General features: G+C 55.0%; 51 protein-coding genes (2 of these 51 cut by a window edge). 21 read left to right on the top strand and 30 right to left on the bottom strand.

The window, feature by feature from the left end; translation table 11 throughout:
- Nucleotides 1–631, bottom strand: the 5' portion of a protein-coding gene (locus tag N6G83_RS44890; RefSeq protein WP_024528331.1) for a 2-keto-3-deoxygluconate permease 1. 326 nt of this gene lie to the left of the window's left edge; 631 of the gene's 957 nt are visible here — the first part of the coding sequence; the start codon lies at nucleotides 629–631; its stop codon lies beyond the left edge, outside the window.
- A 203-nt stretch (nucleotides 632–834) separates the two neighbouring features.
- Nucleotides 835–1,197, bottom strand: coding sequence for a protein YacL (gene yacL, locus N6G83_RS44885; protein WP_021179705.1), 363 nt, complete (start codon nucleotides 1,195–1,197; stop codon nucleotides 835–837).
- Between the two features lie 207 nt (nucleotides 1,198–1,404).
- Here yacL and N6G83_RS44880 point away from each other — a divergent pair, with 207 nt between their 5' ends.
- A complete protein-coding gene (locus N6G83_RS44880) occupies nucleotides 1,405–2,325 on the top strand; it encodes a LysR family transcriptional regulator (protein ID WP_024528332.1) in 921 nt (306 codons plus the stop codon).
- Here N6G83_RS44880 and mdcH read toward each other — a convergent pair.
- The 9 genes from mdcH to acnB all read right to left on the bottom strand — a co-directional run bounded on the left by mdcH (nucleotide 2,322) and on the right by acnB (nucleotide 12,299).
- Nucleotides 2,322–3,251, bottom strand: a complete 930-nt coding sequence (mdcH, locus tag N6G83_RS44875; protein ID WP_211135046.1) for a malonate decarboxylase subunit epsilon — start codon at nucleotides 3,249–3,251, stop codon at nucleotides 2,322–2,324. The genes N6G83_RS44880 and mdcH overlap by 4 nt on opposite strands.
- Nucleotides 3,251–3,874: a malonate decarboxylase holo-ACP synthase gene (locus tag N6G83_RS44870; protein ID WP_211135048.1), complete on the bottom strand. Its 624-nt coding sequence runs from the start codon at nucleotides 3,872–3,874 to the stop codon at nucleotides 3,251–3,253. Before N6G83_RS44870 ends, mdcH begins: the two co-directional genes overlap by 1 nt.
- Before the next feature lie 12 nt (nucleotides 3,875–3,886).
- On the bottom strand, nucleotides 3,887–4,846 hold the full coding sequence (locus N6G83_RS44865) for an AEC family transporter (RefSeq protein ID WP_024528335.1): 960 nt from the start codon (nucleotides 4,844–4,846) through the stop codon (nucleotides 3,887–3,889).
- Nucleotides 4,847–5,012: 166 nt separating this feature from the next.
- Complete coding sequence (mdcE, locus tag N6G83_RS44860) at nucleotides 5,013–5,819, bottom strand: biotin-independent malonate decarboxylase subunit gamma (protein ID WP_024528336.1); 807 nt, start codon at nucleotides 5,817–5,819, stop codon at nucleotides 5,013–5,015.
- Nucleotides 5,816–6,652: a biotin-independent malonate decarboxylase subunit beta gene (locus N6G83_RS44855; RefSeq protein WP_211135050.1), complete on the bottom strand. Its 837-nt coding sequence runs from the start codon at nucleotides 6,650–6,652 to the stop codon at nucleotides 5,816–5,818. The genes mdcE and N6G83_RS44855 overlap by 4 nt, the downstream gene beginning before the upstream one ends.
- A complete protein-coding gene (locus N6G83_RS44850) occupies nucleotides 6,645–6,944 on the bottom strand; it encodes a malonate decarboxylase subunit delta (protein WP_021806268.1) in 300 nt (99 codons plus the stop codon). Before N6G83_RS44850 ends, N6G83_RS44855 begins: the two co-directional genes overlap by 8 nt.
- Nucleotides 6,945–6,965: 21 nt before the next feature.
- A complete protein-coding gene (locus N6G83_RS44845) occupies nucleotides 6,966–7,820 on the bottom strand; it encodes a triphosphoribosyl-dephospho-CoA synthase (RefSeq protein ID WP_211135052.1) in 855 nt (284 codons plus the stop codon).
- Nucleotides 7,820–9,481, bottom strand: coding sequence for a malonate decarboxylase subunit alpha (mdcA, locus tag N6G83_RS44840; protein WP_024528340.1), 1,662 nt, complete (start codon nucleotides 9,479–9,481; stop codon nucleotides 7,820–7,822). The genes N6G83_RS44845 and mdcA overlap by 1 nt, the downstream gene beginning before the upstream one ends.
- A gap of 220 nt (nucleotides 9,482–9,701) precedes the next feature.
- The gene (acnB, locus tag N6G83_RS44835; RefSeq protein WP_024528341.1) at nucleotides 9,702–12,299 is read right to left on the bottom strand and encodes a bifunctional aconitate hydratase 2/2-methylisocitrate dehydratase; all 2,598 of its coding nucleotides are present in this window, start codon (nucleotides 12,297–12,299) and stop codon (nucleotides 9,702–9,704) included.
- 687 nt (nucleotides 12,300–12,986) lie between these two features.
- On the opposite strand from acnB, the gene N6G83_RS44830 reads away from it, so the two are divergent.
- Nucleotides 12,987–13,109 (top strand): hypothetical protein, encoded by a 123-nt coding sequence (locus N6G83_RS44830; RefSeq protein ID WP_260524180.1) that lies wholly within the window; start codon nucleotides 12,987–12,989, stop codon nucleotides 13,107–13,109.
- A gap of 98 nt (nucleotides 13,110–13,207) precedes the next feature.
- On the opposite strand, the gene lpdA is transcribed toward N6G83_RS44830, so the two are convergent.
- The 4 genes from lpdA to pdhR form a co-directional block, all read right to left on the bottom strand.
- Nucleotides 13,208–14,632: a dihydrolipoyl dehydrogenase gene (gene lpdA, locus N6G83_RS44825; protein WP_021806270.1), complete on the bottom strand. Its 1,425-nt coding sequence runs from the start codon at nucleotides 14,630–14,632 to the stop codon at nucleotides 13,208–13,210.
- Nucleotides 14,633–14,866: 234 nt separating this feature from the next.
- Nucleotides 14,867–16,738 carry a pyruvate dehydrogenase complex dihydrolipoyllysine-residue acetyltransferase gene (gene aceF / locus N6G83_RS44820; RefSeq protein ID WP_065684542.1) on the bottom strand — a complete coding sequence of 624 codons (1,872 nt, stop codon included), beginning with the start codon at nucleotides 16,736–16,738 and terminating at the stop codon, nucleotides 14,867–14,869.
- A gap of 13 nt (nucleotides 16,739–16,751) precedes the next feature.
- Entirely contained in the window at nucleotides 16,752–19,415 is a 2,664-nt protein-coding gene (gene aceE / locus N6G83_RS44815) for a pyruvate dehydrogenase (acetyl-transferring), homodimeric type (RefSeq protein WP_024528344.1), read from the bottom strand.
- A 165-nt stretch (nucleotides 19,416–19,580) separates the two neighbouring features.
- The gene (gene pdhR / locus N6G83_RS44810) at nucleotides 19,581–20,345 is read right to left on the bottom strand and encodes a pyruvate dehydrogenase complex transcriptional repressor PdhR (protein WP_021179689.1); all 765 of its coding nucleotides are present in this window, start codon (nucleotides 20,343–20,345) and stop codon (nucleotides 19,581–19,583) included.
- Between the two features lie 606 nt (nucleotides 20,346–20,951).
- Here pdhR and N6G83_RS44805 point away from each other — a divergent pair.
- The gene (locus tag N6G83_RS44805; RefSeq protein WP_211135116.1) at nucleotides 20,952–22,331 is read left to right on the top strand and encodes an amino acid permease; all 1,380 of its coding nucleotides are present in this window, start codon (nucleotides 20,952–20,954) and stop codon (nucleotides 22,329–22,331) included.
- 55 nt (nucleotides 22,332–22,386) lie between these two features.
- On the opposite strand, the gene N6G83_RS44800 is transcribed toward N6G83_RS44805, so the two are convergent.
- The 3 genes from N6G83_RS44800 to N6G83_RS44790 are packed head-to-tail and all read right to left on the bottom strand — an operon-like array spanning nucleotide 22,387 to nucleotide 26,965.
- Nucleotides 22,387–23,628 carry a c-type cytochrome gene (locus N6G83_RS44800; protein WP_024528346.1) on the bottom strand — a complete coding sequence of 414 codons (1,242 nt, stop codon included), beginning with the start codon at nucleotides 23,626–23,628 and terminating at the stop codon, nucleotides 22,387–22,389.
- Entirely contained in the window at nucleotides 23,628–24,179 is a 552-nt protein-coding gene (locus N6G83_RS44795; RefSeq protein ID WP_065684544.1) for a (2Fe-2S)-binding protein, read from the bottom strand. The genes N6G83_RS44800 and N6G83_RS44795 overlap by 1 nt, the downstream gene beginning before the upstream one ends.
- Nucleotides 24,176–26,965 carry a xanthine dehydrogenase family protein molybdopterin-binding subunit gene (locus N6G83_RS44790; protein WP_211135062.1) on the bottom strand — a complete coding sequence of 930 codons (2,790 nt, stop codon included), beginning with the start codon at nucleotides 26,963–26,965 and terminating at the stop codon, nucleotides 24,176–24,178. Before N6G83_RS44790 ends, N6G83_RS44795 begins: the two co-directional genes overlap by 4 nt.
- A gap of 255 nt (nucleotides 26,966–27,220) precedes the next feature.
- Here N6G83_RS44790 and N6G83_RS44785 point away from each other — a divergent pair, with 255 nt between their 5' ends.
- From N6G83_RS44785 to N6G83_RS44775, 3 genes are all read left to right on the top strand, one after another.
- Nucleotides 27,221–27,802 carry an NTP transferase domain-containing protein gene (locus N6G83_RS44785; protein WP_211135064.1) on the top strand — a complete coding sequence of 194 codons (582 nt, stop codon included), beginning with the start codon at nucleotides 27,221–27,223 and terminating at the stop codon, nucleotides 27,800–27,802.
- A complete protein-coding gene (locus N6G83_RS44780) occupies nucleotides 27,802–28,776 on the top strand; it encodes an XdhC family protein (RefSeq protein ID WP_065684547.1) in 975 nt (324 codons plus the stop codon). The genes N6G83_RS44785 and N6G83_RS44780 overlap by 1 nt, the downstream gene beginning before the upstream one ends.
- A 258-nt stretch (nucleotides 28,777–29,034) precedes the next feature.
- Nucleotides 29,035–30,429 (top strand): sugar porter family MFS transporter, encoded by a 1,395-nt coding sequence (locus tag N6G83_RS44775; RefSeq protein ID WP_211135072.1) that lies wholly within the window; start codon nucleotides 29,035–29,037, stop codon nucleotides 30,427–30,429.
- Between the two features lie 54 nt (nucleotides 30,430–30,483).
- On the opposite strand, the gene N6G83_RS44770 is transcribed toward N6G83_RS44775, so the two are convergent.
- Nucleotides 30,484–31,434 (bottom strand): helix-turn-helix domain-containing protein, encoded by a 951-nt coding sequence (locus tag N6G83_RS44770; protein WP_260524179.1) that lies wholly within the window; start codon nucleotides 31,432–31,434, stop codon nucleotides 30,484–30,486.
- Between the two features lie 100 nt (nucleotides 31,435–31,534).
- Nucleotides 31,535–33,181 carry a class I fumarate hydratase FumA gene (gene fumA / locus N6G83_RS44765; protein WP_211135088.1) on the bottom strand — a complete coding sequence of 549 codons (1,647 nt, stop codon included), beginning with the start codon at nucleotides 33,179–33,181 and terminating at the stop codon, nucleotides 31,535–31,537.
- A gap of 367 nt (nucleotides 33,182–33,548) precedes the next feature.
- Between fumA and N6G83_RS44760 the strand changes: the two genes are divergently transcribed.
- The 6 genes from N6G83_RS44760 to ruvX all read left to right on the top strand — a co-directional run bounded on the left by N6G83_RS44760 (nucleotide 33,549) and on the right by ruvX (nucleotide 37,697).
- Nucleotides 33,549–34,049, top strand: a complete 501-nt coding sequence (locus tag N6G83_RS44760) for a SprT family zinc-dependent metalloprotease (RefSeq protein WP_021806282.1) — start codon at nucleotides 33,549–33,551, stop codon at nucleotides 34,047–34,049.
- Between the two features lie 114 nt (nucleotides 34,050–34,163).
- Complete coding sequence (gene endA / locus N6G83_RS44755) at nucleotides 34,164–34,862, top strand: deoxyribonuclease I (RefSeq protein WP_024528353.1); 699 nt, start codon at nucleotides 34,164–34,166, stop codon at nucleotides 34,860–34,862.
- Between the two features lie 68 nt (nucleotides 34,863–34,930).
- Nucleotides 34,931–35,662 carry a 16S rRNA (uracil(1498)-N(3))-methyltransferase gene (gene rsmE / locus N6G83_RS44750; RefSeq protein WP_024528354.1) on the top strand — a complete coding sequence of 244 codons (732 nt, stop codon included), beginning with the start codon at nucleotides 34,931–34,933 and terminating at the stop codon, nucleotides 35,660–35,662.
- A gap of 33 nt (nucleotides 35,663–35,695) precedes the next feature.
- Nucleotides 35,696–36,646, top strand: a complete 951-nt coding sequence (gene gshB / locus N6G83_RS44745; protein ID WP_024528355.1) for a glutathione synthase — start codon at nucleotides 35,696–35,698, stop codon at nucleotides 36,644–36,646.
- Between the two features lie 65 nt (nucleotides 36,647–36,711).
- Nucleotides 36,712–37,275, top strand: coding sequence for a YqgE/AlgH family protein (locus N6G83_RS44740; protein WP_024484035.1), 564 nt, complete (start codon nucleotides 36,712–36,714; stop codon nucleotides 37,273–37,275).
- Nucleotides 37,275–37,697 (top strand): Holliday junction resolvase RuvX, encoded by a 423-nt coding sequence (ruvX, locus tag N6G83_RS44735; RefSeq protein ID WP_021179674.1) that lies wholly within the window; start codon nucleotides 37,275–37,277, stop codon nucleotides 37,695–37,697. The genes N6G83_RS44740 and ruvX overlap by 1 nt, the downstream gene beginning before the upstream one ends.
- Here ruvX and N6G83_RS44730 read toward each other — a convergent pair.
- The 5 genes from N6G83_RS44730 to N6G83_RS44705 form a co-directional block, all read right to left on the bottom strand.
- Complete coding sequence (locus N6G83_RS44730; protein WP_211135090.1) at nucleotides 37,660–39,828, bottom strand: fimbria/pilus outer membrane usher protein; 2,169 nt, start codon at nucleotides 39,826–39,828, stop codon at nucleotides 37,660–37,662. The genes ruvX and N6G83_RS44730 overlap by 38 nt on opposite strands.
- An 83-nt stretch (nucleotides 39,829–39,911) precedes the next feature.
- On the bottom strand, nucleotides 39,912–40,352 hold the full coding sequence (locus N6G83_RS44725; RefSeq protein WP_024528357.1) for a DUF1090 domain-containing protein: 441 nt from the start codon (nucleotides 40,350–40,352) through the stop codon (nucleotides 39,912–39,914).
- A gap of 124 nt (nucleotides 40,353–40,476) precedes the next feature.
- Complete coding sequence (locus N6G83_RS44720) at nucleotides 40,477–43,998, bottom strand: ATP-binding protein (protein WP_211135099.1); 3,522 nt, start codon at nucleotides 43,996–43,998, stop codon at nucleotides 40,477–40,479.
- The gene (locus N6G83_RS54850; protein ID WP_074029622.1) at nucleotides 43,988–44,620 is read right to left on the bottom strand and encodes a response regulator transcription factor; all 633 of its coding nucleotides are present in this window, start codon (nucleotides 44,618–44,620) and stop codon (nucleotides 43,988–43,990) included. Before N6G83_RS54850 ends, N6G83_RS44720 begins: the two co-directional genes overlap by 11 nt.
- Nucleotides 44,621–44,792: 172 nt before the next feature.
- On the bottom strand, nucleotides 44,793–45,785 hold the full coding sequence (locus N6G83_RS44705) for a type IV pilus twitching motility protein PilT (RefSeq protein ID WP_186530227.1): 993 nt from the start codon (nucleotides 45,783–45,785) through the stop codon (nucleotides 44,793–44,795).
- A 20-nt stretch (nucleotides 45,786–45,805) separates the two neighbouring features.
- On the opposite strand from N6G83_RS44705, the gene N6G83_RS44700 reads away from it, so the two are divergent.
- From N6G83_RS44700 to hemW, 6 genes are all read left to right on the top strand, one after another.
- On the top strand, nucleotides 45,806–46,519 hold the full coding sequence (locus N6G83_RS44700) for a YggS family pyridoxal phosphate-dependent enzyme (protein ID WP_024528361.1): 714 nt from the start codon (nucleotides 45,806–45,808) through the stop codon (nucleotides 46,517–46,519).
- 10 nt (nucleotides 46,520–46,529) lie between these two features.
- Nucleotides 46,530–47,351: a pyrroline-5-carboxylate reductase gene (proC, locus tag N6G83_RS44695; protein WP_211135108.1), complete on the top strand. Its 822-nt coding sequence runs from the start codon at nucleotides 46,530–46,532 to the stop codon at nucleotides 47,349–47,351.
- Nucleotides 47,352–47,433: 82 nt separating this feature from the next.
- Nucleotides 47,434–47,988 carry a YggT family protein gene (locus N6G83_RS44690; protein WP_021179666.1) on the top strand — a complete coding sequence of 185 codons (555 nt, stop codon included), beginning with the start codon at nucleotides 47,434–47,436 and terminating at the stop codon, nucleotides 47,986–47,988.
- Entirely contained in the window at nucleotides 47,985–48,275 is a 291-nt protein-coding gene (gene yggU, locus N6G83_RS44685; RefSeq protein ID WP_211135110.1) for a DUF167 family protein YggU, read from the top strand. Before N6G83_RS44690 ends, yggU begins: the two co-directional genes overlap by 4 nt.
- A 17-nt stretch (nucleotides 48,276–48,292) precedes the next feature.
- Nucleotides 48,293–48,889, top strand: coding sequence for an RdgB/HAM1 family non-canonical purine NTP pyrophosphatase (gene rdgB, locus N6G83_RS44680; protein ID WP_115159327.1), 597 nt, complete (start codon nucleotides 48,293–48,295; stop codon nucleotides 48,887–48,889).
- Entirely contained in the window at nucleotides 48,879–50,030 is a 1,152-nt protein-coding gene (hemW, locus tag N6G83_RS44675) for a radical SAM family heme chaperone HemW (RefSeq protein ID WP_161711671.1), read from the top strand. The genes rdgB and hemW overlap by 11 nt, the downstream gene beginning before the upstream one ends.
- 111 nt (nucleotides 50,031–50,141) lie before the next feature.
- On the opposite strand, the gene N6G83_RS44670 is transcribed toward hemW, so the two are convergent.
- The 4 genes from N6G83_RS44670 to trmB all read right to left on the bottom strand — a co-directional run bounded on the left by N6G83_RS44670 (nucleotide 50,142) and on the right by trmB (nucleotide 52,948).
- Nucleotides 50,142–50,858, bottom strand: a complete 717-nt coding sequence (locus tag N6G83_RS44670) for a DUF2884 domain-containing protein (RefSeq protein ID WP_065684559.1) — start codon at nucleotides 50,856–50,858, stop codon at nucleotides 50,142–50,144.
- A 40-nt stretch (nucleotides 50,859–50,898) separates the two neighbouring features.
- On the bottom strand, nucleotides 50,899–51,822 hold the full coding sequence (gene glsB / locus N6G83_RS44665) for a glutaminase B (RefSeq protein WP_024528367.1): 924 nt from the start codon (nucleotides 51,820–51,822) through the stop codon (nucleotides 50,899–50,901).
- 80 nt (nucleotides 51,823–51,902) lie between these two features.
- The gene (locus N6G83_RS44660; protein WP_024528368.1) at nucleotides 51,903–52,229 is read right to left on the bottom strand and encodes a YggL family protein; all 327 of its coding nucleotides are present in this window, start codon (nucleotides 52,227–52,229) and stop codon (nucleotides 51,903–51,905) included.
- Entirely contained in the window at nucleotides 52,229–52,948 is a 720-nt protein-coding gene (gene trmB, locus N6G83_RS44655) for a tRNA (guanosine(46)-N7)-methyltransferase TrmB (protein ID WP_021806299.1), read from the bottom strand. Before trmB ends, N6G83_RS44660 begins: the two co-directional genes overlap by 1 nt.
- A gap of 180 nt (nucleotides 52,949–53,128) precedes the next feature.
- Here trmB and mutY point away from each other — a divergent pair, with 180 nt between their 5' ends.
- The 3 genes from mutY to mltC all read left to right on the top strand — a co-directional run bounded on the left by mutY (nucleotide 53,129) and on the right by mltC (nucleotide 55,641).
- Complete coding sequence (gene mutY / locus N6G83_RS44650; RefSeq protein ID WP_024528369.1) at nucleotides 53,129–54,229, top strand: A/G-specific adenine glycosylase; 1,101 nt, start codon at nucleotides 53,129–53,131, stop codon at nucleotides 54,227–54,229.
- Nucleotides 54,226–54,498, top strand: coding sequence for an oxidative damage protection protein (locus N6G83_RS44645; protein WP_024484083.1), 273 nt, complete (start codon nucleotides 54,226–54,228; stop codon nucleotides 54,496–54,498). The genes mutY and N6G83_RS44645 overlap by 4 nt, the downstream gene beginning before the upstream one ends.
- Nucleotides 54,499–54,564: 66 nt before the next feature.
- Nucleotides 54,565–55,641: a membrane-bound lytic murein transglycosylase MltC gene (gene mltC / locus N6G83_RS44640; RefSeq protein WP_021806301.1), complete on the top strand. Its 1,077-nt coding sequence runs from the start codon at nucleotides 54,565–54,567 to the stop codon at nucleotides 55,639–55,641.
- A gap of 194 nt (nucleotides 55,642–55,835) precedes the next feature.
- On the opposite strand, the gene speF is transcribed toward mltC, so the two are convergent.
- Nucleotides 55,836–57,671: the 3' portion of an ornithine decarboxylase SpeF gene (speF, locus tag N6G83_RS44635; protein ID WP_211135965.1), read on the bottom strand. It continues 327 nt past the right edge of the window; 1,836 of the gene's 2,163 nt are visible here — the last part of the coding sequence; its start codon lies off the right edge, out of view — the gene reads right to left on this strand; it ends in the stop codon at nucleotides 55,836–55,838.

Raw genomic sequence — 57,671 nt, 5'->3', positions numbered from 1 at the left:
GATTGATGCCAGCACCGAGCGCGAAGGCAAAGAATGGGATCAGGATTGGGCCCCCCTTGGTGAGGAAGTCGCGCATCTGATGATCCAGATTACCCAACATCATCCCTACCAGCAGGGGAACCAACACCGCCACCAACGCCATCAATGGGATATTCGCCATACCTGCCGCACCCAGCGCGATCATGGTGAAGAACGGCCCGTCATTCAGGGATAGGATCGAAATCGCCCCGACGTCTCGCTCATTACCAAACTCGCCGACCAACGCCGCATACAGGCCGCCGTTGGAGTTGCTCATTGCGGCAATGATCGCCACGCCGGTCAGGCCAAAAATACCTTCCGCCCCAAACAGATGCTCAACGCCTAGCCCCAGGGCCATGGCAACCAGCAGTTTGGTCAAGGTAATGGTGCCGCCCTGCAACAGTGCCTGCGGAGCCGCCTTGAAGCTGATACCGGCCCCCATACACAGCAGGAAAGCACCAATCAGTGGAGCCGCACCGTTTTTGAACAGTGCCGTGGTGAAGCCGCCAATATCCAGCGCCTGTGGAGCAAAGGTGTTGATCATTGCGCCAAGCACCAGCGGGACGACCATCATCCCCCCAGGGATTTTCTCTATTGTCGCCTTAATTTTCATCCTACCCTCGTCATTGTGATTTATTTTAATCAAAATGATTATATAAAATCAAAAAAGAAAAAATCGGCGCTGTGTCGCAGATTAAAAAATCAGTAACATGATTATTTGATTTTATTTAATCATTACAGAAGGGAGGAAAGGCGGCCGAGAATCGGCCACCTGGGACTCACAAGGGGCGCAGCATCCTGCCCCCGTCTGGATAATCAGTAGTTGAGCATAAACGAGCGGTAGGCTTTCAGCACCGTCAGGAAGTCTTCGATACCGCAGAAAGAGAGGCTCTCTTCGTCGTAGTAGTTCATCCCCTCCTCCATCTCGTCGCCTTCGAACTCCAACTGGTTGGCGCGGATCATCACCTCTTCACCGTCCATCAGCAACGTGTATTCATGGCCTTCCAACTGCCACTGACGCTCACTGCCCTTGACCCCTGCCGCACCGGCTTCAATACGGTCCAGCAGGTTAAAATCACCGTTGAGCTCTTCATTAATCCAATGGCCGATGGCCTCATGCCCCATCGAAAATCTGACCACCACCTGACCGGTTACGTCACGCAGAAATTCGTAATCCATAGCATGCCCTCCTGAGCTTTTTTATAAGTGTAACCCTTAATTCGCCACTATCTCAGTGGGCGCTCGCAAAGTTGATCGATTGGGCCAAATAAACTGCGGCGCAATATAACGGTTTATCCTTGGGCTTGGGAAGGCTCTCTGTGCCTGCTATGGACGGGCAATTGTTGTTATCATGGCTCTCATTAGCCCTTACCCAAGCCTGAGCCGATGATCGACAGCGAAATCACCCTGAAAAAATTGGAAATCTTTCTGGCGTTTATGGAGAAGGAAAACATCGGCCGAGCCGCAGAACAGCTTGGCTTGAGCAGCGTTAGCGTGCATCGTGCATTACATACTCTGGAAGAGGGTTTTCGCTGCCCGCTGTTTATTCATAAAGGGCGTAACCTGCTGCCCCTGCCCGCTGCGCAAACGCTGGCAGAATACGCCCGCGATATCGTGGATCTCACCTACAAAGGCATCGAAGAAACTCGGCTAAAGGCGGGGTTTGGCCAGCAACGCATGCGTATCGGCACGCTCTACTCACTGACGCTGGAAACCATTCCACGGTTGATCATGGGGCTGAAGGTACGCCGCCCGGCCATGGAGATCAGCCTGACGATGGGATCGAATGAGGATCTGCTGGCCCAGTTGGGGAACCAATTGCTGGATGCCATCCTGATTTCGGTTTCGGACAGCCAAATCGATCCGCTGCGCTTTGAGATCCTGCCACTGTTTGAGGATGATATCTATCTTGCCGCACCGGCAGCCTCGGCGCTAAACAGCGATGGCACGGCAGACCTGCAAGACTTCCGCAGCCAGAAGTTTGTCTCCCTGACCGAAGGCTTCGCCACTTATCACGGCTTTAGCGAAGCGTTTCAGATTGCCGGTTTTGAACCGGAAATCGTCACCCGGGTGAATGATATTTTCTCAATGCTCAGCCTGGTGCAGGCCGGGGTGGGCTACACGCTGGTGCCAGGGCGAATGAAGAAGATGTATGAACACACGTTGAAATTACTGCCGCTGTGCGAACAGTACCAAATGCGCCAAACCATCGCGCTGGTGTTCAACCGTAACCAGCAGCAGGATCCGAACCTGCTGGCGTTGACGGCGGAAGGCCGTATGTACGCACGCGGTGAAGGGCCGGTTTAATCGCGCCGATATTTGGCCACAATGCCGCAGACCGCGTTCAGCCCCAGTTGGCAACGGGACAGCGCTTCCCCCTGCTCCATCACTTTTTTAGTCAAGCCGGTTAATACCGCGCCCGGCGGCATTTCGATCGCCAGACGGACTTCCCGTTCGTAGGCCGCCACCATCGCCTCATGCCAGCGCACGGTGCGGGCCATATTGAAGGCCAGATCGTCAGCAATCCGCTCCGGCTGCCATAACACGCGCCCGCTACTGCCGCTGAGATACGCAACCTGCGGCCGATTGATGGTTACCTGCTTCATGGCCTGCGCCAGCTTTTCCGCCGGTTGTGCCAACAGGGCACAGTGGGAAGGGACGCTCACCGCCAAACGCTGGGTTTTCGCCGCACCGGCGGTTTTCGCCAACGCCATGACCTGCACCATTGCGGCTTCGCTGCCCGCGATAACCAATTGGTCTTCGGCATTGATATTGGCCAGATAGACCGGTAGCTCAGCGCTGTTGACCTCTGCTATCAGCGTTTCCACCTGGCGTAACGGCAAGCCGATAATCGCCGCCAGGCCATATCCCGCAGGGTAAGCCTCCTCCATTAGCTGGCCGCGTAACGCCACCAGCCGGACGGCATCGGGAAATGCCAAAGCCCCAGCAATCACTGCGGCCGGAAAAGCGCCGATGGATAACCCACTGACAAAGTCAGCCTCGACCCCGTGCTGCTGTAATTCCCGCGCGTAGGCCACACCGGCTATCAGCAGGCACAGCTGTACTGCCCGGGTTTTCTGTAAGGCTTCGGCGCTGTCCAACGCCAATACGTCCTGGTCAAGAACAGCGCAAGCCTCGCTTAACAACCGCTGGGTTGTTTCATTGGCCGGCAGTTGGTGCAGCATTTGAGGCACCTGCGGCCCCTGACCGGGAAAGGTAAATAAAATCTTCATCAGATCTCCTGAGAGCTGGCCCATGGATCCGTCGTCACCAACGGCCCCTCAGCGGTTTTCAGCATCGCTCGTCCATCCCGCAGCCATTCGCTCAGGGTAAAGCCGCCGAGCGGTGTTTCTATCTGGGCATCGGCGCGGCAAGGCAGCGCCTGCAACCACTGCGCCAGCCGCTGCAACTCATCAAGGCTGGCAGGCTGCGGACAGCGAACCAACAGATCCAGATCGCTATCGGCATGCATCACCGGAATTTCGGTCGCCAGCGCATAACCACAGCTGCCGGTCACGCCCCAGCCCCACGGCCAAGGCCGCTGAGCCAGCATGATGAGCGCCTGCACCGGAGGCTGGGAAACAAAGCTCGAGTGCAGCAATGCCAAGGGTTCACTCACCAAAGACTCCGGAGTCACTATGCGCCGGATAGCCTCTTCGTTAACCCAAGCTGCGGCGCGCTGGCTGCGTTTCATACCCCGGATCCCCACCGGGATCCGCCCGTTGCCCTGAACATCGCGCCGCACCACCAGCGGTAATGAGGTGCGCCACTGCTGGCTCACCCACTCCGGCAACGCCTGCTCGGCGCTGAGGGCAGAACGGTCACTAATCCAAATCAGGTCATGCGGGCGAATCATCGGTTGCTCCAGTTACATCCCTGAGGTCAGGGTGATAAACAGCGGTAAGGTAATGATACACAACACGGAACTGATCAGTAACGTGGCTTCGGCATCCGGCGACTGCACGCCAAAACGGTTACCAAAGACGATACCGAAGAAACCGGCAGAAAGGGCGATCATCAAAATAGCGGTGATAGCCACGCTACCGTGCAGGCCCAATGCCAGCACCAGCCCCCAGGCAATAAACGGTTGGATCAGCAGTTTGGTTACGCTCGACAGCAGTACCGGGCCGTTGATCTGCAACTTACGGGCAGATAGGATCACGCCGGTCAGGAACAGCGCCGTCGCCGTAGCCGACAGGCCAAGCGGTTTGATCGCGGCCAGCACCATTTCAGGCATATGAACGCCTATCGCCGACAGCACCACCCCAAGCAGCGGCCCCCAGACGATCGGTTTTTTTACCGAGCGCCACATCAGCACCGGCAACATGCCCAGGCTGGAACCCTGAACCCCACCAGCTGTACGGGCCTTCTCACGCTCAAGGATCAGCAGGCAGAACGGTGTCATCAGTACCGAACCACAGGCGATAGCCACCGCCACAGACAACGAGGTTCCCGGCGTTTCCCCCAGCACGCTACCGAGGATCGGCAGGCCCAGCGCGGCATAGTTGGGCAACGCCACGGTGAGCGTCAGCACCGCGGCATCCTGCGGAGACTTATGGAAGATCCCGGTGCAGGTAAAATAGATCGCCGCATAGGTGATCCACATCGCCAGCACCAACACCACGATCAGCGGCGACTGTTCAACGATCCCCGCCCAAGGCGTTTGTACGGTGGCACCGAACAGGGCCGCCGGCAGGGCAAAATCCATCACGAAGATGTTGAGTAATGAAACGTTCTGGTTATCGACCATTTTTGCCTTACCGGCAAAAAAGCCCAGCAGCATAATGACAAAAATCGGTGCCAAGGCATGAATAATTACGTATGTCATAAATCACCTGTTAAAAAGAAAAAATCAGTCAGATCAGGTGCGATGGTGTTAGTTATATTGTTATATGCAGGTGAAGCTTTATGCCGGGTCGGAACGCATCACATGCGCCCTCCCGGCGGGTAGTATTTTGTTCCTGAACTCTGACGTAAAAATGGCTAGCGTGGCATTACCACTCTGCGCGCATACGTTCACGCACCAGCGAAGAGCTATGGCGGTTGTCTGCCCCCAGGCGGTTAGTTAAACCAACGCCTTCACTGCGTGTTTTAGCAATCGCCTGGACCACCGAGTGGCGTACCAGATTAAGCTCCTGCTCACTGGCCTGCAGCGGGTCACGGATATCCAGTAACTGTTCCAGCAGGCCCAGCGAGCTGTAATGCTCGATGTCATAGGCCATCGGTGGAATGGTTGCTGCCAGCTTCTCCAGCGCCTCTACGGAGCGTAACGTGATGCGCGCCGCAGACTCTTTGCCCATCGCATGGATCATCACGCCAGCATCGTTGAAGGCGATCAAGCGGTTGGCCTGATAGCCGTGCGCCAGAAACGCGCCGGACATGGCTTTCCCGACGATCAAGCCAATCACCGGGTGACCGGCCAGCCGAGCCTTGGCATAAGCCCCGGCCGCACCGGCCAACGCCTGATGAATACCAAAGGCCTCTTCCCGACGCCCGTAGGCCTGGCTCGGCACATCGATCACCGCCACGATGGCGCGCTTTTGTGCTTTACCAACGTCAGCCGCGACCGCTTCACTGACTACCTGGGCTAACGTCCAACCTTCCAGCAAACCTACTTCACCGCGTGCGGCGCGTGGGTAATGGTTATTTGCATCCGGCACCACGGCGATAAAACGTACCGGTTGGCCCTCTAGTTCAGCGTCCGCGACTCGGATCGAGGCGCACTGCCCCTGGCGCTGCTCGGCACCTGCCGTCAGCAAAGAGAACCAATATTCTCCACGGCTTGATGATGACGTACTCATACCCGATCCTCCGCAGCAAACAGTTGAGCAATGACCGCCGAGTCCGCCTGCTGGCGGGTGTCGAATTGCGACAGTTTCGGCAAGTAGTAGTGATAATTGTCGGAACGGTGCTGAGCAGGCACGCCGCGTTGCAGGCAACCTGTCATCGCAGCCTTGACCGCATGTAACGCATCAGGGACTTCTTCATCGACAAAGCCGCTGCGATAGCGCACATCGCCACCGGTCATGCTCCAGATAAAAGGCCGATCGCGGGAATCGTATTCTTCGATACCGGCTTCCTGTTCAATCACCTGTGGGCCGTTTAAACCCAGGCGCGCTTCACGGGTGACAATCAGGTAGCTGCATAATGCTGCCGCGATCGACATCCCGCCAAAGCAGCCCACGGTTCCGGCAATAATGCCCACCACCGGGGTATATCGGCGCAGATCGACAATCGCCGCATGAATATCCGCGATCGCGGCCAGCCCCAGGTTGGCTTCCTGCAAACGCACGCCACCGGTTTCCAGCAGCAATACTGCCTGAGTCGCAATGCCGTTGCGGTTATCTTCTGCCGCCAGTTCCAGGGCCGCGGCCATCTTGGCACCGGAAACCTCCCCCATACTGCCGCCCTGAAACGCCCCTTCTACCGCCACTACCACTGCCGGTTGACCGTCAATGGTGCCTTTGGCGACCACCATGCCGTCATCGGCCTGGGTGACTATGCCTTGTGGCTCCAGCCAAGGTGAAGTAATACGCTCAAATGGCCCCAATAGTTCACAAAAACTGCCGTTGTCCAGCAGATTACGAGCGCGCTCCCGGGCGCTGAGTTCGATAAAGCTGAGATCATCACGCATGGGCGGCCTCCTCAAATACCTGTTCGATACGCAACCGAGCCACCCCCGGCGTAGCGCCGAAGTCGTTAATCTCTAACCGTCCGGCAGGTAAATCGCGCAATGACGCCAAGCGTTCAAACAGGTGCTGCCAACGCTGACGACTACCGTCTACGGAGGTTTTGATCGCCACCGTCAGCGTACCGTCAGCCGCAGGCTCAAACAGAGCCTCCATGTCACCGGAGCCCACGACTCCGGTCAGTGCCTTACCCGGCAGCGTAATGCTGGCCGGATAACTCAAATCGATATGTTCCATAACATCCTCTGGATTGATTATTCAGCGGGCCGTAGCCCGATCGAGGAACAGAGCCGCAGCCAGCAAATCGGCTGCGCCACCGGGTGAAGCGTTGCTCGCCAATAGCCGTTGTTCCAGTTTGGCCAACGCCGCCTGCCCTGCCGGATGTTGATATCCTCCAGCATGCAGTACCTCGGCGGCCCCCTGCTGCATCGCTTTCAGCGCCGTTAGCCCACCGCGCGACAACACACAGGTATCGCTCAGGGTGGTCATGATGGCCATCAGCGCATCGATCTGCGCGGCTGGCTCACTGGCCCCTTGGCTCCTGCTGTGCCACAGCTGCGGCAGCGCCCGTTGCATCACATGCGGAAAACCTTGCTGGGCCTCTTCCCTTGCGCCTGGAACCTGATAGCGTTGAGTGGCTCGCAAGCCTTTACTGAACACCTTCGGGCTGGCGTGGTCCGGCAATTGCGCCAGTTGGGCGGCTAATACGCAGCTGCTGGATGGTGTTGCGTTACCCCCTTGCATGGCTACCGCCGTCACCAGCAGGCCCATCGCCCAGATCGCCCCGCGATGCGTGTTAACACCGGCAGTGGCTGCCATCATCAGCTGTTCACCTTCCCGACCAATCCGGCCAACTTCCTGGCGTAACGCGCTATCTGCCGGACGCTGCCAACCGGCAATCGCCAGCCGATGGAAGACCGGCGTCAGGCTGTGAGCCGAACGTTCCATCAACGCCAGCGTCAGATCCTGATGCGCACCGGAGCCCCGGGCATCCACCAGCCCCGGTTTCGGGCTGAGGCGCGCCTCATCCACTAGCGCCTGCGTGGCAAGCTCCGCCAATCGTGCGGCAACCCGATCCGCTTCAGAGGCGATTAAACAGGGGGAAAGTTTCATTACCAGCTCCGGAATTTAGCTGGCGGGTTATACAGGCCGCCGGACCACTCGACCAGATCCGCTACGCTGCCCGCGGCCAGCAAAGAACGCGAAGCATCGGTGCGGCGAATATCGAGATCTTCCGGGAACACCACTTTGCCTTCACGGCGCAGTTCAGCCACGCGTTTGGCGTCCACACCCAGCCCGATATCGGTGATACCGGCTACCGCAGCCACCATAGCGCGGCGCTCTTCCAACGAGCGTGCACGATACAGATAAGCGATGCCCTCTTCGGTCAGCACGTGGGTCACGTCATCGCCGTAAATCATCACCGGAGCCAACGGCATGCCAGATTCTTGCGCCACATCGACGGCATCGAGTTTTTCTACGAAGGTCGGTTTGGCACCTGCCTGGAAGGTTTCCACCATCTGCACCACCAGCTTGCGGCCACGAGCCAACGGATCCGGCTCTTCGATCATATCCAACCAGGCAGGCGTAGCGTGGCGACGACCGTGTGGATCGTGCCCCATGTTCGGTGCGCCGCCAAAACCGGAGAGGCGGCCACGGGTCACGGTAGAAGAGTGAGCCATACCGTCGATCTGTAAGGTGGAGCCGATAAACATATCTACGGCGTACTGACCGGCCATCTGGCAAAACGCGCGGTTGGAACGCATGGAGCCGTCACTACCGGTAAAGAAAATATCCGGGCGAGCGGCAATGTAATTCTCCATCCCCAGCTCACCGCCAAAGCAGTGCACGGTCTCAACCCAACCGCTTTCGATCGCCGGGATTAGGGTTGGATGTGGGTTCAGAGTCCAGTGTTTACAGATTTTACCTTTCAGGCCCAGTTGCTCACCGTAGGTAGGTAACAGCAGCTCGATGGCGGCGGTGTTAAAACCGATACCGTGGTTCAGCGATTGCACCTGATGTTTGGCGTAGATGCCTTTGATCGCCATCATCCCCATCAACACATGCACGGGTTTGATCAGACGCGGATCGCGGGTAAACAGCGGTTCAATAAAGAACGGCTTGTCTGCCACCACCACAAAATCGATCCAGGAACCGGGGATATCAACTCTTGGCAGATCCGTTTCATCGTCGACCAGTTCGTTGACCTGAGCGATGACGATGCCGTCTTTAAACGCGGTGGCCTCCACCAGTGCCGGGGTATCTTCGGTACTTGGCCCGGTGTACAGATTGCCATGACGATCGGCCTTGAACCCGGCCACTAGCGCCACGTTCGGCACCAGATCCACATACAGGCGGGAATAGAGTTCTATATAAGTGTGGATGGCACCGATTTCGAGCTGCCCATCTTCCAGCAGTTGGGAAATGCGCAGGCTCTGGGTACCAGAGAAGGCAAAATCGAGCTTGCGAGCGATACCCTTTTCAAAAATATCCAGATGCTCGGCGCGGCCAACGCTTGGCATGATCATATGCAGATCGTGAACCTTGGTGGGGTTGACCTCGGCGAGCATACGGGAGAGAAAATCAGCCTGTTTCTGGTTATTGCCTTCCAGCACCACCCGATCGCCAGAAACCAGCAGTTTTTCCAGCACGCTGGTCAGATCGGCGGTGGGGATCACTTTGCCCTGCGACTGCCCTTGCACACTCGCGATACGGCGTTTTTTTTCCTGCCGCCGGGTATCCCAAACGCGCGTGGGGCTTTGATGAAGCGACATACCTCAACCTCCTGGGTTTACTTGGTTCGGTTTAGTACGGTTAGAGTAAGAGTCTAGGAGAGCGCTATCAATCAAGCAGGGGGATGGTTTGTTAGCCTGAGAGTAATGATTTCATCAAAACAATACTAATCAATCAGTTAATATCAATAAAAGCGGGAGACGATCACAAAAAAACGGGGAACCCAAAGGCTCCCCGTAATGATGCTAACTCAGTACCGAATTACACCGCGGTTTGGAAGATCACGCCGTCGGCTTTTTCCGTGTACTGGGTCAACTGGTCGAAGTTCAGGTAGCGATAGGTATCCGCCGCCGTCTTGTCGACCTGTGCCATATAGGTTTGATACTCATCAGGCGTTGGCAGACGGCCCAGCAGTGAAGCCACTGCAGCCAGCTCTGCGGAGGCCAGATAAACGTTGGCTCCGGTACCCAGACGGTTCGGGAAGTTACGAGTCGAGGTGGAAACCACGGTCGCACCGTCCGCTACGCGTGCCTGGTTACCCATACACAGTGAACAGCCAGGGATCTCGATACGTGCCCCGCTCTTGCCAAAGACGCTGTAGTAGCCTTCTTCAGTCAGTTGCGCTGCGTCCATCTTGGTTGGCGGAGCCACCCACAGGCGAGTTGGCAGTTGGCCTTTATGCTGATCCAACAGTTTACCTGCCGCACGGAAGTGGCCGATGTTGGTCATGCAGGAACCGATAAACACTTCGTCGATCTTGCTGTTGGCCACGTCGGACAGCAGGCGTGCATCGTCCGGATCGTTCGGCGCACACAGGATTGGCTGCTTGATATCGGCCAGATCGATTTCGATCACTGCGGCATATTCTGCATCCGCATCGCCTTCCAGCAACTGCGGATCCGCCAGCCATTTTTCCATCCCCTGAATACGGCGCTCCAGGGTACGGCGATCGCCATAACCTTCGGAGATCATCCACTTCAGCAGCACGATGTTAGAGCTCAGATATTCGGCGATCGGTGCCTTATCCAGCTTGATGGTGCAACCGGCGGCGGAACGCTCTGCCGAGGCATCGGTCAGCTCAAACGCCTGCTCGACCTTCAGCTCCGGCAGACCTTCGATCTCCAGAATGCGGCCAGAGAAGATATTCTTCTTGCCCTTCTTCTCTACGGTCAACAGGCCCTGCTGGATCGCGTAGTAAGGGATAGCATGCACCAGATCACGCAGGGTGATACCAGGCTGCATTTTGCCTTTGAAGCGCACCAGCACCGACTCAGGCATATCCAGCGGCATCACGCCGGTAGCGGCAGCAAAGGCCACCAGACCAGAACCTGCCGGGAAGGAAATGCCGATCGGGAAGCGGGTGTGGGAATCGCCACCGGTACCCACGGTATCCGGCAGTAACATGCGGTTCAGCCAGGAGTGGATCACGCCATCGCCAGGGCGCAGCGAAACGCCACCACGGTTCATGATGAAGTCTGGCAGTGTATGATGAGTGGTGACGTCCACCGGTTTCGGGTAGGCGGCGGTATGACAGAATGACTGCATCACCAGATCGGCAGAGAAGCCCAGGCAAGCCAGATCTTTCAGCTCGTCACGGGTCATCGGGCCGGTGGTATCTTGCGAACCTACCGAGGTCATCTTAGGTTCGCAGTATTCGCCAGGGCGAACACCAGCAACGCCACAGGCGCGGCCAACCATTTTCTGCGCCAGCGAGAAGCCCTTGCTGCTAGCCGCTACCGGCTTGGCAATACGGAACACTTCGCTGTGCGGCAGGCCAAGCGCTTCACGCGCCTTGGTGGTTAGCCCACGGCCGATAATCAGTGGGATACGGCCACCGGCACGCACTTCATCCAGCAACACATCGGTTTTCAGCTCGAAGCTGGCAACCAGTTCGCCGGTTTCATGGTTACGCACTTCGCCTTTATACGGGAAGATGTCGATCACATCGCCCATGTTCAGGTTGGAGACGTCCACTTCGATCGGCAACGCACCGGCATCTTCCATAGTGTTAAAGAAGATTGGCGCAATCTTGCCGCCCAGCACCACACCACCGCCACGCTTGTTCGGCACGTAGGGGATGTCGTCGCCCATAAACCACAGCACCGAGTTGGTAGCAGATTTACGGGAAGAACCGGTACCAACCACGTCACCGACGTAGGCCAGCGGGAAACCTTTCTTGTTCAGCTCTTCAATCTGCTTGATTGGGCCAACGCTACCCGGCTGATCCGGGAAAATACCTTCACGTTCGCTCTTGAGCATGGCCAGCGCATGCAGTGGGATATCTGGACGTGACCAGGCATCCGGAGCGGGTGACAGATCGTCGGTGTTGGTTTCGCCAGTCACTTTGAACACGGTCACGGTAATCTTTTCCGCTAACGGTGGGCGTGACAGATACCATTCGGCATCGGCCCAGGACTGCATGATCTGCTTGGCGTGTGGGTTACCGGCTTTGGCTTTCTCTTCTACGTCGTAGAAGTTATCAAACATCAGCAGCGTATGGGAAAGCGCCTTGGCAGCAATCGGTGCCAGCTTTTCGTTATCCAACGCGTCGATCAGCGGATGAATGTTGTAACCGCCCTGCATGGTGCCTAGCAGTTCAATGGCTTTTTCGGGGGTAACCAGGGGAGAAGTGGCTTCGCCTTTGGCAACGGCTGCCAGAAAACCTGCTTTGACATAGGCGGCTTCGTCGACGCCCGGTGGTACACGGTTAATCAGCAGGTCTAACAGAAATTCTTCTTCGCCTTTTGGCGGATTTTTTAATGATTCAACCAGCGCTGCCATTTGTGTCGCATCTAATGGCTTAGGGACGATGCCCTCTGCAGCACGCTCGGCCACGTGCTTACGGTATTCTTCTAGCACGACTTTCTCCTCGCTCTCATTGTCATTTATTGTGCCTGGCGTTTTATATTCAAACCGGGTTTAGCGCACGGCGATATTTGACGGGGCACTGCTGTCGATATCCTGGACTGTAAGTAAGGTACAGTGCCCGGTTCCGCCCAGCCAGCATATCAGGATTTGAATCGGTTGTTAATTCGTTCACATAAAAGCAACATTAAATCTTTGCTGAATCGTTGACCGCAGCGTAATCGGCTGCAAAGCAGGCGGGACGGGCTTGGGTTCGTTACGGCACAACAGCAATCTCAGCCCAATGAGCACAACATAACATCCCTACTTTTACAATGGTTATCGATAGAGCTGGGGGAAATTGGCGGGCATTGGGCACAAAAAAACCGCCATAAAGACGGTTCTTTTGTATCCGCCGGTGTTAGCAGGCACCGAACGGATTTTTTACATCGTTAAAGAACGATACAAGCACTACCAAGTTCCACCATTCTGCGTAAAGATGGTTAAAAAATCAACCAATTTGATGCAAAAAAACGCTGTTTTATGTACTCTGATTTTGGGTCTGTTCTACCGGTTTAGCAGCCGGTCATCGGGCTTGAGAACAGTGCTGCAACTACTGCGATACAAGCATTACCAAGTGCTTGTTCCACCGGGGCTTTCCCGGTGAAGTCGCGGTGGTCGTGGTTCCACAAGGAACGCGCAATGAAAGGGAGATCACTCATTATCCTGCTCATTGTACTGGGATCGGTGTTTGGCGTCAGTAAAGGTGGCTGGTCAGTTTCCGGCAACCAACTGATCTTCAACATCGTACTCCAGAACAAGTAAGCTACTGGCCGCTCTTTGAGCGGCCTTTTATCCGCTACTCACCAAATAAAAACGGCCCCTTTACAGGAGCCGCTTATCAACCTGATCAACCGCAGAAATTACTTCTTCTTGGCTTTCGGGTTTGGCAGATCGGTGATGCTGCCTTCGTAGATCTCTGCTGCCAGGCCTACGGATTCGTGCAGGGTTGGGTGAGCGTGGATAGTCAACGCGATATCTTCCGCATCACAGCCCATCTCGATCGCCAGACCGATTTCACCCAGCAGCTCGCCGCCGTTGGTGCCGACAATCGCGCCACCGATGATACGGTGCGTTTCTTTGTCGAAGATCAGTTTGGTCATACCATCTGCACAGTCAGAAGCGATAGCACGGCCTGAAGCTGCCCACGGGAAGGTGGACGTTTCGTAGCTGATGCCTTTCTCTTTGGCTTCTTTCTCGGTCATCCCTACCCATGCCACTTCTGGCTCGGTGTAAGCGATAGATGGGATCACTTTCGGGTCGAAGTAGTGCTTCATACCGGCGATAACTTCGGCAGCTACGTGGCCTTCATGCACGCCTTTGTGTGCCAGCATCGGTTGACCGACGATGTCACCAATCGCGAAGATGTGCGGCACGTTGGTACGCAGCTGTTTGTCGACGTGGATAAAGCCACGGTCGTCAACTTCTACACCGGCTTGGCCAGCGTCCAGCAGTTTACCGTTCGGCACACGGCCAATCGCTACCAGCACCGCGTCGTAACGCTGTGGTTCTGCAGGGGCTTTTTTACCTTCCATCGTGACGTAGATGCCGTCTTCTTTGGCTTCTACCGCGGTCACTTTGGTTTCCAGCATCAGGTTGAACTGCTTGCTGATACGCTTGGTAAAGACTTTCACCACGTCTTTATCTGCAGCCGGGATCACCTGGTCGAACATTTCAACCACGTCGATCTGTGAACCCAGTGCATGGTATACGGTGCCCATTTCCAGGCCGATGATACCGCCGCCCATAACCAGCATGCGCTCTGGAACGGTTTTCAGCGCCAGTGCATCGGTGGAATCCCACACGCGTGGATCTTCATGAGGAATAAATGGCAGTTGGATCGGACGGGAGCCTGCGGCGATGATGGCATTGTCGAAGTTGATGGTGGTTGCACCATTCTCGCCTTCAACCACTAGCGTGTTGGCGCCAGTGAATTTACCCAGGCCGTTGACCACTTTCACTTTGCGGCCTTTAGCCATGCCAGCCAGACCACCGGTCAGCTGATTGATGACTTTCTCTTTCCAGACGCGCACTTTGTCGATGTCGGTTTTCGGCTCGCCGAAAACGATGCCGTGTTCGGCCAACGCTTTGGCTTCTTCGATCACTTTGGCAACGTGTAACAGTGCTTTGGAAGGAATACAGCCCACGTTCAGGCAAACACCACCCAGAGTGGAGTAACGCTCAACCAGAATGGTTTCCAGACCTAAGTCAGCGCAACGAAAAGCAGCAGAGTAACCTGCAGGGCCCGCCCCAAGTACCACGACCTGAGTTTTAATTTCAGTACTCATCATGACCTCTTAATTGTTTTGTCCGGCGGGTCAGACGTCATTTTTATTGCTAGTCGATCTCATAACGCCCTTCATCCACCGGGACGCATACACCGCGAGCAGTTTACAGAATTGTTAATAATCTGCAAAGCGTGTTCGAGTGACCCGTGTCCCAACAATTCTGTCGAGTCATGCAAAACCCGACAAAACTGCTACTGAATTACTAAGGGCGCAGCATGCTGCGCCCTTTTTTCATTACATCACCAGACGGCGAATGTCGGCCAGCATGTTGTTGATGATGGTGATAAAGCGCGCACCATCAGCACCGTCAATCACCCGGTGGTCGAAGGAGAGCGACATTGGCATCATCAGACGCGGCGTGAACTCTTTACCATTCCAGACCGGCTCCATCGCAGACTTGGAGACACCCAGGATAGCCACTTCCGGCGCGTTAACAATCGGCGCGAAGTGAGTAGTCCCGATACCGCCCAGGCTGGAGATGGTGAAGCAACCGCCCTGCATTTCGCCTGCGGTCAACTTACCGTCACGCGCTTTTTTGGAGATCGCCATCAGTTCACGGGACAGCTCAGTGATGCTCTTCTTGTTCACATCCTTGAATACCGGAACCACCAGGCCATTTGGCGTATCTACCGCCACACCGATGTTGATGTATTTCTTCAGCGTCAGCTTCTGGCCGTCTTCGGACAGTGAACTGTTGAAGCGTGGCATCTGCTCCAGGGCAGCGGCAACGGCTTTCATGATGAACACCACCGGGGTGAACTTCACGTCCAGCTTACGCTTGGCAGCTTCGTCGTTCTGCTGCTTGCGGAACGCTTCCAGATCGGTGATATCAGTCTTGTCGAAGTGAGTCACGTGCGGGATCATCACCCAGTTGCGGCTCAGGTTGGCACCAGAGATTTTCTGGATGCGGCCCAGTTCAACTTCTTCGATCTCACCAAACTTGCTGAAGTCCACTTTCGGCCACGGCAGCATGCCTGGCAGGCCACCACCGGTAGCGGCAGGAGCGGCTTCGGCGCGTTTGACCGCGTCTTTCACGTAAGCCTGAACGTCTTCGCGCAGGATACGGCCTTTACGACCGGTGCCCTTCACTTTCGCCAGGTTAACACCAAACTCACGCGCCAAGCGGCGGATGACTGGGGTAGCGTGAACGTAGGCGTCGTTTTCAGCGAACTCGCCTTTACCAGCAGCAGGTGCAGCCGCTTTAGCTTCCTGCTTGGCTGGAGCCGGAGCTGCTTCTGCTTTCTGGGCCGGAGCAGCGGCAGGGGCTGGTGCAGCGCCTTCCACTTCGAACACCATGATCAGAGAACCGGTTTTCACTTTGTCGCCGGTAGCGATTTTGATTTCTTTCACGGTGCCCGCGAACGGTGCCGGAACTTCCATAGAAGCCTTGTCACCTTCAACGGTGATCAGTGACTGCTCAGCGGCAACTTTATCGCCCACTTTCACCATCACTTCGGTCACTTCTACTTCGTCGCCGCCAATGTCTGGCACTTCGACGTTTTTCGCCGCGCTTGCCGCAGGGGCAGCAGCCGGTGCCGCCTGGGTAGCCGCAGCAGCAGGGGCAGCAGAAGCCGCGCCAGCCACTTCGAAGACCATAATCAGGGAACCGGTTTTCACTTTGTCACCGGTGTTGATTTTGATCTCTTTCACGGTACCGGCGAATGGCGCAGGCACTTCCATAGAAGCCTTGTCGCCTTCTACGGTGATCAGAGACTGCTCGGCAGTCACGGTATCGCCAACTTTCACCAGGATCTCGGTGACTTCAACTTCGTCCGCCCCGATGTCCGGCACTTCAACGTCTTTGGCTGCGGCTGCGGCAGGAGCCGCGGCCGGTTTTTCTTCTGCCTTGGCGGCTGGTGCGGCAGCGGCCGCACCTTCTGCTTCAAAGATCATCAGCAGTTTGCCCGTCTCGGTTTTATCACCGACGGCAACTTTGATCTCTTTCACCACGCCAGCCTGCGGCGAAGGCACTTCCATGGAGGCTTTGTCGCCTTCCACGGTGATCAGCGATTGTTCAACTTCAACCTTATCGCCAACCTTCACCAGGATCTCGGTGATTTCAACTTCATCTGCACCGATGTCCGGCACTTTGATTTCGATAGACATTGTTCAGTACCTCTTATGCCAGACGCGGGTTAACTTTTTCTGGGTTGATGTCGAATTTCTTAATCGCATCAGCGACCACAGAAGCTTCAATTTCACCGCGTTTAGCCAGTTCACCCAGAGCAGCAACCACCACGTAGGAAGCATCAACTTCGAAGTGGTGACGCAGGTTTTCGCGGCTGTCTGAACGACCGAAGCCGTCAGTACCCAGTACGCGATAATCGCTGGCTGGTACGAAAGTACGAACCTGCTCTGCGAACAGCTTCATGTAGTCGGTAGACGCTACCGCTGGCGCCTCGTTCATCACCTGAGCGATGTAAGGCACACGTGGGGTTTCGGTTGGGTGCAGCATGTTCCAACGCTCACAGTCCTGACCATCACGCGCCAGTTCGGTGAAGGAAGTTACGCTGTAGGTGTCAGAACCCACGCCGTAGTCTTTCGCCAGGATCTGCGCAGCTTCACGCACATGACGCAGGATCGCACCGGAGCCCAACAGCTGTACTTTACCTTTGCTACCTTCCAGAGTTTCCAGCTTGTAGATACCTTTACGGATACCCTCTTCTGCGCCCTGTGGCATGGCTGGCATGTGGTAGTTTTCGTTCAGCGTGGTCAGGTAGTAGTAGACGTTTTCTTGCGCGTCACCGTACATACGCACCAGGCCGTCATGCATGATCACCGCGACTTCATACGCGTAAGCCGGATCGTAAGAGATGCAGTTAGGGATGGTCAGAGACTGAATGTGGCTGTGGCCATCTTCGTGCTGCAGACCTTCGCCGTTCAGGGTAGTACGCCCTGAAGTCCCGCCGATCAGGAAGCCACGCGCCTGTTGGTCACCCGCTGCCCAGCACAGGTCGCCGATACGTTGGAAACCGAACATGGAGTAGTAGATGTAGAACGGGATCATTGGCAGATCGTTGGTGCTGTAGGAAGTCGCTGCGGCCAACCAGGAAGAGGCTGCACCCAGTTCGTTGATACCTTCCTGCAGGATCTGGCCTTTCTCGTCTTCTTTATAGTATGCAACCTGCTCACGGTCCTGCGGGGTGTACTGCTGGCCGTTCGGGCTGTAGATACCGATCTGACGGAACAGACCTTCCATACCGAAGGTACGCGCTTCGTCGGCGATGATTGGCACCAGGCGATCTTTGATCGACTTGTTCTTCAACATCACGTTCAGGGCACGCACAAAGGCGATGGTGGTAGAAATTTCTTTGTTCTGCTCTTCCAGCAGTGAGCTGAAATCTTCCAGAGCTGGCATTTCCAGCTTCTCGGTGAAGTTCGGCAGACGAGTCGGTACATAGCCTTGCAGCGCCTGACGGCGTTCGTGCAGATACTTGTACTCTTCGGACTCTTTCTCGAAGGTGATGTATGGCAGTTTTTCGATATCGGCATCGGCCACTGGCACGTTGAAACGATCGCGGAAGTGGTGAACCCCTTCCATGTTCATTTTCTTCACCTGGTGAGCGATGTTCTTACCTTCCGCAGTTTCACCCATGCCGTAACCTTTGATGGTATGGGCCAGGATCACGGTTGGTTTGCCTTGGGTATCCTGCGCTTTTTTCAGTGCAGCAAAGACTTTCTTCGGATCGTGACCACCACGGTTCAGCGCCCAGATTTCGTCGTCGGTCATATCTTTGACCAGCGCGGCGGTTTCTGGGAAGCGGCCGAAGAAGTGCTCACGCACGTAAGCGCCATCTTTGGATTTGAAGGTCTGGTAGTCGCCGTCCAGGGTTTCGTTCATCAGTTGGATCAGCTTGCCGCTGGTATCTTTACGCAGCAGTTCATCCCAACGACCGCCCCAGATCACTTTCAGCACCTGCCAGCCAGCACCTGCGAAGATGCCTTCCAGCTCGTTGATGATCTTGCCGTTACCGGTGACCGGGCCGTCCAGACGTTGCAGGTTACAGTTGATGACGAAGACCAGGTTGTCCAGTTTCTCACGGGTTGCGATGGTGATCGCACCTTTGGATTCTGGTTCGTCCATCTCGCCGTCGCCCAGGAAGGCATAAACGGTCTGGCCAGAGGTGTCTTTCAGACCACGGTGTTCCAGATACTTGAGGAACTTGGCCTGATAGATGGCGCTGATCGGGCCCAGACCCATGGAGACGGTCGGGAACTGCCAGAATTCAGGCATCAGTTTTGGATGCGGGTAAGAGGACAGGCCTTTACCGTGCACTTCCTGACGGAAGTTGTTCATTTGATCTTCGGTCAGGCGGCCTTCAAGGAAGGCACGTGCATAAACGCCCGGAGAGATGTGGCCCTGGAAGTAAACCAGATCGCCGCCGTCTTTCTCGTTGCGAGCACGGAAGAAGTGGTTAAAGCAGACTTCATAGAAGGTCGCAGAAGATTGGAAGGAGGCCATGTGGCCGCCCAGATCCAGATCTTTCTTGGAAGCACGCAACACGGTCATCACGGCGTTCCAACGGATAGCAGAACGAATACGACGCTCCAGATCCAGGTTGCCCGGGTATGCCGGTTCGTCTTCTACCGCGATGGTGTTGACGTAGTTGTTAGCCGCAGCACCCGCTGCAACGCTAACACCGCCCTTGCGGGCTTCTCCCAGCACCTGATCAATCAGGAACTGAGCGCGTTCAACACCCTCTTCACGGATGACCGATTCGATCGCCTGCAGCCAGTCGCGGGTTTCGATCGGATCCACGTCATTGTTTAAACGTTCTGACATGGTGGTATTCCTTATCTGTCTAATGGTTTGTTTGGAGCCTGTCTTCGTGCGTTCTGTCATAAAACGCACGAAGACAGGCTCATCAGTTTGGTTGCCGCTTAAGTACTTAACTAAGCACTCCGAGCTTTATCTCTACAAGCTGGTGTGCCTTGAAGAGAACCACTCTTAATCCTTGCGTTGCTGGAGACGCCGCAGCGATCGATCACGCCGGGTGTGTTCCCTGCTGAGATCCAGCAAAATTTCCTCGATAAACGCCAAATGGCGGTGCGAGGCTTCACGGGCCTTTTCAGGTTCGCGTGCCACAATCGCCTCAAAGATCCCGGCGCGATGGCTACTCACTGTTGCCAACATCTCACGGCGCGAGTAGAGCAATTCAAAGTTCTGACGAACGTTCTGTTCCAGCATCGGGCCCATACAGCGCAGCAGATGGAGTAACACAACGTTGTGGGCAGCCTCGGTCACGGCAATTTGGTATTGCATGACCGCGTCGGCTTCGGCGTCTAGATCGCCACTGTCCTGAGCTTGCTGGATCACATGATGGCAGTCGCGGATGCGCGCCAGATCTTCGTCAGTCCCACGCAACGCCGCATAATAGGCAGCGATACCTTCGAGGGCATGACGGGTTTCGAGCAGGTCGAATTGTGATTCAGGATGATCGGCCAGCAGTTCAGCCAGCGGATCGCTGAAGCTCTGCCACAGATTAGTTTGTACAAAGGTGCCGCCTCCCTGGCGACGCAGGAGCAGCCCTTTAGCTTCCAGACGCTGAATTGCCTCTCTCAGAGAAGGACGGGAAACATCAAACTGTTTCGCCAGCTCGCGCTCTGGAGGCAGCTTTTCGCCTGGACGTAGCGTACCCTCGAGGATCAGGTATTCGAGCTGCTGCTCGATAACATCTGACAACTTGGGTTGGCGGATTTTGCTGTAGGCCATGGGTGATTTCTTCTCTGCGAAGTGCCCGGAGTCAATTGGTAATACCAATTTCAAAAACGTGACGGTAAAGTAACAAAGTATTCACCTCCTGTCCATATGGGCCTTGATCGAAATCATGAATGCCGCACATTTTAACACTTCAATCCATAAGCCTTTGCAAACCGGCAACCCAGCGTTGGTAATACCATTTACGAGGTAGTCGCCAAATTTAACTTTTGTGAAACCTCTGGTTAGAAGAATGCCGGGGTTATATGGCAAGGAGATTAAGGGTTATTTTCGCTTTACTACCGCTTCCCCAGCCCCTCCCCGTTAACAAAAAAACAACAACAATGGCGATTATTTTTGCCAATTCTGTGAGTTATTGCTTATTTCGTGCACGCAATCCCCCCGCTCGTCACACAACCCGCATTTTGTTGCCTAAACTGCTGCAATCTTCATCATTCGAACAACAAAGCAGGTGCAAACTTTCGCACATACCATTATTCTCTGCCAAACGGTAGCGACACCGTAGAATTTATAGCTATAACGTCGTAAACAAAAAACAACACACATCGTAATCATTACTTTACGGTAATGAGCATTATGTCAGCACAGAGGGTTTCATTGATGGATGGTCAACAGCATGGCGACCAGCTAAAGCGCGGCCTGAAAAACCGCCATATCCAGCTGATCGCCTTAGGTGGCGCAATAGGTACCGGCCTGTTCCTCGGTATCGCTCAAACAATAAAAATGGCCGGTCCGTCGGTCATCCTTGGTTATGCAATTGGCGGTTTTATTGCCTTCCTGATCATGCGTCAACTGGGTGAAATGGTGGTTGAAGAGCCGGTGGCCGGATCGTTTAGCCACTTCGCCTATAAATACTGGGGGAACTTCGCCGGTTTCGCGTCCGGCTGGAACTACTGGGTGCTGTACGTGCTGGTTGCCATGGCGGAACTGACCGCGGTGGGCATTTACGTGCAGTACTGGTGGCCCGAGATCCCAACCTGGATCTCCGCTGCCGTGTTCTTCCTGGCCATCAACGCCATCAACCTGTCGAGTGTGAAGGTCTATGGTGAAATGGAGTTCTGGTTCGCCATCATCAAAGTAGTCGCCATCATCGGCATGATCGCCTTTGGGGCCTACCTGCTGTTCAGCGGCCTCGGCGGCCCGGAAGCCAGCGTCACCAACCTGTGGGCCCAGGGTGGGTTCTTCCCGAACGGTACCATGGGGCTGCTCATGGCGATGGCGGTGATCATGTTCTCCTTCGGTGGATTGGAGCTGGTGGGCATTACCGCCGCCGAAGCCGATAACCCGGAAAAAAGTATCCCAAAAGCCACCAACCAGGTGATCTACCGCATCCTGCTGTTCTATATCGGTTCGCTGACTATTCTGCTGTCACTCTATCCGTGGGGCAAAGTGGTCGAAGGCGGCAGCCCGTTCGTGCTGATCTTCCATGCGCTGAACAGCAATATGGTCGCAACGGTGCTCAATATCGTGGTGCTGACGGCTGCGCTGTCGGTCTACAACAGCTGCGTCTATTGCAACAGCCGCATGCTGTACGGCCTGGCCAAACAAGGTAATGGCCCGAAAGCCCTGCTGAAAGTGGATAGCCGCGGTGTGCCGGTAGTTGCCATCGGTTTCTCTGCGTTGGCAACCGCACTGTGCGTGCTGATTAACTACCTGATCCCAGGCCGTGCCTTTGAGCTGCTGATGGCGCTGGTAGTGTCTGCCCTAGTGATCAACTGGGCGATGATCAGCCTGGCACACCTGAAATTCCGCAAGGCGAAAAACCATGAAGGCGTCGAGCCGAAGTTCAAGGCCTTCTGGTATCCGTTCAGTAACTATCTGTGCCTGGCCTTTTTGGCCGCCATTCTGGTGATCATGTATCTGACACCGGGGATCCAGATTTCCGTGCTGCTGATCCCGGTATGGCTCGCTATTCTTGGCATCGGTTACTTCATCAAGCAGCGCGGGCAACGTGCTGTAAGCGCGACCAATACCCACTGATATCGTTGTTGACGATCAATAGGCCCGCATGCGGGCCTATTGTTTTTCTTCACTATTAATGGGCGTTGCGCAGAGCCTTCACCTGCTCGGCGGTGATATCCGCTGGCAGCCCACCCCAAGTGACACGCAGGTAATTCACCAGCTCGGCAATTTGCGCATCATCCAGACGATCGGCAAAGCCCGGCATGCTCTGCATACTTTCGTTGCCGGGGAACTGCTGCGCTGGTAGCCCGTCCAGCACCGAAACGATCAGGTTCTTGCCGTCTGGTTGGCGCAGCGTGGCGTTATCACGCATCGCTACTGCAACATGCGGTATACCTGCACCATCACGCTCATGGCAGGCGGAACACTGATCGAGATAGGTGATACGCCCGGCATCGCTGCCCTGCCCGATTTTAGCGGCAACTGGCTGTGGTGGCTTGTCGCCCATCAGGTAGGTCACCAACGCCCGATGATCTTCCGGCGTCAAATGACGAGTGCTGAGATCGACGACCATGTGCATTTCGCTAAACGCCGAGCCCTGCGGCGCTAACCCGGTGCTGAGGAAACGGCTTAGATCCTCTGGTGTCCAGCCGCGCTGAGCCAAAGCCTGTGGCGTGATATCCGGTGCGATAAACCGCCCCAGATCGCCGCCCTGCATCGGCTTGCTCAGTTCCATCTGCCCCAGCATGCCCCGTGGCGTATGGCATTCACCACAGTGGCCAAGCACGTCAGACAGGTAACGGCCACGCTGCCATTCGGCGGAGTTCCCCTGTGAGCTGGCCGGTAACGGATCGCTGTTGCGGAACAGCAAATTCCAACCGATCAACGCCATCCGCTGGTTGAACGGGAATGGCATATCGTTGGCTGGAATGGCCACATCCACCGCCGGGCGCGACATCAGATAGGCATAAATAGCATCCGCATCCTCACGCGAAATGCCTTTGTAGGAGGTATAAGGCATCGCCGGGTACAGATGGCGACCACCCGGAGCCACCCCCTGCGTCAACGCCAGGAAGAAATCATCCTTGGTCCAGCGACCAATACCCTGGTCGGCGGAAGGGGTCAGGTTGCTGCCATAAATGGTACCGAACGGGGTATCCAGCGGATAACCTCCAGCCAGCGGTGCCCCACCAGCGGCGGTATGGCAGGCGGCGCAGTCGGCAGCCTGCGTCAGGTAACGCCCACGGGCAATCTGTTCGCTGCTGGCGGTAACCTGCTGGACTGGTCCGTCGTAGCTACGGTTTTCCCGCCACCAGAGTACGGCGATGACAATCGCCGCAATCAGCACAATCAACAATGCGAGACGTTTTTTCATTACGCCGTCTCCTTCAGCAGGCCAGGGGTTTTCAACACCACGTCACGCACTGCCTCGTAATAACGGACATAGCCGGTACAACGGCAGATATGGTTTTCCAACGCCTGCTCAATCGCGCCTTCCAACTGGTCACGCAGGATTGGTTCACGCTTGAGCTTCTCGACAAAGATGGTGGCCGCATTGACAAAGCCCGGCGTGCAATAGCCACACTGGAAGCTGTAGTGATCGAGGAACGACTGCTGGATCGGCGAGAGTTCAACCACTTCGCCCTGATTATCCACCTGCGCAACGCCTTCGATGGTGCGTACCTGTTTGCCATTGAAAAAGTGAGCACCGGTGATACAGGTACGGATTTCTTCGCTGGTGCCGCTTGGATGGTCGAGGATCGCCACGCAGGCGTGGCAAATACCCTGCCCGCAGCCGAGACGTGAGCCAGTCAGATCGAGATATTCATGCAGAAAATCGATCATCATCAGCCCTTCCGGTACCTCGATGGGGCCATATTGTTTGCCGTTAATGGTCAGGGTAATGGGTTGGGTTTTAATGCTCATGGTAACACCTCAAGAATATTTTCGGCACGGACAGGCAAATCACGGAAACGATGACCGGTGGCATGGGCAATGGCGTTAACCAATGCGGCGACCACTGGGATCATGACAACTTCCGCCATTCCTTTCGGCGGATCGGTTTCCGACAACGCAGGCAGGATGTCACCGGTCTGTTTCCAGACCGCCACATCGCTGGCGCGCGGCAAATGGTAACGGTTAAAGTTCCAGGTACCGTTACCCGGCCCATCTTCGTACAGCGGTAAATATTCATGCAGTGCATGGCCGATCCCCATCGCCAAACCGCCCTGCAACTGGCCAGAAACCAGCTCAGGCACGATCAGGTTGCCACACTCCATGATCGAATGATGATTCAGCAGTTCGACCTTGCCGGTGGCGATATCCACCGCTATTTCCGTCAGCGTACCCACGGCGCTGTAATAGGTCACAGCGGCGTTATTACGCTGGGTTGGCGGGTAATAAACCTGCTCACGTTCCAGAGCGCTAAATTCGCCGTGGCCAGTACGTATCGACAAGCCGTCGACAGGCAGGCGCTCGCTGTGATTATTCAGCTTGAAGTCCGCTTCCGCCCACTGCCAGCGGTTGAAGACATGCACCACCGCGCCGGTCAGGTTGCCCATCTGATAGGCTTTCTTCGCCAACAGCTCAAACGGCAATATCTGCATACCGGCCGCCGTCAGGCCACCTTCCACCCAGCGAGCATCTTCTTTACGCACCACCAGCGGTGCCGCCTGGCCACCACCTATACCCGACTGCCAGATAGACAGCGCGGCAGGCCACAGCCCCTGTTCAAACACCAGCCGGGCCGCTTCACGCGTGCTGTGCGAGAAATAGTAAGCGGAATTGCTGGCGCTGGAAGGAGAACAGTAGCTTGGCGTCCAGTTCGGGTTGGTTTGCAGCTTGTCCTGCTCATCCTGCGACATCGTGTAGGGATCGCCGCTGGTCACCATCGGCAACAGGGACCAATCGGTCACCGAGAAATGAGCCTCATCTGCCGGTTTCCCCAGCCATTGTGCACATAGCACCGACTGCGACGTTGACATGCCGGTGCCCATTTCGGCCCCGCTGTGATACAGCGAGATACGCCCGTCCTCGCTGAACTCCACGCGAGCAAAGGAGGTTTCAGCCCCGGTGCCAAAGTCTTTCTGCACGCAGCCAAAGCCTACGCCATAGCGTTTGCCGGGATTCTTACTCTCAAACTCCACCTTACGCTCGGCTCGTTTACGCCACATCTCATGCTGTGAGGCTTTCACCAGCACTTCATCGGCGCGAATAGCCCCTGCCGGGATCGCCCCCTGGGTATTTTTCATGCCGGACTTAAGCACGTTGCGCAAACGAAACTCGATCGGATCGAGCTTCAGCTCCTGTGCCAATTCGTCCATCATCATCTCGGTGGCGGCCATGCTTTGCAACGTGCCATAACCGCGTGCGGAACCCGCATCGATGGCACGAGAGGCCAGCCCGACCGAGGAAAGATCGCTTTTCGGGAAGTAGTAAATCGACTGTGCCGCCGTAGCACCCACCATCACTACCGATGGCGTAAAGTTACAGCGCCCACCACCGTCGGCGGTCATTGCCCCTTGGAAGGCCTGCAATACGCCGGTCTGTTTGTCTACCGCAATGCAGTAATCCATATCGAAGGCATGGCGTTTGATCGAGGTCTGGAATTGCTCATAGCGGTCATTAGCCAGCCGCACCGGTAGCCCGTCACCGTACAGCGCGGCAACCGCACCGTAATACGGGAAGTTATAGTGATCTTTCGAGCCGTAGCCCACGGTATAGCACGGGTGCAGGATTAGCTGTTTAACCGGCTGATGACGTTTGGCCAACATACGTGGCATTTCGTCCGCTACCTCCTGCGGGGACTGGGTCGGGATCACCAGATGCAGGGTCTGGCTGGCGGTATCAAACCAGCCATTGGCGTTGTCCGGCTCCAGGGCCGAAGTATCAACGGATTGCGTGGTATAACGGCGTGACATTACCAACCAGTCCTGCGGTGGGGTTTGCAGTTGGTCGGCAATCATCCCGGCATAATACATGCCTTCCTGATCCAGCTTGCCGCCCTCACGCCCTTCCGGCCACACAGGCAGATGTCTGCGCATCGAAAGTGGGAAGATAGGAGTATCTTTCAGGCTGGAGAAGCGATCGTCATCGAATGGCTTTTCACCCCCGACGCGCACGTAGCGGAAGCTGCCCCATGGATCGCGCTGTAACGGGCCGGTTTCAGTACCATACTGGATCACTTCGTCATGGAATTTCAGCTTGTCTTTGGCAAAGCGGAAACGAGCAAAATCATGATAGATCAGGATTGCCACCGCATGGCCGAGATAGGCTGGGGTTTTCCCCGTGGGCAGCAGCATGTCATCGCCATAAAACGCCGGGAAGGCCAAACCATCACGCTCAAGATCTTCCGCCGTCACTATCCGATCCGGTTGCAGATCGTCGCCCAGCAAGGAAAGATCGATACCGGTAAACAGACGATCGGCTTTAGCGGCGCGCAGAATAAAGGCATGAGCCTGCTGCTGCGGCCAGTGTGGCATATCAACGGCACGAATATCGCGGGCAAACACTTTCTGGCCCATGACCTTGGAGCGGCCATCGATACGGTAGCGAATGCGTTTAGTCTGCGCATCCCAGTTGGGTGATTGCAGGATCTTCTGCTCAAACAGCGCGGCATAGGCGCGGCTGTAAAGAGGCGCGAGGTAGACTGACACCCCCGCTATCACGGCACCCTTGATAAAACGGCGTCGTGACGGGTTGAAATTGCTCATAAAATATCCTTTACGTTCTTATCTACCCCTAGCGTCCAGATGCAGGCATTGGTGCATTAACCCAAAGGCTGGAGGTAAGTCGTTTTTTATCGGTTTTGTTGCGCAACCGCTGGTAACCTTGCCGAAGACGTTATAATCATAAGCTTATAACCAAAATTATGTGAGTATTAACATTTTGTTTTCATAAAATGAAACACTTGGAAACATGTAATGCATCTATAGTGTGGCAGATTTGCGCAAACGCGGGCAAAAGAGATGACAACAGGTATCGTGATTACCGCCGCCGGGCGGGGTGAGCGTTTTATTCAGGCCGGTGGCAGTGGCAACAAGCTTAACGCCCTATTGCAGGGCAAGACGGTGTTCGAACATACGCTGCAACAGGCGCTAGCCTCCGGTTTACCGGTGCAGGTCGTCACCCGGCCAGAAAACCTGCCGGTGCAACAGGTTTGTGCCGCATATCAGGTTCCCTGCACCGTACTGGTCAGCGGTGGGCTGGGTGAATCTATTGCCGCTGGCGTTGCCGCAACCGCAAACTGGGACGGCTGGCTGATCCATTTAGCGGATATGCCTTTTGTCTCGCCGCAGATCTTTATGCAGGTTGCCGCAGCCCTGAAACAACACAGCATCGTTCGCCCCAGTTTCCAGCACCAACCCGGCCATCCAGTGGGGTTCACCGCCATTTTGCGCAAACAACTGTGTGCATTGCATGGCGATAATGGTGCGCGAGAACTGCTACGCAGTCACGGGGAGGTTTACCTACTCCATCTCGACCAACCGGGCATCGTGCAAGATATCGATCTCCCTTCCCAGCTAGTAGCAAATGAGTCCATTAATTAATGCAACACCTTGATATCACCGTAGTCGGCCAGGCAATCAACTGGCTGGAACAGCAGCCGGTGTGGCTGTGTACCGTATTGAACACTTACGGCTCATCACCACGTTCTCCAGGCGCGTTGATGGTGGCTACCCGCGACGGACACTATTGTGGATCGTTATCCGGTGGCTGCGTGGAAGAAGACTTCTTGCGCCGTCTGGCTGAGGGGGAATATCAAGCCGCCAGTCAGGTGATCCGCTATGGTGCTGGCGGGCTAACCCCCAGCGTGGCGCTGCCCTGTGGTGGCGTGCTGGACGTATTGATCGAGCATCTGCCCGCAGGCCCTGCCAGCATTAGCTACTTGCGTAATATCGCCGAGGCCTTGGCTGGCCATCATGCCCTGGTCAAGCACCTGACCTTGCCCAATGCCTGTAGCGCGCTGGAAACCACCAGCTTTGCCAGCGCCACCCAGGTCGTGCGCAACCAACAGGAGATCCAGTTGCACATCGCCGCCGCTCCTCGGCTGCTGATTGCCGGGCTTTCTAGCGTCGCGCTGTATTGCGCCGACTTTGCCAGCGCACTCGGCTTTGAAGTGTTGGTATGCGAAAACCGCCCGGAAGCGTTGGAAAACTTCGCCACACAGCTCAAACCACATATCACCTTGCTACGCCAGTTCCCAGCCAAATTCATTGAGGCAGGCGGTTGCCACGCCAACACCGCGATTGTGGCGCTGACCCACGATCCGCGTATGGATGATTTAACCCTGATGGAGGCGATCTACACCCCGGCGTTTTACATCGGCGCGATGGGTTCCCAACGTAACAGCGATCGCCGCCGCCAGCGGCTGCAACAGATCGCCGAATTCAGCCCACAGGAACTCGGCCGTATCCATGCGCCGATCGGCCTGCCGCTTGGCAGTAAAACTCCGGCGGAGATCGCGCTGGCCGTGATGGCCGATATCGTGCAGCAGAAGAACCAACTCCGCCAACCCATTTGAATACCTGACGCGATCCTTCGGCTATGACAAATTATTGGCCGGTCAAAATGAAAGCGATTACACAAATTGGCATATAAAATCACCAGCCCTATTTTAAACCATGGTTTAACATCTCATATTCATGATGTTAAATCGTAAGTCATAAACACATTGAGTGTAACCGATTACACTAAATGTGATCGATAGCACGTTAAATCATCACCTAGACCAATAACATTGCCTATTAACGAATCATCTATCTGGTTAACCGAGGCCGTTATGAGTACATCTTCAACAAGTAAAGGCAGATCGAATGCCCAAATGACCTTCTTTGTCTGTTTTCTGGCAGCACTGGCAGGCTTATTGTTTGGACTGGATATCGGCGTGATCGCCGGAGCATTACCTTTTATTGCTCATGAGTTCCAAATCACTTCCCAGCAACAAGAATGGGTGGTGAGCTCAATGATGTTCGGCGCAGCGGTTGGCGCTGTCGGCAGTGGCTGGCTCTCTTACCGACTGGGGCGCAAATACAGCCTGATGATTGGCGCCGTGCTGTTTGTCATTGGTTCGCTTTGCTCTGCTTTCGCCCCCAACAATGATGTGCTGCTGGTTTCCCGCGTTCTGCTCGGCCTGGCAGTAGGCATCGCATCCTTCACTGCCCCGCTGTACCTTTCTGAAATCGCGCCTGAACGCATTCGCGGCAGCATGATTTCCATGTACCAGCTAATGATTACGATAGGGATCCTGGGGGCTTATCTGTCCGATACGGCTTTCAGCTACAGCGGTTCATGGCGCTGGATGCTGGGTATTATCACCCTTCCGGCTTTGTTGCTGTTCGTTGGCGTGTTCTTCCTGCCCCGCAGCCCTCGCTGGTTAGCGTCACGTGGCCGTGATGCAGAAGCCAGGAAAGTGCTGGAAATGCTGCGAGATACGACCGAACAGGCGAAAGCCGAACTGGATGAGATCCGTGAAAGCCTGAAAATAAAGCAAAGCGGTTGGGCACTGTTCAAAGACAACAAGAATTTCCGCCGCGCGGTCTATCTAGGCATATTGCTTCAGGTTATGCAGCAGTTTACCGGCATGAATGTCATCATGTATTACGCGCCGAAAATTTTCGATCTGGCCGGTTTTGCCAATACTGCGCAACAAATGTGGGGAACGGTGATCGTCGGGTTAGTGAACGTGCTGGCAACCTTTATTGCTATCGGCCTGGTGGATCGTTGGGGCCGTAAACCTACGCTCAAGCTTGGCTTCCTGGTGATGGCCATCGGCATGGGGACATTGGGTACCATGATGAATATCGGCATGAATACGCCTGCGGCTCAATACTTCGCGATACTGATGTTGCTGATGTTTATTGTCGGTTTTGCCATGAGTGCCGGCCCGCTGATTTGGGTATTGTGTTCAGAGATCCAACCGCTTAAAGGCCGTGATTTCGGTATCACCTGCTCAACGGCGGTAAACTGGATCGCCAACATGATCGTGGGGGCCACCTTCCTGACGATGCTCAACAGCCTGGGCAGCGCGCATACCTTCTGGATCTATGCCGGGCTGAATCTGGTCTTTATCTTCATTACCATTGCCCTGATACCTGAAACCAAAAATATCTCTCTGGAACATATCGAGCGAAACTTGATGGCTGGGAAACCGCTACGGGAGATTGGTTCACACTGATCGTGGTCTTTGATTACCGCCCGTTTCGGGCGGTATTTACATCCGCAACGGCAATCAGGAGCGCGGACTGGTTTTCTCTGCGAAGGCTTTGTCTGGCACTATCGGGATGAGATACTCATATTCCAGGTACAGCTCTTCGTCACCATCGAGCGAGTAGCTATGCTGCGCAATATCGTACCCTTCCCGGCGTACCAGATTAAACTGCGGCAGAAGTTTGGTATAAACGCTGGCAATATATTCGTGAAGGGCCACCGGTTTGCCAGCATAGCGAAAGCGGCAATAACCGCCGCTGATTTCCGGTAGTTCCAGCAACGATTTACCTTTGGCCATCGCTTTGTCTACCGCAACAAAATAGTCGACCTTCACCCGTTCACCATCCGGCGTAAAATTGGTTAGCGCATAAAGTTTATCTGGATTTAAATTAAACTCATCACAAAAACGATCCTTTATTCCATCACGAATTGCCGCGTGGGATTCGCCCAACTGTTCAATATCGATGTGATAAGAATAATACTGACCGACCAGCGAGTAGCTGTCTGGTTGAACCTCAACATAATCAATAGAGATATCGCTAGGTTGATTCAGCGACAGCGACTGCACCAGATGGCTGAAATCACAATTCCGTGCCTTGCGATAGCTGCTGGGCGTTTGGGCAAAATGTTTTTTGAAACAGCGTGAGAATGTCTGTTGGGAATCGAACTGATATTCCAACGAAATATCCAGAATGCTTTTCTGCGTAAAGCGTAACGAGAAGGCCGCCAGATAGAGGCGACGGGCGCGGATATAAGCAGCAAGTGGCAGGTTGGTCTGTTGGCGGAACATACGCTGCAGATACCATTTGGAGTAGCCGGATTTTTCGCAAACAATGTCCAGTGAAAGTGGATTGCGTAGGTTGTTTTCTATCCAGACCAGTAATTCTTTGATATGCGTTTCCTGCGTCACCATTACTTTTCCTAGCCAAAATTGTCCAAGGCAATGGTATACAGATTTATTTAGAGCGTCCAAAGCGACGACACTATTTTACAAAGGCTGACGAATTCATCACAAACATCGCAGCTTGTTACTCAAAGTACAAGCCGCCCACCAGGGGCGGCTATCGCTCAGATTACTTCACACAGCGCGTACATTGAGATTCCTGGATCTTCTGGAAGAAATCATTCCCTTTGTCGTCCACCAGAATAAAGGCCGGGAAATCTTCCACTTCGATTTTCCAGATCGCTTCCATACCCAGTTCAGGATATTCCACGCACTCCAGGCTCTTGATGCTCTGCTGTGCGAGCACCGCCGCTGGGCCACCAATGCTGCCAAGATAGAACCCGCCGTGCTTGTGGCAGGCATCCGTTACCTGCTGGCTGCGGTTACCTTTGGCCAACATGATCATGCTGCCGCCGTGTGACTGCAACAGATCGACATAGGAGTCCATGCGCCCTGCCGTGGTTGGCCCCAGAGAACCTGAAGCATAGCCTTCTGGCGTTTTGGCCGGGCCCGCGTAGTAGATCGGGTGATCTTTCACGTACTGCGGTAAACCTTCGCCACGATCCAGACGCTCTTTCAGCTTGGCATGGGCAATATCACGCCCAACGATGATGGTGCCGCTCAGGGAAAGACGGGTAGACACCGGATACTGTGACAGCTGCTTGAGAATATCGGCCATCGGGCGGTTCAGGTCCACCTTGATCGCTTCCCCTTCACCCGCGCGGCGCAGTTCCTGTGGAATAAATTTACCTGGGTTATGCTCCAGTTTCTCCAGCCAGATCCCCTCACGGTTGATCTTGCCTTTGATATTACGGTCGGCGGAGCAGGAAACCCCCATCCCCACCGGGCAAGAAGCGCCGTGGCGTGGCAAACGCACTACGCGCACGTCGTGGGCAAAGTATTTGCCGCCAAACTGTGCACCCAGGCCCAAATTCTGGGCTTCTTTCAGCAGTTCCTTTTCCAGTGCCACATCGCGGAACGCCTGGCCGTGTTCGTTGCCTTCGGTTGGCAGCGCATCATAGTATTTGGTTGAAGCCAGCTTCACGGTCTTCAGCGTGGCTTCCGCCGAAGTGCCACCAATTACAAAGGCCACGTGGTACGGTGGGCAGGCCGCGGTGCCCAGAGTACGCATCTTGTCGACCAGATAGTCTTTCAGCTTACCTGGGGACAGCAGCGCTTTGGTTTCCTGATACAGATAGGTTTTGTTGGCCGACCCCCCGCCCTTGGCGATACACAGGAATTTATACTCGTCACCATCCACGCTGTAGAGATCGATCTGCGCAGGCAGGTTACTGCCGGTATTGACCTCCTGGTACATATCCAGCGCGGCGTTTTGCGAATAGCGCAGGTTGTCTTCGATAAAGGTGTTGTATACCCCACGCGACAGGGCTTCTTCGTCCCCACCACCGGTCCAGACGCGCTGGCCCTTTTTACCCATGATGATCGCCGTGCCGGTATCCTGGCAGGTTGGCAAAATACCCTTGGCGGCGATTTCTGAGTTACGCAAAAATTGCAGCGCAACGTACTTGTCGTTTTCACTGGCATCGGGGTCATTGAGGATATCCGCCACCTGCTGCTGGTGCGCAGGGCGCAACATGAACGAGGCGTCGTGGAAAGCGTGCTGGGCGAGCAGGGTCAGGGCTTGCGGGTCAACCTTGAGGACTTCCTGGCCGGCAAATTCGCCGACGGAAACGTGGTCACGGCTTAGCAGATAGTATTCGGTATCGTCTTTCTTCAGCGGGAACGGATCTTGATAATGGAACGGTTTATTCGACATTGATCTCTCACTTGCAACATCAGCTGCGTTAAATTCACACTTACCCAGCGTGCTCGGGGCGCGCTGCGTCAAAAAAACTCCCCACACCTTACGTATTTTTAGGTAGTCAGTTATTGCGCCAAATCGCAAAATAACCTGTATTAACGTAGGGACTTAACGCTGGCGATGTTTTTCTGACCTCATCCGGTGAGAACTGCGGGTACAGACTCATCATGCACGGATTATTATCCCGCAGTTAACACAATGATTACAATCGATGTGAGTCGATCGGCTTATCATTGTGGGAAAATAGCTGCCCCCCCCCAGAAGCGATTTCCTTACTGCTCCCGTTGCCAGCCGCCGCATCATTGCTTAAGCTAGCGCCATTATGAACAGAGTAAGAATCCCCATTGCGCTGCAACAGGCGGTAATGCGCTGCCTGCGAGACAAATTGCAGCTGGCGCGGCAGCATTTTGCCGTCGAGTTCCCAGAGCCCAAGATCCTGTATCAGCAACGCGGTACCAGCGCGGGCACCGCCTGGCTGCAAGCCTGGGAAATCCGCCTCAATCCAGTGCTGCTGATGGAAAACCAACAGCCGTTTATCGACGAAGTGGTCCCCCATGAGTTGGCTCACCTGTTGGTGTTCCGCCAGTTTGGCCGCGTGCCGCCGCATGGCCGGGAATGGCGCTGGATGATGGAAAACGTATTGCAGGTTCCCGCCAGCCGTACCCACCAGTTTGAGACCCGCTCGGTACAGAGCAAAACCTTTCCCTACCGCTGCGATTGCCAGCAGCATCAGTTGACCCTGCGCCGCCATAATCGGGTGATGCGCGGCGAGAGCGAATACCGTTGCCGTCAGTGCGGTGAAAAGCTGACATTTTCCGGTTAATCAACGCCGTTAACAATAATATTTATAAGTTAAAACAATCCATTATCTCTATTTGCACCTGTCGGTGACTTCCGTTACCCTGCCTGCCTTTCCAATTTTGAGCTGTTTTGGAATATGCATCGCAAAATTTTATTTTTAGTCGTATTGACGGCCTCCAGCGGCACGCTAGCCAAGGGGATTAATAACTTTACCCAGGCCAAGGCTGCTGCCGCCAAAATCAACCAGGACGCCCCAGGTAGCTTTTATTGTGGCTGCAAGATCGATTGGCAAGGTAAGAAAGGCATTCCCGATCTCGCTAGCTGCGGCTATCAGGTCCGTAAAAATGCCCAACGCGCCGGGCGTATCGAGTGGGAACATGTGGTTCCGGCCTGGCAGTTCGGCCATCAGTTGCAGTGCTGGCAACAGGGTGGGCGTAAAAACTGCAACAAGGATCCGGTTTATCGCCAGATAGAGATCGATCTGCACAACCTGCAACCCGCCATCGGTGAAGTAAACGGTGACCGTAATAACTTTATGTACAGCCAGTGGCGGGGTGGCGAAGGGCAATACGGACAGTGCCAAATGAAAGTGGACTTCAAAAACAAGCAGGCCGAGCCACCGGCCCGTGCGCGAGGTGCGATCGCCCGCACCTACTTCTACATGCGCGATCGCTACCAGTTGCCGCTTTCACGCCAGCAAACCCAGCTGTTTGAAGCCTGGAACCGCCTGTATCCGGTCAGCGCCTGGGAATGTCAACGTGAAGCACGCATCGCCATAGTACAAGGGAATCACAACCCTTATATTCAACAGGCTTGTCAGCAGCAAAAAGGCTGACCTACTATAGTGCTTTCGCGCTGCCCATCGGCAGCGCCGTTTCATTGAGCCAGGATCTGACAATCATTATGCGTAAACCCCGCATTTACCATCCAGAGCCCTTGAGCGCCAGTGCAGAAATTGCATTGAGCGAGGATGCCGCCAATCATGTCGGCCGCGTGCTGCGGATGAGCGCCGGGCAGGCACTGCAACTGTTCGATGGCAGCAACCAGGTGTTTGAGGCAGAAATCACCCGGGTGGATAAAAAGAACGTGCTGGTTCAGATCAACGCCGGGCAACTGGAAGATCGCGAATCACCACTCAACTTACATCTTGGCCAGGTGATCTCCCGTGGCGAAAAGATGGAATTCACCATCCAGAAATCCATTGAGTTGGGGGTGAACGTGATCACTCCGCTATTTTCCGAGCGCTGCGGCGTTAAACTCGACGGTGAGCGCCTGGAGAAAAAGCTCCAGCAGTGGCAAAAAATCGCCATCGCGGCCTGCGAGCAATGCGGCCGCAACCGCATTCCGGAAATCCGCCCAGCGATGACTCTGGAACACTGGTGCGCCGAGCAGGACGATAGCCTCAAGCTGAACCTGCATCCACGCGCCAGCCAAAGCATCAATACCTTGCCGTTGCCGGTAGTCAGCGTACGTCTGCTGATTGGGCCGGAGGGCGGATTATCCGCCGAAGAAATTGCCATGACCACAGACTATGGATTTACTGATATCCTGCTGGGGCCACGCGTTTTGCGTACAGAAACCACCGCGCTCACCGCAATTACCGCTTTGCAGGTTCGTTTCGGCGACCTGGGCTAAGGACCTGTCTTCACAGGTTCGTAAGGAGAAGAGATGATCAAGCTCGGCATCGTGATGGACCCTATCGCATCCATCAATATCAAAAAAGACACCAGCTTTGCCATGCTGCTCGAAGCGCAGCGCCGCGGCTGGGAACTGCATTATATGGAGATGAACGATCTCTATCTGCATGCCGGTGATGGCCGTGCCCGCACGCGCCTGCTGAACGTGAAAGAAGACAAAGCGAGCTGGTTCAGCTTTGGCAGCGAGCAGGACCTGGCGTTGCAGGATCTGGACGTGATCCTGATGCGCAAAGATCCGCCGTTCGACACTGAATACATCTATGCGACCTACATCCTGGAACGGGCCGAAGTGAAAGGCACGCTGGTGGTCAACAAGCCACAGAGCCTGCGTGACTGTAACGAAAAGCTGTTCACCGCCTGGTTCCCGGAGCTGACGCCAGACACCCTGGTCAGCCGCAGCGCTGCCCATATCCGCAAATTCCACCAGCAGCACGGCGACATCATCCTCAAGCCGCTGGATGGCATGGGCGGGGCCTCTATCTTCCGCGTGAAGCAGGACGACCCCAACCTGTCGGTGATTATCGAAACCCTGACCGAACACGGCAGCCGCTTCTGCATGGCGCAAAACTTCCTGCCAGCCATCAAGGACGGGGATAAACGCATCCTGGTGGTGGATGGCGAACCGGTGCCATACTGCCTGGCGCGTATCCCTGCCCAGGGCGAAACCCGTGGTAATCTGGCCGCCGGTGGCCGTGGTGAAGCGCGCCCGTTGAGCGAAAGCGACTGGAAAATTGCCCGTGCGGTTGCCCCAACGCTAAAAGAGAAAGGGCTGATCTTTGTTGGCCTGGACGTGATCGGCGATCGCCTTACCGAGATCAACGTCACCAGCCCAACCTGCGCCCGTGAGATCGAAGCCGCATTCCCGGTTTCCGTCACCGGCATGCTGATGGACGCCATTGAAAAACGTCTGGCCGCGAAGTAGGCAGACGACGCGCCCTCTCTCATTAGGAGAGGGCATGCATTTTACTTCACAATTGAATTAACGCCATGAATTTACAGCACCATTTCCTGATTGCCATGCCCGCGATGCAAGATCCGCGCTTCAAACGTTCGGTGATATACGTTTGCGAACATAATGACGACGGAGCCATGGGATTAGTGATCAACAAGCCCGTGGAACATTTCACCGTGGAGACGGTGCTGGATAAACTCGACATCAAGCCTTCACCGCGCGATCCGGCGATCAGCCTGGATAAGCCTGTGTTCGCTGGCGGCCCACTGGCTGACGATCGCGGCTTTATTCTGCACACCCCACGCAAAGGCTTTGGCTCCAGCATTCAGATCTCACCGGCCACCATGATCACCACCTCAAAAGACGTGCTGGAAACGCTTGGCACGCCAGATCAACCCGCCGATGTGCTGGTGGCGCTTGGCTATGCGGGCTGGGAAAAGGGCCAGTTGGAACAAGAGCTACTGGAGAATGCCTGGCTGACGACCGAGGCTGACACCGACATTCTGTTCCACACGCCGATCGCCAACCGCTGGCGCGAAGCAGCCAACCGCCTTGGCATCGATATTCGCAGCATTGCCAGCCACGCAGGACACGCCTGATGACTAACCGCACCATTATCGCCTTCGACTTCGGCACCAAAAGCATCGGCGCGGCTATCGGCCAGGAAATTACCGGCACCGCTCGGGCGCTGGCGGCCTTTAAAGCTCAGGACGGTGTTCCTGACTGGCAGAAGATCGAACGCCTGCTGAAAGAATGGCAGCCAGACCTGGTGGTGGTTGGCTTACCGTTGAATATGGATGGCACCGAGCAGCCACTAACCGAACGAGCGCGTAAATTTGCCAACCGGCTGCATGGCCGCTTTGGCGTGCAGATTGCCCTGCATGATGAGCGCCTGAGCACCGTTGAGGCACGGGCCAATCTGTTTGACCATGGGGGATTCCGCGCATTGGATAAAGGCAGCGTCGATTCTGCCTCCGCCGTGGTTATTCTCGAAAGCTGGTTTGAGCAGCATCCGGGCTGATTTTCCGTGCCGGAGCAAAGCGGCTGAACATGATCGCGCCAGCCGTCGGCACAACATCCTGCTCAGATTCAGGCAACTCAAGCGTATCCGGTAGCTCAAAGCTGTCCAACGTGAGGTTGTTTATGCGGTACGGTGTCAGATTGCTTATCAACGCATAGCCCCGCCAGTCGGTAGTTACACCATACTGATTATCGACGCCGATCCCCGGCGTACCCGGCACGCTGACGATAGCTATAGTCTCTCCTAACGTCTGCCCCAGCGTGATCCCTTCCTGATGCGCCATCAGGCTACCGGAGAGTTCCATATTCTGCTGGCGATACCCTTTGCCTTGAGAATAACCGGCCCGCACCTCGCCAGCGTTATATTGATAATTGCCGCTCACGTCCTGGCTGTTGCCGTATCGCTGGCTCTGACTGGTGCTGGCGTTGTAGCTCAGGCTATAGTCGGAGAGCAAGGTTCCGCTGACGCCTATCCGCCGGCTGTCGGTCCGATCGTTAGCCAGCGTATGATCGTAGTTCAGCTTCATACGTGACACACCCAATGCACTCAACGGCAGCGAGACAGATAGCCCCAACTGGGCCTGTTCTTTGCCATACGAGGGGCGGTTATATTCCGCATACAGCGCAACGTCTACCTTACCCAGGCTGGAGCTGAAACCCATCTCGACGCTGGTCTCGCCTCTTTGATTACCCCGAGTGGCCTCTCGAACCAACGTCAGGTAGAGGCTGTCTGAATCGGACAGATACTGGTTATAACGCGCCTCCAGGCGATACTTTTTTTCCTCGTCAAAGTCACCGACAAAAATGCCGTCTTCCCAGTCCCACCAATAGGTGCTCTGCTGATCTATCGCCGTGCCAAACGTACGATAGCGCTGCCGCGGATAGTATTGTGCCATCAGGCTGAGGGAAGACTCCCAGGCAGGGAAAGCCTTGGCGTAACGCATACGCGCCATGCCGCCAGTGTCCGGCGCTGAACGCCTCGGCTGACGGGCAGATGAAAACGTGTAATCCGCCGAGATCGCCCCCCAGTGGTTAAGACTCTTACCAATCCCGACCGCCGCGCTGCGATAAATATCGGCCCCTTGGAAACCACCATACAGCGTAACCTTTCCCGGTAACCCGTAGCTAAGTGACGCCTGCGCAAAGCTCGGCTGATCCTCTTCCATGCCGTAGTAGGGTTGGTATTTACCCACCGTGGCGTCGTAGCGCCACTGGCCGACGTAAACCAGGTTAGGCATGGAGGAGTAAGGAATTTTTCGTTCAGTTTCGGTGCTATCACTTTCCCGTATTGTGACGGTAAGATCCCCCTCAATCGCGGGCGGATAGACATCTTTCAACACAAAAGCCCCAGGGGGAACAAACGTTTGGTAGATCACTTCACCGTTCTGCCGCACTCTCACTTCCGCATTGCTGCGGGCGAAACCTCGGACCCAGGGCGAAAATTGCCGCAGGCCATCCGGTAGCATCCGGCTATCTGACACCAGGCTCATGCCACGGAAGCGGACGTTGTCGAATAACGCTGACGGCGTTACGCTGTCGCCTACGGTCAGTGTGGCGCGCCAGGCTTTGATATCACGATAGGCCAATGCCTTTTCAGTATGCCAGGTCGGCTCTCCCCAGGTATCTTTCTGATAAACAGGTTGATAACGCAGTCGCCAAGGGCCGATATTGGCCCCAGCGGTAACATCGGCATACAGGCTGTCGTGACGTTGCGCAGTGTGGTAGTTTTCACCCGCATAATGGCCATAATTAAACTGGTAGTTAACAAATGCCGCATTGATACCATCATCCCAACGGCCGGCTAGCTTGCTGTCACCCAGTAAGCTAGCCGGGATATCTACCGTCAGCAATTGTGCTATCGGCTCAAAGAACACCCCAATTTTTCGGGCATTCAATACGTCAGGCAGAATACAGCCCTCAGGGGTCGTTTCCATCACCATCGCAGCATCACGTATCCCCCACTCGCGTAGCAATGGGGCATTAATACACGGCTGCTCATCCTCCCCCAGATTAACGGCCACCTCGCCCTTAAAGTTATCGTTAATAATAAGATAGACGTTATTTATTTCAGCCCTGGCACCGTTAACCAACAGGCCTAACGACATAATGGCAATATGAAAAGTGGGTTTCATTCGTTCCCTGAGTGCTAACCACAATATTTACCCAACACAAAAAGAGGCGCATCTGCGCCCCTTAATTACCAAGTCATGGCTGCTTATTTCTGTGCCGCTGCCAGTTCAGCACGAGCCTGTTTCAGCTCTTGTTTGATTTCTTTTACGTCAGCCTGCTTTTCTTGCAGTTTTTTCTCGTACTTAGCCACTTTCTTGGCGTCGCCTTTAGCCTGAGCTTCGCGCAGGTCGGCTTTAATTTCCTGGACGTCTTGCTGCTTGTCAGCCAGTTTCTGTTCCAGCTTGGTAACTTTCTTCTGCGCGTCCTGCAGCACGCTGCCGTTGGTGCAATGGGCATTCACTTCGCTCAGAGCACGCTTCAGACCCGCTACGCGGTTGTAGTTACCGTACTTCTCAGCCTGCTGGATCTGATATTCGATCGCAGCACGTTTGGCATTACAGTCATAAGCCGCATTAGCCATGGTAGAGAAGCTAGCACCCAGAACCAGAACCAGTGGCAGAACCGCTAATTTAGTAATGTTTTTCATAATGTTATCCTTAAACGTCATTACACATGGGGAACACCACGCCCCCCTTCCTGTGCGGCAAAGAATAAGGTGAAGCGGATTACCTTAAAATCTACAAAAGCCTTAATCACTCTGTAGGAAGAGACTATTCTCCTGTAGTCCGCTGTACTTTCATTAGGGTGTTGAGCATCCGTTGCGCTTCCCCTAGCACCGCTGCTGCGGTTTCCAGTACGGGGTTGTCATGCAATGACTGACAAGCTTGATTCAATTTTTCAGCATTCACCAACCGGGCCGCACCGGCCAATTTATGAGCCAACGCCCGTATGCTTATCAGGTCCATCGGTTGTTGCTTCATGTCCATGGCAAGTTGCGTGCAGTCTTCCTGTAAACAATCCAGCAACGTTTGGATGAACTCTTGCAATACCTTTGGCTGGCGCAATTCCGCTGGCAAGTCTTCCACGTCAAACGCAGGCTCCTCTTCAGTGTTCCCCGCATCAGTCAGTGGCAGCGTAGACAATTTCGTTTTTAATATGCTCAGGTTAACCGGCTTGAACAGGCAGTCATCCATTCCCGCCTGCAGACATGCCTCCCGTGCACTTTCTTGCGCATTGGCCGTCAGCCCCCAGATCACCGTAGGAGCAGACTGCTGTTCACGCTCGAGGTGCCTGATTTGGCGGCTCAGGCTGTAACCATCGCGTTCAGGCATCTGGCAGTCGGTGATAATCAGGTTGAAGCTCTCCTGCTCCAACAACTGCAGCGCCTGCTCCCCATCCCCCACCGCACTAGGCTGATGGCCAAGAAACTGCAGCTGTTGGGTCAACAACATTCTGCCCGCAGGATGATCTTCAACGATCAGGACCCGCAGTTGGGATGATGCCACCGGGGCTGGTTCCTCCAGAGGTGTTTGAGGGGGGAATTTCAGCAATCTCGGCACCGAAAGCAGCACGGTGACGTCGCTGCCAATCCCAACCTCACTGTTCAATACGATGGTTCCCCCCATCATCTCCACCAGCTTGCGGCAAATATACAGCCCAAGCCCTGTCCCGCCAGCCTCTCCATTGCCCTGAGTAAAGGGTTGGAAAAGACGCTCTTGAGTGGCTGCATCAATCCCCTTGCCAGTATCAGAAACACGTAGCCGCAGATCCGCTCGTTCTTCGCTAATCTGATCGACCGCGACACTGAGCGTGACCTGCCCCTGCTCGGTAAACTTGATGGCATTACTCACCAGATTGGATAGCACCTGCTTGAAACGCATGGGATCAACTAACACATCGCCGGTGATCTCCGCGTCAATATCCAACCTGAACGCTAACCCTTTTTGGCGTGCCACACCGTCAAATAACATCGCCACGGCTTCAATCAGGCGACGGATATCTGCACGCTGTGGATGCAGGATCAGACGGTCCGCCTCAATGCGTGAGATATCAAGAATGTCACCAATCAAGGCCAGCAGAGAATGGGCGGACTCATGTGCAACGCTCAGCAGTTCTCGATCTAAAGCTTCCTCCCGCTGCGGGCGGTTCAGCAACAGTTCCAACATGCCGATAATGGCATTGAGCGGAGTGCGGATCTCATGGCTCATGGTGGCCAGGAAAGTGGTTTTAGCCCGGTTGGCACTGTCAGCACGCTCCTTCGCCTGCTGTAACTGAGCAATCAGGCGATCGCGTTCGGTCACATCGAACCATCCGCCAATTTTTCCTTCAGCACGCTGATCTTCAGTAATCAGCAATTGGCCCCACTGCTGCAAAATGCGCGACTGGCCCCCAAACTGCATAACAGATAAAACCGGTTCCTGTTCACCGCCCCGGCCAATATCCAACGCAACAGGTAACTGCAGTGAGTAGTTCTCCAGTGAGCTACCGATCACCGTCTCTGCAGGAACATTGATGGCATTAAAAAACGGCGTATTCGCCATCACTATCTGGTCTTTCAGATTGGTGATGTAAATCGGCAAGGGCACGCTATCGATGACCGCCTGACAACGCTGCACCAGGCGGCGATTATTGCGCAACCGGCTGATAGCCAAGGCTATCACCAGCACGGCCAGCAACAGAACGATCAGTAACCACGCTGTGGAATAACAGTGGGCAAGCAATTTTCCATCACCCGGTGTCCCTTCAAGCAGATAGGTATTGTTATACCAATTGCTGGTCATCGCATGGATATCCTCTGGGGGGATATTCAGCAATGCCTTGTCGAGGATGGTGGCGAGCGGGTATTCATTACCAGATACCCCAATGACAAAACGTGCGGGTTCAGCATCCAGAGCACTCAAAATACTCAGTCCTGAGGTGGGATCTCGGGCCAGAAAGTAATCGGCACTGATCATCGGCAATACCAGGGCCTCTACCTTCCCTGATCTTAACGCCGCAATACCAACCTGTGGCGAGCTTACGCCAATCACCCGGCTGGCGGGATACTGTTCCTGTAGCTGAGCCCGTAAAGGATGCCCTGCCACCAGAGCAATCAACTGAGGAGGATCATGCTTGGTTTGCTGCGGTATTCCCACCAACACCCAGGAATTAAATAAATAGGAGCGAGTCGTTAACAAACCGTTAGGCCAGATTGCATCCAGCGTTACGCCAGCCACAATGTCGGCTTTGCCTGCTTTGATGGCATTCAACGAGTCTTGTAGTGAGTCTGCCCGGATAATCTCAAACTTCAGACCGGTACGGCTGGAGATTGCATCCATCACATCTGCAGTCAGACCACGGAACTCGCCCTGTACATCGAAGAAACCTAAAGGAGCAAAATCACCATTGACCACCACCCGTACGCTGGGGTGTTCTTCAACCCACTTTCTTTCCAGAGAGGTGAGCAACAGGTGCTCTTCCCCTAGAGACATGGGGATACCCCCATTCCAACGGCTTTGTATCTCTGCATGCGTACTTTCGGGAATCTTGGCCAGCACGGCATTCAACACCCGCTGCAGGCGCACATTCTTTTGCGCCAGACCAAAGGAAAAACCCTTGATATCCTGCGGTGGCAGCAATTGCATGCGCAGATTATTCAGATTGCCCTGGTTGATGAGATAACGGGCGACCTTGGCATCTCCGATAAAAGCATCCAGCTTTTTAAATGACAGCGCCTCCAGCGCCCGACGTGGGATATCAAAAACCTGGTACTCCGCAGCGGCAAAACGTTCGGTCAGCTTCTGATTGCCGCTATAGAGACGCTCAATGGCGATATTTTTTAGCGGACGCTGTTGCAGCAGACTGTCGGTACGCATGATCAGTGCCGGGGAGGCAAGCACATAGGGAGCTGAAAGCAGCAAACCAGGATCGTCTTGGCTTTTTACCGCAACATTGCCGATCAGATCCACCTTCCCTGTGGCCAGATCGTGACGTAAGGTTGCGCTATCCTCGTAGTAACGCACTTTTATCTGCACGTTCAGGTTATAACCGACAGCCCCCAGATAGTCAGCATTGATGCCGCCATAATCCCGCGTACCATTGGTGATATCAAAAGGAGGGTAATTCGGGGCCGCAATGCCGAAAACCAGCACACGTTTGCGGCGCAGCCATTGCCAATCCTCACTGGTTAAATCAGGCTCAGATAATTGGATCTGGCTGCGACTAAGCAGGTTAATTTCACGGAATGCCTGAACGTCCTCTGCAGAAACACCAAAGCAAAAAAACAGCAGCAAGATAACGAATTTATTTACCATCAGAACACTCATCCTGATGATGATAAAAATTAACTAACTCCTCAGGATGACTAACTTTTAATTTTTCCATCAGACGTGTCTTATAAGTGCTGATAGTTTTATTGCTTAGGATCAGGCGATCGGCAATTTCCTTATTACTAAGCCCCTCGGATAAGTAACGCAACACCGTCAATTCACGATCGGAAAGGCGAGTCAGTATATTCTTATTCTGTAGCGGAGCAGTCAGCAATGGCAATAGAGTAGCCTGCGGAAAACAAGCATAGCCTTGCAGTACCAATTGGCACAACGGAGCCAATTGACTAATGTCCTGATCTTTGTTGAAGAAGCCGCGAGCTCCGGCCCGTAACGCTCTTTCTGCATAACTCTCTGCGGGTAGGCTCGTGTAGACAACCACTTTGATATCGCTATCTACTTGGCGAATATGCTGTAAAATCTGCAGCCCATCCATTTTGTTCAGCATGATATCCAGGATCACCAACTGCGGCGTACTTTCCTTTATTCGCGCCAGGGCGTCCAAGCCGTTGGTGGCAGTAAGAATTGAATTATCACCTAATGGAGATAAAATTGCTTTCACAGCGAAACAAATTGCGGGGTGATCGTCAACAATCAGCCAGGAACTCATAAGAACATCCTTATCCTAATACTAATCCTAAAAGTAACAGCCAAAAGATAGCTGCTTAATACTGCAACGGGGTTCGCACTTAAGTTACCAATATACTTCGCTCTCGCACACAACCTCTGTGCTATTGATTACAATTAAAAATAAGGGGGAGAATAGTTAATTGATTGTGGCATTATAATATTCCCTGTGCAACACGCTGTTGCAGGCCCTGTTCAAAAGTTTGCATGCCTGACTGCGCACCGGTTTGCAATACGCTGACCAACTGATGAGTTTTCCCTTCGCGGATCATGCTGCTCACCGCCGCCGTGGCCGTGAGGATCTCGTAAATGGCAACACGCCCTCCCCCGAGCTTGCTCAGCAGCTTTTGGGCGATCACCGCCTGCAGGCTACTGGCCAACTGAGCACGAACATAGGCTTTCTCTTCCGCCGGGAAAACATCCACCAGCCGTTCCACCGCCTGTGGCGCGCTGCGGGTATGCAAGGTGGCCAAGACTAAATGGCCGGTTTCTGCCGCGGTCAACGCCAGCCGAACGGTGGTGGTATCACGCAGTTCCCCCAGCAGGATCACGTCTGGATCCTCACGCAGTGCGGCCCGCAACGCATCGTCAAAACTGTGGGTATCCCGCCCTAACTCGCGCTGCTGAATCAGGGAACGCTGGCTACGATGGATAAACTCGATCGGATCTTCCAGCGTGAGGATATGGCGGCGCTGATGCCGATTAATAAAGTCGATCATCGCCGCCAACGTGGTCGACTTGCCGCTGCCGGTAGCGCCGGTGACAAGTATCAAGCCATCTTCGCGCTGCAGCAGCGCCGGAATAATTTCCGGGGTGGTCAGTTCGGCCAACGTGGGGCACTGGCTGGCGATCCTGCGTAACGCCACGGAGACCCCGGTATTCTGCAAAAAGAAATTGGCACGCAGCCGGGTGCCACCAGCAAGGGCTAACGCCAGATCGAGCTGCCCCACCTGCTGGAGTTGCTGCCACATCGTCTTCGACAACTGCGCTTGGCACCATGCCTCCATCTGCTGTTGGGTAAGGATTTCCCCGCTTTCCACGGCCTGGAGTTCACCATCGATACGTAACATTGGCAGATGGCCGGTACAAAGGTGCAGATCGGAGGCATTATGCTTTACACTAAGAGCCACAAATTCATCGATATCCATATCAATCTCCCGGGTTAATCATGAGCACTATCCAACAGAATCTGCAGGATGTCAGGAGCCGTATTGCCGCGGCCGCTCAAGACTGCGCACGCATTCCAGAAGAAGTGACATTGCTTGCAGTCAGCAAAACCAAACCTGCGGAGGCGATCGCACAAGCCATCGCCGCAGGCCAGCACGCGTTCGGCGAGAATTACGTGCAGGAAGGGGTAGACAAGATCCAGTATTTTGCCCAGCGACCTGAAGGGGCTGGATTGGAATGGCACTTTATCGGCCCGCTGCAATCCAATAAAAGCAGGCTGGTGGCAGAGCACTTTGCCTGGTGCCACACCGTTGACCGCTTGCGTATTGCCCTGCGCCTGAGCGATCAGCGCCCCGCAGAAATGCCGCCGTTAAACGTGCTGATCCAGATAAATATCAGTGACGAGCAGAGTAAATCTGGCATTGTATTGAGTGAGCTGCCAGCGCTGGCCGAGGCGGTAGCCGCATTGCCTAACCTGTGCTTGCGTGGGTTAATGGCCATCCCAGCACCGGAACACGACTATCAGCGCCAACTGGCGACATTCGGCCAGATGAACGACGCTTTCCAGGAGCTCAAGCAGCGCTATCCGCAGGTGGATACGCTGTCGATGGGCATGACAGATGATATGCAGGCAGCGATCGCCGCTGGCAGCACGATGGTTCGTATCGGCACCGCAATTTTTGGTGCCCGTGACTACTCGCACACCACCGTATAACGAGGATTTGATGCAACATCGCAAAATTACCTTTATTGGTGCCGGTAATATGGCTCGCGCTATCATTGCGGGCCTGGTCGCCGGTGGCTATCCGGCAGCCGCCATCAGCGTTTGTGCGCCGTCAGCAAAAAACCGTGACGCCCTGGCCGCCGAATATGGCATCAACAGCAGCGCAGACAACATCACCTGTGCACAACAGGCCGACGTCGTGGTCCTGGCGGTGAAACCGCAAATGATGGCGCAGGTTTGCTTACCTTTACAGGAACAGGTCGATTTCTCCGGTAAACTGGTGCTGTCGATCGCTGCGGGTATTCTGGTGAGCCGTTTCTATCAAATGCTTGGTGAAGGCTTGAATATCGTGCGCATCATGCCCAATACCCCTTCATTAGTGGGTAAAGGGATGAGCGGGCTGTATGCTCCCGAGCAGGTCAGCCAACAGGATCGTGATTACACCCGCGATCTGATGAGTTCGGTGGGTAAAGTCTGCTGGGTCGATGACGAAAACGGCATTAATGGCGTGATCGCCGCGGCAGGCAGTGCACCGGCCTATTTCTTCCTGTTTATGGATGCCATGCAACAAGAGGCCGAGCGTATGGGGTTCAGCAGCCAGGCCGCGCGCGATCTGGTGCAGCAAGCCGCTATCGGGGCTGCGGCATTGGCCGCCGCTAATCCGGAGATCTCGCTAGCCACTCTGCGTGAGCAAGTGACCTCCAAAGGGGGCACTACCGCAGAGGCGTTGCGGGTATTCAACGAACAACGGTTGCCAGAGACCGTTGCCAAAGCCATGCAGGCCGCTGTTTCCCGTGCGCAGGAAATGGAAAAATCATTTTAACTATGCCCGATGAGTTTCAGGCCGCCAAGGTGGTCTGAAAACCAAGGGGATAACCCAGAAGTTAAGGAGAAGGGTAACTTACATGCTAACGCTGACTTTCCTGGTCAAAACCGTCGTTGATATTTACGTGATGGTGCTGCTGTTGCGCATCTGGATGCAACTGACGCGCACTGACTTTTATAACCCGTTTTCACAGTTTGTGGTGAAAATCACCCAGCCGATCGTCGGCCCACTGCGCCGCATCGTTCCTTCGATGGGGCCGGTAGATAGCGCCTCATTGCTGTTGGCATTCCTGCTGATGACCATCAAATATCCGCTACTGCTGCTGATCCAGAGCGGTACCCTGTCACTCAGCCTGTACAACTTGTTGTTTGGCCTGATTTCTCTGATTAAATCCGTCGGCTACCTGATCTTCTGGGTGATGATCATTCGCGCCTTGATGAGTTGGATCAGCCAGGGCCGCAGCCCGATTGACTATGTGATGTTCCAGCTTACCGAGCCGTTAATGGCCCCTATCCGCCGCGTGATCCCGGCGATGGGCGGCATTGATTTCTCCGCGATGGTAGTGATCCTGATCCTGTATCTGATCAACTACCTGGGGATGGATCTGTTTGGCGAGCTCTGGTTCCTGCTGTGAGTGCAGTCACCACGCACCTGGACGGGCTGGTGGTCAGGCTATATATTCAGCCCAAAGCCAGCCGCGATCAGATTATTGGCCTGCATGGCGACGAGATAAAAGTCGCCATCACCGCACCGCCGGTTGATGGCCAGGCCAATGCCCATCTCATCAAGTTTATCGCCAAGCAGTTCAAAGTGGCGAAAAGCAACGTGCTCATAGAGAAAGGCGAACTGGGGCGGCACAAGCAACTGCGCATCCTCAACCCGCAACAGATCCCGGACGTCATCACGGCGCTGATCGAATAATTTCAAGGTATCTATATATGCAAAAAATCGTTCTTGCCACCGGCAACCCCGGCAAAGTGCGTGAACTCGCCGAACTGCTGGCCGATTTCGGCTTTGACGTGGTAGCGCAAACCGAGCTTGGCGTAGACTCCGCCGAAGAAACCGGCCTGACGTTTATTGAAAACGCTATTCTCAAAGCCCGCCATGCTGCGCAAATCACCGGCCTGCCAGCGATTGCCGACGACTCTGGCCTGGCGGTCGATGCCTTGGGCGGCGCTCCGGGTATCTACTCTGCCCGCTACGCCGGTTTAGAGGCCAGCGACCAGCAGAATCTGGACAAGCTGCTGGTGACGCTGAAAGACGTGCCTGCGGGCAAGCGCGGTGCTCAATTCCATTGCGTGCTGGTGTATATGCGCCATGCAGAAGATCCCACCCCGCTGGTATTCCACGGTTGCTGGAACGGTGAGATCACTTTTGAAGCGGCCGGCGTTGGCGGCTTCGGTTACGATCCGATCTTCTACGTACCAGATTTGGGCTGCACAGCAGCAGAGCTGACGCGGGAAGAGAAAATTGCCATTTCCCACCGTGGCAAGGCGTTGAAGTTGATGTTGGAAGCGATGCGTAATGCCAGCTAACAGCGTACAACTGCCACCGCTCAGCCTGTACATCCATATTCCCTGGTGCGTACAAAAGTGCCCATACTGTGATTTCAACTCGCATGCCTTGAAGGGCGAAGTCCCGCACCAGGAATATGTCGATCATCTGCTGGCGGATCTGGATGCCGATTTGCCGCTCGCCAGCGGTCGTGCAATCAGCACTATCTTTATCGGTGGTGGTACGCCGAGCCTGTTGAGTGCCGAAGCTATGCAGGCGCTGCTGGATGGCGTGCGGGCGCGCATTCACGTCGAGGATGACGCCGAGATCACCATGGAAGCCAACCCAGGTACCGTGGAGGCCGATCGCTTCAGTGGCTACCAGCGCGCCGGGGTGAACCGCATCTCGATTGGCGTACAAAGCTTTAGCGCCGAGAAGTTAACCCGTCTGGGGCGCATTCATGGCCCGGATGAGGCTAAACGCGCGGCACATCTGGCAACCGGCCTAGGTTTACGCAGTTTCAATCTGGACCTGATGCATGGCCTGCCGGATCAGTCACTGGAAGAAGCGCTGGACGACCTGCGTCAAGCTATCGCTCTTAATCCGCCGCATCTGTCGTGGTATCAACTCACCATCGAGCCAAATACCCTGTTCAGCTCACGCCCGCCGGTATTGCCGGATGATGACGCGCTGTGGAATATCTTTGAACAAGGGCATGAGCTGTTGAGTGCCGCCGGTTATCAGCAGTACGAGACCTCTGCCTACGCCAAACCGGGTTATCAGTGTCAGCACAACCTCAACTACTGGCGCTTTGGCGACTATCTGGGGATTGGTTGTGGCGCACACGGCAAGCTGACCTTTGCCGATGGCCGCATTCTGCGCACCGCCAAAACCAAGCATCCGCGCGGGTTTATGCGGGGTGACTATCGGGACAAGCTGCATGAAGTCGAGGCGCACGATCGGCCATTCGAGTTCTTTATGAACCGCTTCCGCCTGCTGGAAGCGGCGCCACGCGCCGAGTTCGCCCAATATACCGGGCTGGATGAGAGCGTGATCCGCGCGCCATTGGACGAAGCGCTAGCCAAAGGCTATCTGCAAGAGACGCCAGAGTATTGGCAGATCACCGAGCATGGCAAACTGTTCCTTAATTCGCTGTTGGAACTTTTCTTGCCGGAAGAATAGCTTAGGTAGAATTGCAGGCTCAACTGTCACACGCTTATCTGGCAGGGGTAATAGGTTCCGTCGAGTTAAGAGTGCAGCGCTTAAAACAACGGAACCTGTTGACGTCAAACCTTAGTTAAGCGCCTTAACCAGATCCTTACGCTGGGTTTCCAGAGCCGTTACGCGCTTGCACACGTCGCGACCAAAGTTCTGGAAGTCCTGCTCCTGATTATTCCATTCGTTCTTGATGGCCTGCTGTAGCCCACCCAGATTGCCCATGATCGCCTGCAACGGGTTGCCATTGCTGTTGGCGACCTGCTTGACGCCCATTTCGTTCAGGCTGTCCTGCAATACGCCGCCCATGCTCTGCTGCACGATATTGCGGCCATCCTGCTCCACCTGAGCAATCGCCTTGTGGTGGAACGTGAGACCGTCGCTGCGATGTTCGATGATACGGTTCATCTGCTGCTTCAACTGATCGTTGAGCGTGGTCAGGCGGTTACGCACGTTGCTGTCAGTACCCAACTCCTGAACGATGACTTTATCCAGCGCTACCCGCGCCTTTTCCAGATGCTGCTGCGCGCCCTGATCGATCCAAGGTAAATCTTTACGCAATGCGTTCTGGTAGCTGAACGCCTTCTGGCGCTGGTTATCGTTCAGGCTCAATGCTTTGCCATCACGAGTGACGTCGCCGTCGGCGGTGATTTGCAGGTTACCGCCAGCCCCCACCACCTGCACGGTCTGTGGGCTGATAATCACGTCGTCCTGTGGCCTGACGCTGCACTGATACTCGGCATGCGCCTGTGAAGCCGTTAACAACAGCAAGGCCAATCCGGTTCTCTTTAACATAGTTTCTCCTGACTCCCTTCCAACCGCATGTGCGATGGAGTTAAAAAATCGAACGGCTAATGCGTTGAGACAACAGTTCTAGTGCCGCAGTTCCCGCCAATGAGTTACCGGATGCATCCAGCTCCGGCGACCAGACGACAATCGACAGTTCATCAGGGACGATGGCGATAATCCCGCCGCCCACTCCCGACTTGCCCGGCATGCCAACCCGATAGGCAAATTCGCCAGCGCCATCATACATACCGCTGGTCATCATCAGGGCGTTAATTTGCCGGGCCTGCAAGGGGCTGATCACCTCTTCACCATCAAGCGTTCGGCCCTGGTTAGCCAGGTAGACAAAGCTGCGTGCCAGCTCAACGCAGCTCATCCGTAACGCGCAGTAGTGAAAATAGGTTTGCAGCACGGTCAGCACGTCATTGTCGAAGTTACCGAACGACTTCATCAGATAGGCGATGGCGGCATTGCGATCGGAATGCTCAAATTCGGAACGCGCCACGCGAATGTCATACGACAGATCATCAACGCCTGCCAGTTGGCGCACCACTTCCAACATCCGCTGCTTGGGAGCACTCAGCCGGGTTTGCAGCATATCGCATACCACCAGCGCTCCGGGGTTGATGAACGGGTTGCGCGGTTTTCCCTGTTCCATCTCCAACTGCAGCAGCGAATTAAACGGCAGGCCAGAGGGCTCTTTCCCCACCCGCTGCCAGATTTCCCCTTCCTGATAACGCGTTAGCGCCAGCGTCAGGCTCAATACCTTGGAGATCGACTGGATGGAAAAGCGCTCCGTCGCGTCCCCGGCCTGAAACAGCTCGCCGTCAACGGTACAGACGGCGATCGCCAGCCGATCGGCAGCAACTTCCGCCAGCGCGGGAATATAGTCTGCAACCTTGCCTTGCCCAATCAACGGGCGTACCTGTTGCAGGATCTCCTCCAGCAACGCGTTATCTAATGTTGTTACCACCGCGCTCACTACTCCAGAAAGGACACCAGATAAAACAAAGGTGCCATTAAGGCACCTTCGGCAATGCTAATCGGACGGGATCAATCCCACCAGATGTCGAACAGATCGCTGGTTTTCACATCATTCAGCTTACGTGCTTCCAGCCAGTTTTTGATCAGCTCACGGTGTTCTTCAGTGCAATGACCAATCTTCTGCAGGCAGATCAAACCTTCCCACTGCAGGTAGCCACTACCGTCAAACGCCAGGCCGTTCGGCTCGATCACTTCATCGATAAACGCGTCCAGGGTGCTGTCGATATCTTCAACGGCGGTCCCTTCGGCAAAACGCCAGGCGACGGAGAAGCCCAGTTCCTGAAACTCTTCGATATGCAACTTTTTACGTAAACGACGACTACGGTTCTTAGCCATTATTCCATCCTCTCAAACATCAAATCCCAAACGCCATGTCCCAGACGCTGGCCACGTAATTCAAATTTTGTCAGCGGACGCGAGTCCGGACGCGGTACGTAATCATTGCTCTCGGAGAGATTACGGTAACCCGCGCTGCTGCTCATGACTTCCAGCATGTGTTCCGCATAGGGTTGCCAGTCGGTGGCCATATGGAATACGCCACCGACTTTTAATTTGCGCTGCACCAGCTCAACAAACGGCGTCTGTACGATGCGGCGTTTGTTGTGGCGCGCCTTGTGCCACGGATCCGGGAAGAACAACTGCACCATATCCAGTGAAGCGTCCGGGATCATATTCTGCAAGACTTCTACCGCATCGTGGCACATCACCCGCAGGTTGGCCAACTCCGCCTCATGGGCATCGGCCAGACAGGCACCCACGCCCGGCGAATGGACCTCGATCCCCAGGAAATTCTGCTGCGGGTTATTGCCCGCCATGGTGACCAGCGAAGCCCCCATGCCAAAACCAATCTCCAGCACGGTTGGCGCTTCACGGCCAAACAGCGCGGCGATATCGACAGGTTCAGCCTGATATTCCACGCCCATCACCGGCCAATAGTTGTCCAGCGCCTGCTGCTGGCCTTTGGTCAACCGCCCCTGGCGGCGAACAAAACTGCGGATACGGCGCATCGCGCGGCCGTTCTCATCAAATTCTGGGGAGATGACGTCATTAATCATAGTGCTTTCTGTCTATTTGGCTGCCAATTAGGGGAACGCGCATTATGCAAAGATACCTTGCTTTAGCAAGCGTTCATCATCATACCGGATGTGCTACTGCGGAAAGTTCCGGTTTACAGCACCATCACTCTATGCTGCAATCGCGCATCATTATTTATCTGCCGGATAGCGAACTCGCTCATGATGCAAGCACAACAGTTCTCGCACGTAGTGCTTGACTGGTACCAACGCTATGGCCGCAAAACGCTGCCGTGGCAACTCGATAAAACGCCTTATCAAGTATGGCTCTCTGAGGTGATGCTGCAACAAACTCAGGTTGCCACCGTTATTCCTTATTTTCAGCGCTTTATGGCACGCTTTCCGAACGTGCGAGCCTTGGCCGAAGCGCCGCAGGATGAAGTCCTGCATCTGTGGACCGGGCTTGGCTATTATGCCCGCGCCAGAAACCTGCATAAAGCGGCGCAGACCATTGTCGCACAGCACGGCGGTGAGTTCCCGACAACCTTTGAAGAAATTGTCGCGCTGCCTGGCGTAGGCCGTTCAACTGCTGGCGCCATTCTCTCTCTGTCCCAGGGGCAGCACTACCCGATCCTAGACGGCAACGTCAAGCGCGTACTGGCCCGTTGCTACGCCATAGCTGGCTGGCCGGGCAAGAAAGAGGTGGAAAATCGCCTGTGGGAGATCAGCGAAGAGGTCACACCGGCAAAAGGGGTTGGCCAGTTCAATCAGGCGATGATGGATCTGGGAGCGATGGTCTGCACCCGTAGCAAACCCAAATGTGAGCTATGCCCGCTCAATATCGGCTGCATCGCCAACGGCAACAGCAGCTGGGCCAACTACCCAGGCAAAAAACCCAAGCAAACCCTGCCGGAAAAAACCGCCTACTTCCTGATGCTGCAACAGGGTGATGGTGTCTGGCTGGAACAGCGCCCAGGAACTGGCCTGTGGGGCGGACTATTCTGCTTCCCACAGTTTAGCGCGCGGATCGATCTTGAACTCTGGCTGCAACAACGCGGCCTGCAAGGTAGCCGTTTAGAGCAAATGACCGCCTTCCGCCACACCTTCAGCCATTTCCATCTGGATATTGTGCCTATGTGGCTGAACATCGACAAAGCGGGTAGCGCCATGGATGCGGGTTCCGGTCTCTGGTATAACTTAACGCAGCCCCCTTCGGTCGGGCTGGCCGCGCCGGTTGAGCGCCTGCTACAGCAGTTGGCCAAACAGTCCCCGACCCAACCCGGTTTATTTGGCAACAGCGCCATTGACGAGGAATTAGCATGAGCAGAACCATTTTTTGTACCTTCCTGCAGCGTGACGCCGATGGGCAAGACTTTCAGCTCTATCCAGGGGAAGTCGGCAAACGCATCTACAACGAAATCTCCAAGGAAGCCTGGGGAGAATGGATGAAGAAGCAGACCATGCTGATCAACGAGAAAAAGCTCAACATGATGAACGTGGATGACCGCAAACTGCTGGAACAAGAGATGGTCCGCTTCCTGTTCGAAGGGCATGAGGTCCACATCGAAGGCTATACGCCACCGAGCGAATAAGATTTTCCGGGCCAGGCGCTGGCCCTTTCCCCCTGTTTAATTCTTCGCGTATACGGCTTTAACAAGATGAAGAAAATGTTAGCTTTGCTAGTGATAGCGCCTTTGCTGATCTCCTGTTCTGGCAAAAAAAACGACGTGGTCAGTGAAGCCTATGTCAAAGACACCAACGCCTTTGATATTTTGATGGGCCAATTTGCCCACAATATCGAGAACATCTGGGGGCTGAGCGAAGTTCTGATTGCCGGGCCAAAGGACTACGTCAAATATACCGACCAATATCAGACCCGTAGCCACATCAACTTTGATTCGGGCACCATCACTATCGAAACCATCGCCACCACCGATCCTGCTGCTCATCTGCGCCAGGCGGTGATCAGCACCCTGTTGATGGGTGACGATCCAGGCTCGATCGACCTCTATTCCGACGCCAATGATATCCAGATCAGCAAAGAGCCGTTCCTGTACGGCCAGGTGCTGGATAACAAGGGCCAACCCATCCGCTGGGAATGGCGGGCGGCGCACTTCGCCGACTACCTGCTGCAAAACAAGCTAAAAAGACGCACATCGGGCTTGCACGTGATCTACTCGGTGACGATGCAACTGGTGCCTAACCACCTGGATAAACGTGCACACAAATATCTGCCGATGGTTCGCCAGGCGTCTGAGAAATACGGCGTCGAAGAGTCGCTGATCCTGGCAATTATGCAGACCGAATCCAGCTTTAACCCGTATGCGGTAAGCGGTTCCGACGCGCTGGGCCTGATGCAGGTGGTGCAGCACACCGCTGGTAAAGACGTGTTCCAGAGCAAAGGTAAATGGGGCACACCAAGCCGCAGCTACCTGTTTGATCCGGAGAACAACATCGATACCGGTACTGCCTATCTGGCGATCTTGCAGAACAACTACCTGGGCGGCATTCAGAACCCGACCTCACGCCGTTATGCGGTGATCACCGCATACAACGGAGGGGCTGGTAGCGTGTTGCGGGTGTTCAATAGTGACAAGGCGAAGGCGGTAACCATCATCAACAGCATGCAGCCTGGTGATATTTATCAGACTCTGACCACCAAGCATCCGGCGGGTGAATCGCGCCGTTATCTGGTGAAGGTGAACAATGCACAGAAAAACTACCGGCGGAAGTAATCGTTGGTGGGAAAATACGGGGCTGGGGGGAGACATGTTTCCCCTCACCCTAACCCTCTCCCACAGGGAGAGGGGACCGACCGTGCTAGATCTTAGCTACGGCATTCATCCTCAACATCACCTTGTTACAGATTAACGTCCACACCTGGGTACGGTGCAATGGCGAACGCCGAACTGGGGCCAAATAACGGGCTTCATTGCTTAATCATATAGCCAAAAATCCGTTTCCAGCCGTGATCTTTCTTCTCGATATACACGCCCTGCAGCTCCGGTGAGAAGCCAGGCAAGCGGTTGATGCCCTCCTCCAGCGCCAGGAAGTAACGCTGTACCGCACCGCCCCACACTTCGCCTGGCACCACGCACAGCACACCCGGTGGATAAGGTAAGGCACCTTCCGCCGCAATGCGCCCTGCTGCCTGGGCGATCGGCACCAGCTCAACGTTGTCACGGATAAACTCGACGTTGGCATCCTGCGGATTCATCATCACCGGCGGGAAATGATCCTGACGGAACATCTCTTTTTGCAACTGCTTCACGTCGAAGCTGACGTACAAATCGTGCATCTCCTGGCAAAGTTGACGAAGGGTGTAGCCTGCATAACGCTGCTGATTCTTGCGATAAACCGTCGGCAAGACCTCACTCAGTGGCGCATCTGCTTCGACGTATCGCTCGAACTGCACCAGCATATCCACCAGATGATCCATTTTCGCCGGGTTCTCCGCCGGGGTGAGCAGGAACAGGATCGAGTTGAGATCGCACTTCTCCGGCACGATGCCGTTCTCACGCAGGAAGTTGGCCAGAATGGTGGCCGGGATACCGAACTCGGTGTACTGACCGGTGGCCGCATCAATCCCCGGCGTGGTCAGCAGCAACTTGCAAGGATCGACCAGATACTGCCCCTGCGCATAACCGGCAAAGCCGTGCCATTGCTCACCCGGTACAAAGTTGAAGAAGCGTGCGTCGTTGGCGATCAGGTCAGTATCGTAGTCCTGCCAGTTCTTGCCTGCCACCTGCGGTGGAATAAAGGGCCGCAGCTGCGAGCAGCGTGCCAACAGTTGTTTACGCGTGTCGATCCCCAGCTTGACGCACTCCATCCACATGCGGCGGCCAGCGGCACCGGCATGCATCTTGGCGTTGACGTCCAGCGCGGCAAACAGCGGATAAAACGGGCTGGTTGAGGCATGCAGCATAAACGCATTGTTGAGATGCTTATGGTTGCAGTGGCGCTTCTGGCCTTTAATGTGATCGTCTTTCTTGTGGATCTGCGAAGTCTGCGAGAACCCGGCCTGCTGCTTATGCACCGATTGCGTGACGAAAATACCCGGATCGTGCTCATCCAATTCCAGCAGCAACGGCGAGCACTCCTTCAGCATCGGGATAAAGCCTTCATACCCCACCCAGGCCGAATCAAACAGGATGTAATCGCACAGATGGCCGATGGTATCGATCACCTGACGGGCGTTATAAATCGTGCCGTCATAGGTGCCGAGCTGAATGATCGCCAGGCGGAAAGGCCGTGTCGCATTGGCCTTTTCCGGGGCTACATGGCGGATTTGCTCGCGCAGGTAAGCTTCATCAAAGCATTGGGAATCGATGCCGCCGATAAAACCAAACGGGTTACGCGCGGTTTCGAGATACACCGGCGTCGCCCCAGCCTGGATCAACGCGCCGTGGTGATTGGATTTATGGTTATTGCGATCGAACAGCACCAGATCGCCACGCGTCAGCAGCGCGTTGGTCACCACTTTATTGGATGCCGAAGTGCCGTTCAGCACGAAGTAGGTTTTATCGGCGTTGAACACTTTCGCCGCATGTTTTTGCGCATCCTTGGCCGAGCCTTCGTGGATCAGCAGATCGCCCAGCTTCACATCGGCGTTGCACATGTCCGAACGGAAAATCGTTTCGCCGTAAAACTCGAAAAACTTGCGCCCTGCCGGGTGTTTGCGGAAAAACTCGCCGCCCTGATGGCCCGGGCAGGCAAAGGTTGAGTTCTCCATTTCCACGTAGGTTTTCAGCGTTTTGAAGAACGG

This window comes from Serratia sp. PL7 (assembly GCF_945957435.1).
This window is presented reverse-complemented; position numbering and strand designations above follow the sequence as displayed.

Bases quoted from the DNA above. Each gene is read 5' to 3' on its own strand.
- N6G83_RS44780 (WP_065684547.1), top strand. From the start codon at position 27,802: ATGCAACACCTTGATATCACCGTAGTCGGCCAGGCAATCAACTGGCTG.
- N6G83_RS44850 (WP_021806268.1), bottom strand. From the start codon at position 6,944: ATGGAACATATCGATTTGAGTTATCCGGCCAGCATTACGCTGCCGGGT.
- gshB (WP_024528355.1), top strand. From the start codon at position 35,696: ATGATCAAGCTCGGCATCGTGATGGACCCTATCGCATCCATCAATATC.
- N6G83_RS44880 (WP_024528332.1), top strand. From the start codon at position 1,405: ATGATCGACAGCGAAATCACCCTGAAAAAATTGGAAATCTTTCTGGCG.
- yacL (WP_021179705.1), bottom strand. From the start codon at position 1,197: ATGGATTACGAATTTCTGCGTGACGTAACCGGTCAGGTGGTGGTCAGA.
- N6G83_RS44690 (WP_021179666.1), top strand. From the start codon at position 47,434: ATGCTAACGCTGACTTTCCTGGTCAAAACCGTCGTTGATATTTACGTG.
- N6G83_RS44720 (WP_211135099.1), bottom strand. From the start codon at position 43,998: ATGGTAAATAAATTCGTTATCTTGCTGCTGTTTTTTTGCTTTGGTGTT.
- hemW (WP_161711671.1), top strand. From the start codon at position 48,879: ATGCCAGCTAACAGCGTACAACTGCCACCGCTCAGCCTGTACATCCAT.
- N6G83_RS44740 (WP_024484035.1), top strand. From the start codon at position 36,712: ATGAATTTACAGCACCATTTCCTGATTGCCATGCCCGCGATGCAAGAT.
- N6G83_RS44660 (WP_024528368.1), bottom strand. From the start codon at position 52,229: ATGGCTAAGAACCGTAGTCGTCGTTTACGTAAAAAGTTGCATATCGAA.
- N6G83_RS44700 (WP_024528361.1), top strand. From the start codon at position 45,806: ATGAGCACTATCCAACAGAATCTGCAGGATGTCAGGAGCCGTATTGCC.
- mltC (WP_021806301.1), top strand. From the start codon at position 54,565: ATGAAGAAAATGTTAGCTTTGCTAGTGATAGCGCCTTTGCTGATCTCC.
- mutY (WP_024528369.1), top strand. From the start codon at position 53,129: ATGATGCAAGCACAACAGTTCTCGCACGTAGTGCTTGACTGGTACCAA.
- proC (WP_211135108.1), top strand. From the start codon at position 46,530: ATGCAACATCGCAAAATTACCTTTATTGGTGCCGGTAATATGGCTCGC.
- N6G83_RS54850 (WP_074029622.1), bottom strand. From the start codon at position 44,620: ATGAGTTCCTGGCTGATTGTTGACGATCACCCCGCAATTTGTTTCGCT.
- N6G83_RS44725 (WP_024528357.1), bottom strand. From the start codon at position 40,352: ATGAAAAACATTACTAAATTAGCGGTTCTGCCACTGGTTCTGGTTCTG.
- N6G83_RS44795 (WP_065684544.1), bottom strand. From the start codon at position 24,179: ATGAGCATTAAAACCCAACCCATTACCCTGACCATTAACGGCAAACAA.
- N6G83_RS44705 (WP_186530227.1), bottom strand. From the start codon at position 45,785: ATGGATATCGATGAATTTGTGGCTCTTAGTGTAAAGCATAATGCCTCC.
- N6G83_RS44845 (WP_211135052.1), bottom strand. From the start codon at position 7,820: ATGAAACTTTCCCCCTGTTTAATCGCCTCTGAAGCGGATCGGGTTGCC.
- aceE (WP_024528344.1), bottom strand. From the start codon at position 19,415: ATGTCAGAACGTTTAAACAATGACGTGGATCCGATCGAAACCCGCGAC.
- N6G83_RS44645 (WP_024484083.1), top strand. From the start codon at position 54,226: ATGAGCAGAACCATTTTTTGTACCTTCCTGCAGCGTGACGCCGATGGG.
- N6G83_RS44775 (WP_211135072.1), top strand. From the start codon at position 29,035: ATGAGTACATCTTCAACAAGTAAAGGCAGATCGAATGCCCAAATGACC.
- N6G83_RS44760 (WP_021806282.1), top strand. From the start codon at position 33,549: ATGAACAGAGTAAGAATCCCCATTGCGCTGCAACAGGCGGTAATGCGC.
- N6G83_RS44730 (WP_211135090.1), bottom strand. From the start codon at position 39,828: ATGAAACCCACTTTTCATATTGCCATTATGTCGTTAGGCCTGTTGGTT.
- rdgB (WP_115159327.1), top strand. From the start codon at position 48,293: ATGCAAAAAATCGTTCTTGCCACCGGCAACCCCGGCAAAGTGCGTGAA.
- trmB (WP_021806299.1), bottom strand. From the start codon at position 52,948: ATGATTAATGACGTCATCTCCCCAGAATTTGATGAGAACGGCCGCGCG.
- mdcA (WP_024528340.1), bottom strand. From the start codon at position 9,481: ATGTCGCTTCATCAAAGCCCCACGCGCGTTTGGGATACCCGGCGGCAG.
- N6G83_RS44830 (WP_260524180.1), top strand. From the start codon at position 12,987: ATGAAAGGGAGATCACTCATTATCCTGCTCATTGTACTGGGATCGGTG.
- N6G83_RS44870 (WP_211135048.1), bottom strand. From the start codon at position 3,874: ATGATTCGCCCGCATGACCTGATTTGGATTAGTGACCGTTCTGCCCTC.
- pdhR (WP_021179689.1), bottom strand. From the start codon at position 20,345: ATGGCCTACAGCAAAATCCGCCAACCCAAGTTGTCAGATGTTATCGAG.
- endA (WP_024528353.1), top strand. From the start codon at position 34,164: ATGCATCGCAAAATTTTATTTTTAGTCGTATTGACGGCCTCCAGCGGC.
- mdcH (WP_211135046.1), bottom strand. From the start codon at position 3,251: ATGAAGATTTTATTTACCTTTCCCGGTCAGGGGCCGCAGGTGCCTCAA.
- ruvX (WP_021179674.1), top strand. From the start codon at position 37,275: ATGACTAACCGCACCATTATCGCCTTCGACTTCGGCACCAAAAGCATC.
- lpdA (WP_021806270.1), bottom strand. From the start codon at position 14,632: ATGAGTACTGAAATTAAAACTCAGGTCGTGGTACTTGGGGCGGGCCCT.
- N6G83_RS44855 (WP_211135050.1), bottom strand. From the start codon at position 6,652: ATGCGTGATGATCTCAGCTTTATCGAACTCAGCGCCCGGGAGCGCGCT.
- N6G83_RS44865 (WP_024528335.1), bottom strand. From the start codon at position 4,846: ATGACATACGTAATTATTCATGCCTTGGCACCGATTTTTGTCATTATG.
- mdcE (WP_024528336.1), bottom strand. From the start codon at position 5,819: ATGAGTACGTCATCATCAAGCCGTGGAGAATATTGGTTCTCTTTGCTG.
- N6G83_RS44670 (WP_065684559.1), bottom strand. From the start codon at position 50,858: ATGTTAAAGAGAACCGGATTGGCCTTGCTGTTGTTAACGGCTTCACAG.
- aceF (WP_065684542.1), bottom strand. From the start codon at position 16,738: ATGTCTATCGAAATCAAAGTGCCGGACATCGGTGCAGATGAAGTTGAA.
- N6G83_RS44785 (WP_211135064.1), top strand. From the start codon at position 27,221: ATGACAACAGGTATCGTGATTACCGCCGCCGGGCGGGGTGAGCGTTTT.
- N6G83_RS44800 (WP_024528346.1), bottom strand. From the start codon at position 23,628: ATGAAAAAACGTCTCGCATTGTTGATTGTGCTGATTGCGGCGATTGTC.
- N6G83_RS44805 (WP_211135116.1), top strand. From the start codon at position 20,952: ATGGATGGTCAACAGCATGGCGACCAGCTAAAGCGCGGCCTGAAAAAC.
- rsmE (WP_024528354.1), top strand. From the start codon at position 34,931: ATGCGTAAACCCCGCATTTACCATCCAGAGCCCTTGAGCGCCAGTGCA.
- fumA (WP_211135088.1), bottom strand. From the start codon at position 33,181: ATGTCGAATAAACCGTTCCATTATCAAGATCCGTTCCCGCTGAAGAAA.
- N6G83_RS44790 (WP_211135062.1), bottom strand. From the start codon at position 26,965: ATGAGCAATTTCAACCCGTCACGACGCCGTTTTATCAAGGGTGCCGTG.